Annotated in this window: 50 protein-coding genes (2 of these 50 only partly in view); 28 read left to right on the top strand and 22 right to left on the bottom strand. The window is 66.3% G+C overall.

The features are described 5' to 3' along the window. The 8 genes from dnaG to ligD all read left to right on the top strand — a co-directional run. Window positions 1-1231: the 3' portion of a DNA primase gene (dnaG, locus tag ACK4MH_RS01950; RefSeq protein ID WP_409713939.1), read on the top strand. It extends 647 nt beyond the left edge of the window; the window shows 1231 of its 1878 coding nt (coding positions 648-1878); its start codon lies beyond the left edge, outside the window; its stop codon occupies window positions 1229-1231. Between the two features lie 44 nt (window positions 1232-1275). Then, entirely contained in the window at window positions 1276-1521 is a 246-nt protein-coding gene (locus tag ACK4MH_RS01945) for a hypothetical protein (protein WP_409713936.1), read from the top strand. A gap of 8 nt (window positions 1522-1529) precedes the next feature. After that, a complete protein-coding gene (locus ACK4MH_RS01940; protein WP_409713933.1) occupies window positions 1530-1925 on the top strand; it encodes a type II toxin-antitoxin system VapC family toxin in 396 nt (131 codons plus the stop codon). A 65-nt stretch (window positions 1926-1990) separates the two neighbouring features. Further along, window positions 1991-2248: a hypothetical protein gene (locus ACK4MH_RS01935; RefSeq protein WP_409713930.1), complete on the top strand. Its 258-nt coding sequence runs from the start codon at window positions 1991-1993 to the stop codon at window positions 2246-2248. A gap of 75 nt (window positions 2249-2323) precedes the next feature. Further along, a complete protein-coding gene (gene rpoD / locus ACK4MH_RS01930) occupies window positions 2324-4273 on the top strand; it encodes an RNA polymerase sigma factor RpoD (protein WP_135193654.1) in 1950 nt (649 codons plus the stop codon). A gap of 51 nt (window positions 4274-4324) precedes the next feature. Continuing rightward, complete coding sequence (locus ACK4MH_RS01925) at window positions 4325-4504, top strand: DUF2256 domain-containing protein (protein ID WP_409713927.1); 180 nt, start codon at window positions 4325-4327, stop codon at window positions 4502-4504. A gap of 65 nt (window positions 4505-4569) precedes the next feature. Continuing rightward, a complete protein-coding gene (locus ACK4MH_RS01920) occupies window positions 4570-5301 on the top strand; it encodes an extensin family protein (protein WP_409713924.1) in 732 nt (243 codons plus the stop codon). Between the two features lie 328 nt (window positions 5302-5629). Further along, on the top strand, window positions 5630-8194 hold the full coding sequence (gene ligD, locus ACK4MH_RS01915) for a DNA ligase D (protein WP_409713921.1): 2565 nt from the start codon (window positions 5630-5632) through the stop codon (window positions 8192-8194). Between the two features lie 167 nt (window positions 8195-8361). On the opposite strand, the gene ACK4MH_RS01910 is transcribed toward ligD, so the two are convergent. From ACK4MH_RS01910 to ACK4MH_RS01900, 3 genes are all read right to left on the bottom strand, one after another. After that, entirely contained in the window at window positions 8362-9198 is an 837-nt protein-coding gene (locus ACK4MH_RS01910; RefSeq protein ID WP_409713918.1) for a Ku protein, read from the bottom strand. Between the two features lie 78 nt (window positions 9199-9276). Then, complete coding sequence (locus tag ACK4MH_RS01905; protein WP_409713915.1) at window positions 9277-9630, bottom strand: DUF1428 domain-containing protein; 354 nt, start codon at window positions 9628-9630, stop codon at window positions 9277-9279. Window positions 9631-9656: 26 nt separating this feature from the next. Continuing rightward, window positions 9657-10091 carry a VOC family protein gene (locus ACK4MH_RS01900; RefSeq protein ID WP_409713912.1) on the bottom strand — a complete coding sequence of 145 codons (435 nt, stop codon included), beginning with the start codon at window positions 10089-10091 and terminating at the stop codon, window positions 9657-9659. A 60-nt stretch (window positions 10092-10151) separates the two neighbouring features. Between ACK4MH_RS01900 and ACK4MH_RS01895 the strand changes: the two genes are divergently transcribed. After that, window positions 10152-10832, top strand: coding sequence for a winged helix-turn-helix transcriptional regulator (locus ACK4MH_RS01895; protein WP_409713909.1), 681 nt, complete (start codon window positions 10152-10154; stop codon window positions 10830-10832). On the opposite strand, the gene ACK4MH_RS01890 is transcribed toward ACK4MH_RS01895, so the two are convergent. Continuing rightward, window positions 10807-11574 carry an energy transducer TonB gene (locus ACK4MH_RS01890; RefSeq protein WP_409713906.1) on the bottom strand — a complete coding sequence of 256 codons (768 nt, stop codon included), beginning with the start codon at window positions 11572-11574 and terminating at the stop codon, window positions 10807-10809. The genes ACK4MH_RS01895 and ACK4MH_RS01890 overlap by 26 nt on opposite strands. Window positions 11575-11619: 45 nt before the next feature. After that, complete coding sequence (locus ACK4MH_RS01885) at window positions 11620-11829, bottom strand: flagellar basal body rod C-terminal domain-containing protein (protein ID WP_409713903.1); 210 nt, start codon at window positions 11827-11829, stop codon at window positions 11620-11622. Window positions 11830-12035: 206 nt separating this feature from the next. On the opposite strand from ACK4MH_RS01885, the gene ACK4MH_RS01880 reads away from it, so the two are divergent. The 3 genes from ACK4MH_RS01880 (at window position 12036) to ACK4MH_RS01870 (ending at window position 15442) form a co-directional block, all read left to right on the top strand. Then, window positions 12036-13928, top strand: coding sequence for a DEAD/DEAH box helicase (locus ACK4MH_RS01880; protein ID WP_409713900.1), 1893 nt, complete (start codon window positions 12036-12038; stop codon window positions 13926-13928). 213 nt (window positions 13929-14141) lie between these two features. Continuing rightward, on the top strand, window positions 14142-14465 hold the full coding sequence (locus tag ACK4MH_RS01875) for an Mpo1-like protein (protein WP_409713897.1): 324 nt from the start codon (window positions 14142-14144) through the stop codon (window positions 14463-14465). An 80-nt stretch (window positions 14466-14545) separates the two neighbouring features. Beyond that, window positions 14546-15442, top strand: coding sequence for a hypothetical protein (locus ACK4MH_RS01870; RefSeq protein WP_409713894.1), 897 nt, complete (start codon window positions 14546-14548; stop codon window positions 15440-15442). A gap of 73 nt (window positions 15443-15515) precedes the next feature. Here the strand turns inward: ACK4MH_RS01870 and ACK4MH_RS01865 are convergent, their stop codons facing one another. From ACK4MH_RS01865 to ACK4MH_RS01815, 11 genes are all read right to left on the bottom strand, one after another. After that, window positions 15516-16073 carry a 3D domain-containing protein gene (locus tag ACK4MH_RS01865; RefSeq protein WP_409713891.1) on the bottom strand — a complete coding sequence of 186 codons (558 nt, stop codon included), beginning with the start codon at window positions 16071-16073 and terminating at the stop codon, window positions 15516-15518. 198 nt (window positions 16074-16271) lie between these two features. Next, entirely contained in the window at window positions 16272-17288 is a 1017-nt protein-coding gene (gene dusA, locus ACK4MH_RS01860) for a tRNA dihydrouridine(20/20a) synthase DusA (protein ID WP_409713888.1), read from the bottom strand. 334 nt (window positions 17289-17622) lie between these two features. Beyond that, window positions 17623-20628, bottom strand: coding sequence for a TonB-dependent receptor (locus tag ACK4MH_RS01855; RefSeq protein ID WP_409713885.1), 3006 nt, complete (start codon window positions 20626-20628; stop codon window positions 17623-17625). A 72-nt stretch (window positions 20629-20700) separates the two neighbouring features. Further along, window positions 20701-21690, bottom strand: coding sequence for a FecR family protein (locus ACK4MH_RS01850; RefSeq protein WP_409713882.1), 990 nt, complete (start codon window positions 21688-21690; stop codon window positions 20701-20703). A gap of 87 nt (window positions 21691-21777) precedes the next feature. Next, the gene (locus ACK4MH_RS01845; RefSeq protein ID WP_409713879.1) at window positions 21778-22266 is read right to left on the bottom strand and encodes an RNA polymerase sigma factor; all 489 of its coding nucleotides are present in this window, start codon (window positions 22264-22266) and stop codon (window positions 21778-21780) included. 138 nt (window positions 22267-22404) lie between these two features. Continuing rightward, on the bottom strand, window positions 22405-25170 hold the full coding sequence (locus ACK4MH_RS01840; protein ID WP_409713876.1) for a TonB-dependent receptor: 2766 nt from the start codon (window positions 25168-25170) through the stop codon (window positions 22405-22407). Window positions 25171-25311: 141 nt separating this feature from the next. Then, entirely contained in the window at window positions 25312-27171 is a 1860-nt protein-coding gene (locus tag ACK4MH_RS01835; RefSeq protein ID WP_409713873.1) for a Ca2+-dependent phosphoinositide-specific phospholipase C, read from the bottom strand. A 94-nt stretch (window positions 27172-27265) separates the two neighbouring features. Further along, on the bottom strand, window positions 27266-28030 hold the full coding sequence (locus ACK4MH_RS01830) for an acid phosphatase (RefSeq protein ID WP_409713870.1): 765 nt from the start codon (window positions 28028-28030) through the stop codon (window positions 27266-27268). A 24-nt stretch (window positions 28031-28054) separates the two neighbouring features. Beyond that, window positions 28055-29638, bottom strand: coding sequence for an alkaline phosphatase D family protein (locus ACK4MH_RS01825; protein ID WP_409713867.1), 1584 nt, complete (start codon window positions 29636-29638; stop codon window positions 28055-28057). 73 nt (window positions 29639-29711) lie between these two features. Beyond that, window positions 29712-31919 carry a TonB-dependent receptor gene (locus ACK4MH_RS01820; protein WP_409713864.1) on the bottom strand — a complete coding sequence of 736 codons (2208 nt, stop codon included), beginning with the start codon at window positions 31917-31919 and terminating at the stop codon, window positions 29712-29714. 274 nt (window positions 31920-32193) lie between these two features. Next, window positions 32194-33444 carry a TetR/AcrR family transcriptional regulator gene (locus ACK4MH_RS01815; protein ID WP_409713861.1) on the bottom strand — a complete coding sequence of 417 codons (1251 nt, stop codon included), beginning with the start codon at window positions 33442-33444 and terminating at the stop codon, window positions 32194-32196. A 503-nt stretch (window positions 33445-33947) separates the two neighbouring features. On the opposite strand from ACK4MH_RS01815, the gene ACK4MH_RS01810 reads away from it, so the two are divergent. The 13 genes from ACK4MH_RS01810 to gspM all read left to right on the top strand — a co-directional run bounded on the left by ACK4MH_RS01810 (window position 33948) and on the right by gspM (window position 48553). After that, entirely contained in the window at window positions 33948-35465 is a 1518-nt protein-coding gene (locus tag ACK4MH_RS01810; RefSeq protein ID WP_409713858.1) for a hypothetical protein, read from the top strand. 82 nt (window positions 35466-35547) lie between these two features. Then, window positions 35548-38196, top strand: a complete 2649-nt coding sequence (locus tag ACK4MH_RS01805) for a TonB-dependent receptor domain-containing protein (RefSeq protein WP_409713855.1) — start codon at window positions 35548-35550, stop codon at window positions 38194-38196. A 236-nt stretch (window positions 38197-38432) separates the two neighbouring features. Beyond that, entirely contained in the window at window positions 38433-39239 is an 807-nt protein-coding gene (locus ACK4MH_RS01800; protein ID WP_409713852.1) for a type II secretion system protein N, read from the top strand. Further along, complete coding sequence (gspD, locus tag ACK4MH_RS01795) at window positions 39236-41353, top strand: type II secretion system secretin GspD (RefSeq protein ID WP_409713849.1); 2118 nt, start codon at window positions 39236-39238, stop codon at window positions 41351-41353. The genes ACK4MH_RS01800 and gspD overlap by 4 nt, the downstream gene beginning before the upstream one ends. Next, window positions 41350-42903: a type II secretion system ATPase GspE gene (gspE, locus tag ACK4MH_RS01790; RefSeq protein WP_409713846.1), complete on the top strand. Its 1554-nt coding sequence runs from the start codon at window positions 41350-41352 to the stop codon at window positions 42901-42903. Before gspD ends, gspE begins: the two co-directional genes overlap by 4 nt. Next, the gene (gene gspF / locus ACK4MH_RS01785) at window positions 42903-44120 is read left to right on the top strand and encodes a type II secretion system inner membrane protein GspF (RefSeq protein WP_409713843.1); all 1218 of its coding nucleotides are present in this window, start codon (window positions 42903-42905) and stop codon (window positions 44118-44120) included. The genes gspE and gspF overlap by 1 nt, the downstream gene beginning before the upstream one ends. Before the next feature lie 13 nt (window positions 44121-44133). Next, on the top strand, window positions 44134-44586 hold the full coding sequence (gspG, locus tag ACK4MH_RS01780; protein ID WP_409713840.1) for a type II secretion system major pseudopilin GspG: 453 nt from the start codon (window positions 44134-44136) through the stop codon (window positions 44584-44586). Then, complete coding sequence (locus ACK4MH_RS01775; protein ID WP_409713837.1) at window positions 44567-45031, top strand: GspH/FimT family pseudopilin; 465 nt, start codon at window positions 44567-44569, stop codon at window positions 45029-45031. Before gspG ends, ACK4MH_RS01775 begins: the two co-directional genes overlap by 20 nt. Then, on the top strand, window positions 45024-45392 hold the full coding sequence (gene gspI, locus ACK4MH_RS01770) for a type II secretion system minor pseudopilin GspI (protein ID WP_409713834.1): 369 nt from the start codon (window positions 45024-45026) through the stop codon (window positions 45390-45392). Before ACK4MH_RS01775 ends, gspI begins: the two co-directional genes overlap by 8 nt. Then, a complete protein-coding gene (gene gspJ / locus ACK4MH_RS01765) occupies window positions 45389-45985 on the top strand; it encodes a type II secretion system minor pseudopilin GspJ (RefSeq protein ID WP_409713831.1) in 597 nt (198 codons plus the stop codon). Before gspI ends, gspJ begins: the two co-directional genes overlap by 4 nt. Window positions 45986-46026: 41 nt before the next feature. Then, complete coding sequence (gspK, locus tag ACK4MH_RS01760) at window positions 46027-46983, top strand: type II secretion system minor pseudopilin GspK (RefSeq protein ID WP_409713828.1); 957 nt, start codon at window positions 46027-46029, stop codon at window positions 46981-46983. Beyond that, window positions 46980-48071 carry a type II secretion system protein GspL gene (gspL, locus tag ACK4MH_RS01755; RefSeq protein ID WP_409713825.1) on the top strand — a complete coding sequence of 364 codons (1092 nt, stop codon included), beginning with the start codon at window positions 46980-46982 and terminating at the stop codon, window positions 48069-48071. Before gspK ends, gspL begins: the two co-directional genes overlap by 4 nt. Continuing rightward, window positions 48068-48553, top strand: a complete 486-nt coding sequence (gspM, locus tag ACK4MH_RS01750; protein ID WP_409713822.1) for a type II secretion system protein GspM — start codon at window positions 48068-48070, stop codon at window positions 48551-48553. Before gspL ends, gspM begins: the two co-directional genes overlap by 4 nt. A gap of 64 nt (window positions 48554-48617) precedes the next feature. On the opposite strand, the gene ACK4MH_RS01745 is transcribed toward gspM, so the two are convergent. After that, complete coding sequence (locus ACK4MH_RS01745) at window positions 48618-48761, bottom strand: hypothetical protein (RefSeq protein ID WP_409713819.1); 144 nt, start codon at window positions 48759-48761, stop codon at window positions 48618-48620. Between the two features lie 202 nt (window positions 48762-48963). Next, window positions 48964-51201, bottom strand: coding sequence for a TonB-dependent receptor (locus ACK4MH_RS01740; protein WP_409713816.1), 2238 nt, complete (start codon window positions 51199-51201; stop codon window positions 48964-48966). Between the two features lie 251 nt (window positions 51202-51452). On the opposite strand from ACK4MH_RS01740, the gene ACK4MH_RS01735 reads away from it, so the two are divergent. Next, complete coding sequence (locus ACK4MH_RS01735) at window positions 51453-52826, top strand: metallophosphoesterase (RefSeq protein WP_409713813.1); 1374 nt, start codon at window positions 51453-51455, stop codon at window positions 52824-52826. Further along, the gene (locus ACK4MH_RS01730; RefSeq protein ID WP_409713810.1) at window positions 52826-53272 is read left to right on the top strand and encodes a hypothetical protein; all 447 of its coding nucleotides are present in this window, start codon (window positions 52826-52828) and stop codon (window positions 53270-53272) included. Before ACK4MH_RS01735 ends, ACK4MH_RS01730 begins: the two co-directional genes overlap by 1 nt. Before the next feature lie 37 nt (window positions 53273-53309). Here the strand turns inward: ACK4MH_RS01730 and ACK4MH_RS01725 are convergent, their stop codons facing one another. The 4 genes from ACK4MH_RS01725 to ACK4MH_RS01710 all read right to left on the bottom strand — a co-directional run bounded on the left by ACK4MH_RS01725 (window position 53310) and on the right by ACK4MH_RS01710 (window position 56876). Further along, window positions 53310-54188 (bottom strand): hypothetical protein, encoded by an 879-nt coding sequence (locus ACK4MH_RS01725; protein ID WP_409713807.1) that lies wholly within the window; start codon window positions 54186-54188, stop codon window positions 53310-53312. 81 nt (window positions 54189-54269) lie between these two features. Next, on the bottom strand, window positions 54270-55436 hold the full coding sequence (locus tag ACK4MH_RS01720) for a glutathionylspermidine synthase family protein (RefSeq protein ID WP_409713804.1): 1167 nt from the start codon (window positions 55434-55436) through the stop codon (window positions 54270-54272). A gap of 3 nt (window positions 55437-55439) precedes the next feature. Continuing rightward, the gene (locus ACK4MH_RS01715) at window positions 55440-56180 is read right to left on the bottom strand and encodes a PspA/IM30 family protein (protein WP_409713801.1); all 741 of its coding nucleotides are present in this window, start codon (window positions 56178-56180) and stop codon (window positions 55440-55442) included. A 15-nt stretch (window positions 56181-56195) separates the two neighbouring features. Next, the gene (locus tag ACK4MH_RS01710) at window positions 56196-56876 is read right to left on the bottom strand and encodes a YjfI family protein (RefSeq protein WP_409713798.1); all 681 of its coding nucleotides are present in this window, start codon (window positions 56874-56876) and stop codon (window positions 56196-56198) included. Between the two features lie 76 nt (window positions 56877-56952). On the opposite strand from ACK4MH_RS01710, the gene ACK4MH_RS01705 reads away from it, so the two are divergent. Beyond that, window positions 56953-57493 carry the 5' portion of an ion channel gene (locus ACK4MH_RS01705; RefSeq protein ID WP_409713795.1) on the top strand. It continues 503 nt past the right edge of the window, so the window shows 541 of its 1044 coding nt (coding positions 1-541); its start codon is at window positions 56953-56955; its stop codon lies beyond the right edge, outside the window.

Below are 57493 nucleotides of genomic sequence, written 5' to 3'. Positions count from 1 at the left end.
TGGTCGGGCGATGAACCCCGACGACCGGGCCAAATATCTGAACGGCCCCGAGAGCCCGCTCTTCCACAAGGGCGCGACGCTCTACGGCCTGCCCGAGGCGCGGCGCATCCTGGGGGCGGAGAGCAAGAACGACCAGGCCATCATCGTGGTCGAAGGATACATGGACGTCATCGCCTGCCAGCGCGCGGGCCTGCCGGCCGTGGCTCCGATGGGCACGGCTCTGACCGAGGAGCAGATGGCGCTGTTGTGGCGGGTCAGCGCAGAACCCATCCTTTGTTTTGATGGCGACCCAGCTGGGCAGAGGGCGGCTTTCCGTTCGGTCGAGCGTGCTTTGCCGCTTCTAAAGCCAGAGCGCAGCTTCCGCTTCGTGACCCTGACCGGCGGGCAAGATCCGGATGACATGCTACGGGAAAAAGGGGCGCCGGCATTGCGTGAAGCAATGACTGTAACCACGCCGTTTTCCCGAATGCTGCTCGACCGGGAGATGGCCGAGGTCGGCGGTCTAGATACCCCGGAAAAGAAGGCTGGCCTGCTGGTGAGGTTGCGAAAAGCAGCCGCAACGATTGCCGACCCAGACTTGTCGCGGACCTATAAGGACTATCTGGTCGCCGCTTTCTACGACCATGTGCGTCCCTCGCCCCAAAGAATTAAGGAAGCGAACCGAGACCTCCGCTGGGACCGCAAGGCTCGATCGATGGCGCCGATCATGGATGTCACGCCAGAGGCGCGCGCAGCAGCAATCACATTGGCGCGGGCCCCGCGTCCGGTCTTGGCCGCCATTGTGGAAGGTCTGATCGCTCATCCCGACACGGTCAATGAACGTGGCGAGACCTTAGCGACCCAAAGCTTCGGTGATGTCGGCCTGGATCGTCTGATCAGCGACCTAGTTCGCCTGACATATGAGGCGCAGGCGATGAGCAACGGCCTGCTTCGATCGCGACTGCTGGCCATGGGACACGAAGAAACGCTCAGAAGGATCGACCGTACGGCGGCCATCGCTCATGCTCCCTTTTTGGATAGCGCAGCATCACTGGAAGTCGCTTCGGCTGGATTGAGCCGTGCGGTGGATGTCCTCTTGCAGTCTATGGCGTTGAGCCGAGCGATGAATGAGATGAAAACTGAGCAAAGCTTCGATAGCCAGGCGTTCGCCGGCCTGAAAGGACAGCGCGATGCGTTGGATCGGTTCATCACCAGCGGTGAAATCTGGACAGACCAAGCCCCTGTGCACTGACAAGTGGTTGGGCGTCGGTGCCGTATTGATGTAAGCTAGCCGCTATGGACGGTTCTCAACCTGTCAGGATCACGCGCGACGGCGACCATCAGGTTGTCCATCTGCCCAGCGGCGTCTCCGTTCCGGCGGATGCGGTGGTTCGTCAGGAAGGCGGGCGGCTGATCATCGAACAAGCCGGGCCTGCCTTGGGATCGGTCGAACGACTGCTCGCCGTGCTGGCGACGATGGACCCGATCGAAGAGCGACTCGATCCGATCGATGACCCTCTGCCTGAGCCGGTCGATCTTTGAGCGGCTATATGCTGGACACAAATGCGGTGTCGGACCTGATGTACGATCCAATCGGTCCGGTGGGACAGCGCATGGCCGTTGTCGGCACGGGCGACATAGCCGTCAGCCGGATCGTCGTCGCCGAGTTGCGGTTTGGCGTCGCCAAGTCTGGCTCGGCGCGCCTGGCCGCTCAGTTGGACAGGGTGCTGTCCGGCTTGGCCGTCAAGGCATGGGATGCGCCCGCCGATCAGGTTTACGGCGACATCCGCGCCGATTTACACAAGCGTGGCCAGCCTATCGGCGGCAACGATCTGCTGATCGCCGCGCATGCCTTGGCGCTCGACTGCATTCTCGTCACCGACAATGAGCGCGAGTTCTCGCGGGTGCCCGGTCTGCGGGTCGAGAACTGGTTGCGACGCGATTGATCCTTGCGCGGCTTGACTCTGCCGCCCTGCGACGCCATCTGGCGCAATCGGGTCATGATGCCTTAGTGCGCGAGGTCGAGAAGGCGGCGGCAAAGTCCGGCGCGCCTTTCCTGGCCGCAAATGCGCCCCTCGCCGAGGCAAGGATCCGATGGTCGCAGGCGTTCGACGCTTCAACACGCGTAGCCGCGTTGGAGGACGCCTTGGCCCATGCACGTGATGTGCCTGGGCAGGATGAGGCGTTTCGCCGGCTTAAGGCCGAGCGGGATGCGCTTCGCCGTGCGATCAAAGCCGGGACGATTTGGGAAGACAGCGCGGGTACGTAACCTTACGGCCCGCCAGGCATTGTATTTTTCGTCGGGGCGGATTGATCACCCCCTCCGGCTGGAGACAGACTGACTATGAACGCACAGACCGAGACGCAGGAAACCGAGGCTTCGACCGATGGGCCCCTGCTCGATCTGACCGACGCCGGCGTCAAGAAGTTCATCAAACAGGCCAAGGCTAGAGGCTATGTGACGATGGAGGAGCTGAACAAGGTTCTGCCGTCCGAAGAAGTCACGCCTGACGCCATTGAAGACACCCTGGCCATGTTGTCCGAGATGGGCGTCAACGTCGTCGAGGCCGAGGAGGACGCGCAGGAGCAGCAGTCCACCGACGTCGCCGCCGCCGCCGGAACCGCCGTCGCCGAGGCGCCCGCCAAGGCCGCCTATGACCGCACCGATGACCCGGTGCGGATGTATCTGCGCGAGATGGGCTCGGTCGAACTGCTGAGCCGCGAGGGCGAAATCGCCATCGCCAAGCGGATCGAGGCCGGCCGCGACGCCATGATCTCGGGTCTGTGCGAAAGCGCCCTGACCTTCGAGGCCATCATGGTCTGGCGCGACGAGCTGGAGAACAACCGCATCCTGCTGCGCGAGGTCATCGACCTGGACGCCACCTATGGCGTGTTGAACCCCTCGTCCCTGCCCGGCGCGGTCCAGCCCGAGGCCGAAGAGGCGGAAGAGACCGAGGAAAAACCGGCGGCCGAGGCCAAGCCTGAAACCGACGACGATGATGACGACGACGATTTCGACGACGGCGGCGGTATGTCGATCTCGGCGCTGGAAGCCGAGTTGCGCGATGGGGTGATGGAGGTCCTGAACCTGATCGCCGCCGACTTCGGCGCGTTCCGGGCGTTGCAGGACAAGCTCGTCCAGACCCGCCTGAAGGGCGAGGTGCTGAGCGCCAAGGACGAGAAGGCCTATCGCGCCCTGACGCTGTCCATCTCGGACCGTCTGAAGACGATGAAGCTGAACAACAACCGCATCGAGGCCTTGGTCGAGCAGCTTTATGCGATCAACAAGCGCCTGATCGGTCTGGAAGGCCGTCTGTTGCGCCTGGCCGACAGCTACGGCATCTCGCGGCCTGAGTTCCTCAAGGCCTATTTCGGCGCCGAGCTGGACCCGACCTGGACCGAACGGATCAAGGACCAGGGCGTGCGCTGGACCAAGTTCAGCGACAATGAAGCCACACAGATCGCCACCATCCGCGCCGACGTCGCCGCCGTGGCCCTAGAAGCCGGCCTGCCGATCGACGACTATCGCCGCATCGTCCAGACCGTCCAGAAGGGCGAACGCGAAGCCCGCCAGGCCAAGAAGGAAATGGTCGAGGCCAACCTGCGCCTCGTCATCTCCATCGCCAAGAAATACACCAACCGCGGCCTGCAGTTCCTGGACCTGATCCAGGAGGGCAACATCGGTTTGATGAAGGCGGTCGACAAGTTCGAATACCGTCGCGGCTACAAGTTCTCGACCTACGCCACCTGGTGGATCCGTCAGGCGATCACCCGCTCGATCGCCGACCAGGCGCGGACCATCCGCATCCCGGTCCACATGATCGAGACGATCAACAAGATCGTCCGCACCAGCCGCCAGATGCTGCACGAGATCGGCCGCGAACCGACCCCGGAAGAACTGGCCGAAAAACTGGCCATGCCGCTGGAGAAGGTCCGCAAGGTCCTGAAGATCGCCAAGGAGCCGATCAGTCTCGAAACGCCCATCGGCGACGAGGAAGACAGCCACCTGGGCGACTTCATCGAGGACAAGAACGCCATCTTGCCCATCGATGCGGCCATCCAGTCCAACCTGCGCGAGACCACGACCCGCGTACTGGCCTCGCTGACGCCGCGCGAGGAGCGGGTGCTGCGCATGCGTTTCGGCATCGGCATGAACACCGACCATACGCTGGAAGAAGTCGGCCAGCAGTTCTCGGTGACCCGCGAACGGATCCGTCAGATCGAGGCCAAGGCGCTTCGCAAGCTGAAGCACCCGAGCCGGTCGCGCAAACTGCGGTCCTTCCTGGACAGCTAAGACGATCAGGGGCGGCTCCGACGGGGCCGCCCTTTTTCATTGCGGAACGTCATGGGCCGAAAGCACGTCAACCTCGGCACGGCGCCCTCCAAGGCCGACCTGCCGCAAAAGGTCTGCGCCGCCTGCGGGCTGCCGTTCGCGTGGCGCAAGAAGTGGGCGCGGGACTGGGCGCAGGTGCGGTTCTGCTCGGACCGGTGCCGGGCCAAGGGCGCGGCTGAAGATCGGCGGTAGATGGCTCTCCGCCTCGTGACCGCGCGCGATCAGGGAATCAGATAAGCGTCCTGGCGATGTTTGCCGTGTCCCGCGCCTCACCCTTCCTGATCGCCCTCAGCGTCGTGCTCATCCTGAGCGGCTGCGTGCGGCGGCCGCCCGAGCCGTTGCGGCCGTCACCCTATCCGTCGCGCACCGAGGCGCCGCTGGTCGGCGGCTTGGTGGACCGGGCCATCGACGGGGGCACGCAAGGCGCGGTGGTGCGCGAGGGGCGGGACCTGGGCCGGTGCTTGGCCGAGCTGAACGCCGCGCGCGTGCGGTTCAGCCCCGTTCCGGATCGTCAGAACACCGCGACCTGCGGCCTGAGCCAGGGCGGGGTGCTGGGCGCCGATCTGGGCACGGTGGCGCGCATGGCGCCGGGCGATGTGGAGATGACCTGCCAGACCGCGCTGGCCCTGAGCATCTGGCGGCGTCAGTCGCTGGAGCCGGCGGCGCGCGAGATTCTGGGGTCGGACGTGGTCCAGATCGACCACATGGGCGCCTACGCCTGTCGCAACGTGAACAACGGCGTCGGCTCGAACCGTGTCAGCGCCCATTCCCAGGCGGCGGCGCTGGACTTCGCCGGGGTGCGGCTGAGGGACGGGCGGCGGATCACGGTGACCAACGGCTGGAACGGCGACACGGCCGAGGCGCGCTTCCTGCGCCGCATCCGCGACGACGCCTGCCGTATCTTCGGCACGACGCTGAGCCCCGACTACAACGCCGTTCACTATGACCATCTGCACCTGGAGGCGACCGACACGCGGTTCTGTCGCTAGAGTAATCGGCGCTTGAGTTGATGTGCGCCTGGAAGGCGTTCATCACAACGGGCACGACGAAGTCACAGCGTACACGACGGAACCGAACGCGCGTCGGCTCGCAACTCATGTCCAGGCCGTCGATCGATTTAAGGCTTCGCCGCCGCAGGCCATAAGCCTTTGCCGAGCCGGCAAGGCTCCGTCGTGTTCTCCGTGGCCTCGTTGTGATCGCTGTGATGAACCTTATTCTGAACTGCGCTGATGAGGCGGCCGGTCCAACTCAGCCGCTGGATATCCTAGCCGAAACCGGACAAGCGCAACGGTTTCGCCGGAGGCGGATTACGCCCCTATGCGCGGTGAACTGAAGACCTATCAGGCCAAGCGCCGGTTCGGCGAAACGCCCGAGCCGAAGGGCGCCAAGGGCGGCCGTGCCAAGGGCGGCTTTCGCTATCTGATTCAGCGCCATGCTGCGACGCGGCTGCATTACGACTTCCGCATCGAGGCGGACGGGGTGCTGAAATCCTGGGCCGTGACCAAGGCGCCGTCGCGCGACACGGCGGTCAAGCGGCTGGCGGTCGAGGTCGAGGATCATCCGCTGGATTACGGATCGTTCGAGGGGACCATCCCCGACGGCAACTATGGCGCCGGCACGGTGCAGATGTGGGACGTCGGAACCTGGGAGCCGCAGGAGCCGGACCTGGAGGCGGCCTGGGCCAAGGGCCAGATCAAGATGATCCTTCACGGCGAAAGGCTGAAGGGCAAATGGGCGCTGATCCGGCTGAAGAGCGACCGGGGCAAGCCGTCCAAGCGCAACAACTGGCTGCTGCTGAAGGAGAAGGACGACTTCGCGGTGGCGGGCGAGGGGGATGCGCTGGCCGAGATCGACGCTTCGGTGACGACTGGGCGGTCGCTGGCCGAGATCGCGGACGGGACGAAAGAGTGGACAGCGTCCAAGCCGACGGGGCGCAAGGGGCCGGCCAAACCCAGGCCGTCCAAGGCGGCGGCGAGGGCCGCCAAGCCGCCGGCCTTTGTGCCGATCCAGCTGTGCAAGGTGACCGATCATCCGCCGGGCGGGACGGGGTGGGCGCACGAGATCAAGTTCGACGGGTACCGCATCCAGATCGGCGTGGGGGGCGGTCGCGCGGTGCTGAGGACGCGCAAGGGTCTGGACTGGAGCGACCGGTTCCCCGACCTGGCGGCGGACGCGGCGACCTGGCCCGATGCGGTGATCGACGGGGAGCTGTGCGCGCTGGACGACGATCACATGCCGGATTTCGGGGCGCTGCAGGCCGCGATCTCGGACGAGAAGACAGGGGGGCTGGTCTATTTCGCCTTCGACCTGCTGTTCGAGGGGGCGGAGGATTTGCGCAAGCTGCCGCTGTCGCATCGCAAGGCGCGGCTGCAGGCCTATGTGGACCGGATCGGGAAGGCTGGCGCAACGCGGCTGCGCTACGTCGAGCATTTCGCCTCGACCGGGCAGGCGGTGCTGGAGAGCGCCTGTCGGATGGATCTGGAAGGGGTGATCTCCAAAAAGTTGGACGCGCCCTATCACGCGGGGCGGTCCTCGACCTGGCTGAAGTCCAAATGCCGGGGGCGCGACGAGGTGGTGATCGGCGGCTGGTCGTCGGAGGGCGGAACGCGGTTTCGGTCCCTGCTGGTCGGGGTCAAGGAAAAGAGCGGTCTGCGCTATCTGGGCCGGGTTGGGACCGGCTATGGCGAGGCGGTGACCAAAACGCTGGTTCCGGCGCTGAAGGGCGTGGCGGCGGACAGGTCGCCCTTTTCCGGGGCGGGCGCGCCCAAGGCGGCCAAGGACATCCACTGGGTCAAGCCGGTGCTGGTCGCCGAGGTCGAGCATGGCGGATACACCGAATCCGGCTCGCTGCGGCAGGCGGCGTTCAAGGGCCTGCGCGAGGACAAGACGGCCGCCGAGGTGACGCAACCGCCGCAACCGCCGACCGAGATAGGCGAGGCCGACAAGAAGGCGACCACGACGGTGCGGTCGGCGGCAAAGCCCGGCAAGGTCGTGGTGGCGGGAGTGACGATCTCCAGCCCCGACAAGGTGCTGTGGCCCGCCGTGGGCGACCGGCCGGCGATCACCAAGGCAGATCTGGCGCGCTATTACGAGGCGGCGGCCGAGCGCATCCTGCCCCATGTGGCGGACCGGCCGACCTCGATCATTCGGGCGCCCGAGGGGATCGGCGGCGAGACCTTCTTCCAGCGCCACGCCATGGCGGGCTCGAACCCGCGCCTGAAACTGATCGACGTCAAGGCGCGCACGCCCTATGTCGCCGCCGTCGATGTGGGCGGCCTGGTCGCCATCGCCCAATCGGGCGGGCTGGAGCTGCATCCCTGGGGCTGTGCGCCCGGTGAGCCGGAAATCCCGGACCAGATCACCTTCGACCTGGACCCCGACGAGGGACTGGATTTCGCCGACGTGATCGCGGCGGCGAAGGTGGTGAAGGCGAAGATCGAGGGGCTGGGTCTGGCGGCCTTCGTGAAGACGACCGGGGGCAAGGGGCTGCACGTCGTCGCGCCAATCAAGACCGACGCCCGCTCGCGCGTCACCTGGGACCAGAACAAGGCCTTCGCCAAGGCGGTGGCCGAGGCCATCCGCGCCGAGGCGCCGGAGCGGTTCACCACGACCCTGGCCAAGAAGGCGCGGGGCGGAAAGATCTTCATCGACTATCTGCGCAACGGTCGGATGGCGACGGCGGTCGCGCCCTGGTCGCCGCGCGCGCGGCCGGGGGCGGGGATCGCGTTCCCTCTGTCGTGGGGGCAGGTGAGGGCGGGGCTGGACCCGGCCGTGTTCAATATGTGGACCTATGAGGCCTTGCTGAAGAAGCCCGATCCGTGGGCCGACTTCCGCGCCTCGGCGGTCAGCCTGAAGCCGGCGTTGAAGGCGATGGGGGTGTAGATTTTGGGGCTTTGTCGAAATTTATAACCCGCTCATCCCGGCGAAAGCCGGGACCCAGTCCTTTCGCATCGCATGTGCGTCGGATGACCACCGGCCTCTATCTCAGGGAACTTGCGCCCAAAGAACTGGGTCCCGGCTTTCGCCGGGATGAGCGGATGTGAAATGCATTAGGCGGCGGTCTTCTTCTTCGGCCCAGCCTTCTTGGCGGCCGGTTTCTTCGCGCCGGACGCCGAACCCTTCAGACTGTTGCGCAGCGCCGCCATAAGGTCGATGACGTTGGTGTCGTCCGGTTCGGCGACATCGACCACGCCCTTACCGCCCTTGGACTTGGCCTTGATCATGGCGCGCAGGGCGTCGTCATAGCCGTCCTTGAAGTCGGACGGATCGAAGTCCGCCTCCTTCTGGCCGATGATGCGGGCGGCGATCTCGACCATGTCTGGGTCGGCCTTCACCGTCGGGATATCGTCGAAATAGTCGTCGGAGTCGCGCACCTCGTCATGGGCGCGCAGGGTGTAGGCGATCAGGCCCTTGCCCCGGACCTCCAGCGCCAGCTGACGTTCCTTGCCGCGCAGGACCAGGCAGCCCAGGGCGACCTTGCCCTGTTTCTTCATGGCGTCGCGGATGACGGCGAAGGCCTCGACGCCCGCGCCCTTTTCGGGGACGACGAAGAAGGGATCGTCCCAGTACAGCCGGTCGATCTCGGTATCGTCGACGAACTTGTCGATGGATATGGTCTTGGTGCTTTCCAGCTTCACCTTGTCGAAATCGGCGTCGTCGAACAGGACGTATTCGTCCTTGGACACCTCATAGCCGCGCACCAGATCGCTGCGCTCGACCGGGCCGGTGTCGGGGTCGGTCGGCACCATGCGGATGCGGTTGTTGGTGTCGGGATTGATCAGGTGAAACCGCACGTCGTTCGTGCTGGTCGTCGCCGTGTAGAGGGCCACCGGACAGGTGACCAGCGACAGCTTCAGATGTCCTTGCCAGGTGGGGCGAGCGGCCATGTCGTTTCTCCTCGATCCATGACAATGCGTCAGGGCGATTTGCGTTCGGACACGGCCGCCCTACGTCAGAGCCTTGCGTCAGGCCTTGCCGTCGAAGACGACGTCGAAACCGCCCCACATCATGCGCTTGCCGTCGAAGGGCATGTCCATGTTCGCAAAGTCGGGATCGTCCTGCATCTTGCCGAAACAGGCGTCGGCCGCAGCACGGTCGGGCCAGGTCACCCAGGAAAAGACGACCACCTCGCCGTCCTCCAGCTTCACCGCCATGGGAAAGCTGGTCAGCTTGCCGTCGGGCACGTCCTCGCCCCAGGCCTCGACCTGGGACAGGGCGCCGTATTTCTGGAACAGGGGCCAGGAGGCCTCGGCGGACTTGACGTAGCGCGCCTTGTCCTCGGATTTCACGGGCGTCAGGAAGCCGGTCACATAGGTCATAGGTCGTCTCCTTTGGGTAAGCGTGTTCAGAGGGCGGCGGCGAAGGTCTCGGGGCCAGCGGAGGCGGCCGCCGGGTCCATCCACATGACCTCCCAGATATGGCCGTCCGGGTCCGCGTAGCTGCGGCCGTACATGAAGCCGTAGTCCTGGGTCGCGTTGGGATCGGTCCGGCCGCCGGCGCCGCCGACCTGATCTACGACTGTATCGACCGCCTCGCGGCTGGCCTGCGACAGGCACAGCATGACCTGGGCCGAGGCGTGGGCGTCGGGGATCTGGCGGTCGGTGAAGGTGCGCCATTTGTCGTGGGTCAGCAGCATGACGTGGATCACGTCGGACACCACCATGCAGGCGGCCGTGTCGTCGCTGAACTTCGGGTTCTTCGTCGCGCCGACGGCTTCGTAGAAGGCGATGGATTTGGACAGGTCGGCGACGGGCAGGTTGATGAAAATCAGCTGGGACACGGCGTTTCCTCTTCCTTGTTCGTTTGCGAAACCTGCCCTCGATGATTATGATAGTCAACCATGAAGTTAGAAAAAGTAACCGAAAAGGCCGGACGCAAATATCACGACGCCTGTGGGGCGGCGCATGGGCTGGATTTGATCGGCGAGCGCTGGGCGCTGCTGGTCATCCGCGAACTGATGATGGGGCCGCGCCGGTTCGGAGACCTGAGGAAGGATCTGCACGGCATCTCGGCCAATGTGCTGACCCAGCGGCTGGAGGGGCTGGAAGCGTCGGGCATTCTGCGGCGCAGGAAGCTGCCGCCGCCCGCCTCGGTCCAGGTCTATGAGCTGACGGACTGGGGTTACGAGATCAAGCCGGTCTTCATGGTGCTGGGCGGCTGGGCGGCGCGCTCGCCGCTGCACGATCCGACCCTGCCGCTCAGCGCGGTGTCGATCATGCAGTCGTTCGAGACGATGTTCGACTCGGCCCTGGCCGGCGATGCGGCCATGAGTGTGGGCTTTATCTTCGGCGACGAGCCCTTCGTCGTTCGCATCGAAGGCGGGGTCATCACGACGCGCCGCGACGCGACCGACGCCGCCGATGTCGTGCTGACGACCCAGCCGCCGCTGGTCGCCGCCTGCGTCTATGGCAAGGTTCCGGCGGCTGCGTTCGAGGCGGACGGGATGATGACCCTGACCGGCGACCGGGCCGTGTTCGACCGGTTCGTGGGTTTCTTCAATCTACCGGAGAAGGTGGGATGATCTCGCAGTCGAAACGAGCGCAATAGCGAGTACGAACCTTGGCAGCCGCCGCGAGCGGATCGAACAGGTCCACCATCGATTGTCCCATTTGATCCTCATTCGGCATCATCGTCGAAGGTGGTCGCCCTTGAGTCATTGCTTCCATGTCTTGAATAGAAAGGGTGCGCGCGAAGAGGGTGGCTAGGATGTCTTGCATCTGCTCAGGCGAGGGCATTTCCTCGCGGAACCATTCTTCGATCAAGTCGCGCCGATCCGGTGGTGCGTCGATTTCAGGCATGAACGGCATAGGGGATGCCGCTACCACACCCTTAGCCAGTTCCTGGGCGACCGCCATCGCCTCGGGGCTGGGGTTGGGGCCTGTCCAAACCGGCCGAGGCGATTCGGATGGGCGCTGCGCCATGAAGGGGACGCGAACTCTAAATGTGGCGCGATCCGCATTGTCGTGCACAGTCGGGTTCAGCCGTCCGCGCTGTATGATCTCAATCGCTCGGTCGCCGAATCCGAGACCCGTCGGGGATTCCGACCGCGCCGCGCAGGCCTCGGGCACGCCTTGTTCCGTCGCCGAACATTCGACAGTGACCATGCCGTCGATTCCCAGCAGCACCGCAAGAGGTGGGAAATCGTCCTCGGTTGCGGTGGGCGGCGTCCGCCACGATACCGGGGTCTCTTGAGCGAAGCTGGTCGATGACGAGGTTGCGGATAAAAACAAGGCGACAGCCGTCGCCGTCAACACCACACGCATCACGACCCCCGAAAGCTTTCCCTAGCGTGTCCCAGCCATAAGACTTCAGGCCAGCATGTCCAGCAGGGTTCCGGTCATGTCGTCGGCGGTGCGGGCGACGGCGGCGTTGGCGCTGAAGGCGGTCTTGGCCTGGATGCGTTCGACGGTTTCCTCGGCGAGGTTATTCAGAGGCGCGGTCGCGGTGCGGCGCGCGCTGTTGTCGAACCGGTTCTGGGCGCTGGTCATTCCGGCGGCGGCGATAGACAGGGCTTGCATGGCTAAGGTCCAGACGAGGTGCGTTCGGTCTCCAGACTGCGTCTTTCAGGTCAACGTCGCCTGAAGGAACAGGGTGAACGCCGTTTTCTGCCCCGCTTGCGCCCTTTTTCGTGTATAGAGCGCCATCATTCGCCCGGCCTGAGGTCTGACCTCGGCCGGGCGCGGTCGTTTCAACGACCGCCCTTGTCCGTTTGCCCAGGTTCCCTATGCCCTTTCCCGCCGTCCATCCCGCGCTCGACCGCGCCCTGATCAACAAGGGCTATGCCGAACCCACCCCGGTTCAGGCCGCCGTCCTGGAAGTCGAATACGCCGAACGCGACTTGCTGGTCTCGGCGCAGACGGGCTCGGGCAAGACCGTCGCCTTCGGCCTGGCCGCCGCCCCGACCCTGCTGGGCGACAAGCCGATCTTCGGCCCCGGCGGCGCGCCGCTGTGCCTGGCCATCGCGCCGACGCGGGAACTGGCCATGCAGGTCGCGGCCGAGCTGACCTGGTTGTACGCCGACTCCGGCGCCAAGATCGCCACCTGCGTCGGCGGCATGGATGCGCGTCGTGAAGCCCGCGCCTTGAGCTTCGGCGTCCATATCGTCGTCGGCACGCCCGGCCGCCTGAAGGACCATATCGACCGGGGCAACCTGGATCTGTCCGAGCTGAAGGTCGCCGTCCTGGACGAGGCCGACGAGATGCTGGACATGGGCTTCCGCGAGGATCTGGAGCACATCCTGGACCAGGCGCCGGCCGAACGCCGCACCCTGCTGTTCTCGGCGACCATCGCGCGCGAGATCGTCACCCTGGCCAAGCGCTACCAGAAGGACGCGGTGCGGATCGACGCCACCGACAAGACGCGCCAGCACGCCGACATCGAATATCGCGCCTATCGCATCGCCCCCAACGAGATCGAGCACGCGGTGGTCAACACCCTGCGCTGGTACGAGATGCCGCGCGCCATGGTCTTCTGCTCGACGCGGGATTCGGTGCGCCACCTCCAGGCCTCGCTGCTGGAGCGCGGCTTCTCGACCGTGTCCCTGTCGGGCGAAATGGGTCAGCGCGAACGCACCGACGCCCTGCAGGCGCTGCGTGACGGCCGCGCCCGCGTCTGCGTCGCCACCGACGTGGCCGCGCGCGGTCTGGACCTGCCGGACCTGGGCCTGGTCATCCACGCCGAACTGCCGATGAACCGCGCCGGCCTGCTGCACCGTTCGGGCCGGACGGGCCGGGCGGGCAAGAAGGGCGTCTCCGTGATGCTGGTGCCGCACTCGCGCCGCCGCAAGGCCGAGCGTCTGATGGACGACGCCGGCATTGACGCCGTCTGGTCCGGCGCGCCGACCTTCGACGAAATCCGCAAGGCCGATGAAGGCCGTCTACTGTCGCCCGAGTTCTTCGAGGCTGAGGTCTCCGACGAGGACATGATCGTCGCCAAGCGGATGATCGCCGAGCGCACGCCCGACGAGATCGCCGCCGCCCTGGTGCGTCTGCTGCGCAAGGAACAGCCGGCGCCGGAAGAACTGTCCGATCCGGGCTCGGATCGCAGCCCCGTCAAGCGCGAACGCACCGTGCGCAACGAAGACGGCACGGCCGCCCAACCCTGGCCCGGCGACCGCCTGGGTTCGGACGACGTGGTCTGGTTCCGCCTGGACGTGGGCCGCAACAAGAACGCCGACCCCAAATGGCTCATCCCGCTGATCTGCCGCATCGGCGGCATCACCAAGCCCCAGATCGGCGCCATCCGCACCTTCCCCGACGAGACCCGGTTCGAGGTCGCCAAGACCCACGAGAAGGCCTTCCGCGAAGCCGTCGCCGCGTCCAAGGACGAGGTCAAGATCACGCCGTCGGAAGCCCCGACGCCGGGTTCGATGAAGGCCGGTCGTTACGAAGGTAAGCCGCGTCGCGACGAGGGCGACCGTCCGTTCAAGAAGACCCCCTACAAACGCGCCGACGGCGGCGATGCCCGTCCGGCCTTCAAGAAGCCCTGGGCGCCCAAGGCGGATGGCGGCGGCAACCCGCGCTCGAACGCCGCGGCTGACAAGCCGTTCGCCAAGAAGGCCTTCCAGGGCAAGCCGAACTTCAAGAAGGACGGCTTCAAGGGCAAGCCGAAGGGCTGATCTGATCCTCACCCGTGAAACGGGGGAGGGGGACCGCGCGTAGCGTGGTGGAGGGGGCGGATACGTCTGCGGCGTTTGCGCGGGACTTCGCGTCCGGACATTGAGCGACTGTGCTGCGGTCGCCCCCTCCACCGCTTCGCGGTCCCCCTCCCCCGCAGGCGGGGGAGGATTGGCGGACTTGCCACCCGCGTCGTGCGGGCGCACCCTCCATCCATGACCACGCCGTCGGCACCCCAAGAACGATACGCCTCGTTCCAGGCCTTCTATCCCTATTACATCCACGAACATTCGAACCGGACGTGCAGGCGCATCCACGTCGTCGGCACCGGCCTGGTGATCCTGGCGTTCGGGGTCTTCCTTGTGACGTGGAATCCCTGGTGGCTGCTGGCCATGCCGCTGATCGGATACGGCTTCGCCTGGGTGGGGCATTTCTTCTTCGAGAAGAACCGGCCCGCGACGTTCAAATATCCGCTGTGGAGCCTGATGGGCGACTTCCGCCTGTTCTTCGAGACGGTGTCGGGCAAGCGTCGCTTCTGATCCGCATTTCAAGCTGCGCGGTTATTTGAAACCGACTAGTCTGCCCCTGCGGCGGTTCGCCGCTGCTGGAGGGAGCGCTCATGAAATCCATCGCCATCGTCGCCGCCGCCTCGGTCCTGTTCGCGCCGGGCGTCAGCCTGGCGCAGAAGGGCGAAGCGAGGCCCGACTTCAACCTGGATCCCAACTACGGCACGGTCGACCTCTCGGCCGGGTTCGAGCCCGATCCCTACACCAAGGCCATACGCGCCGGCGGTTCGATCCCGGCCTCTCGCGCCAAGTCCGGTTGCGAGGGCAATGTCAGCGCAGCGCCCGATTTTCAGGTCACTTACGAGGCGGGCGCGCTGGACCTGACGTTCAAGGCCGTGGCGTCGGAGGATACGACGCTGCTGGTCAATACGCCGGGCGGCGACTGGTATTGCGACGACGACAGCGGCGGAGATCTGGATCCTGAGGTCACGATCGACGGCCCTCAAAGCGGCCGTTACGATATCTGGGTCGGAACCTATGGCGACAGCATGGTCGATTCGACCCTGTCGGTCACAGAGCGCGTCGGCATGGATGGCGACGATTCGAGTGGCGGCGGCCCGGACATCAGCCTGGAGCCCAACTACGGCACGGCCAATCTGCGCGGCGGCTTCACGCCCGATCCCTGGATCAAGTCGATCCTGGCCGGCGGTTCGACGCCCGCCTCGGCCGCCAAGTCGGGCTGCGAAGGCTCGGTCAGCGCGGCCCCCGACATTCAGATCTTCTTCGAGCCAGGCGATTCCGACCTGACGTTCCGCGTGCGGGCGGAGGAGGACACCACCCTGTTGATCAATACGCCGAACGGCCGCTTCTATTGCGACGACGACAGCGGCGGCGATCTGAACCCCAAGGTCACGATCACCAATCCGCAGAGCGGTCGCTACGACATCTGGGTCGGCACTTATGACGACTCGATGGTGCAATCGACGCTGGAAGTGTCCGAGATGGACTGATCGCGCTCAGGCGCAGACACGAAAACGCCGGCTGACCATCGCGGTCAGCCGGCGTTTTCATTTCCGCATCGCGTTAGTTGGAGGCGGTGGTCCAGGCCGGGGGGCAGCCGTCGAAACGGCCGGCGTCGGCGATGGTCAGGGTGCGCATGTTCAGCCGTTGCGCCTGGCTCATCGAACCGCGTCCGTGGCCGGTGTAGAGGTCGATCTTCTGACCCTTGATCGCGCCGCCGGTGTCGGAGGCATACCAGTAGCCGTCGTGGATCGTGCCGTCGGCCATACGCAGGCCGACTGTCTCACGGATGAAAAGCTTGGTGCGGCGCGGGATCACGCGGGGATCGACCGCGACGGTGCGCATGGCGATCGGACGGCAACCGAGCGAATCGTTGCCCGTGGCGCCGCCGCCGCCTGCATGATACAGGCGCGCTGATGCGCGCCAGTCGGGATCGGAGGCCATCAACTCGGCCTGTTCGGCGTTCAGAGCGGTTTCGATTTCGGCGGAACCGACGGTGGCGGCAGGGGTTTCAACCCTGACTTCATCCGCCGCTACGACATCATTGTAGGGGACAGGCCCGCTCGTCACAGACGACACGGCGGCCCAAAGCATGGCGATAGCAGCGGAAGCGCCGATCATGAGTTTTGCTCAGGAGACACCGGCTCCCAACGCCGCCGGCGCCCACCTTGTCGCGTTAACTTGTGGCGAGAAAGCGGCCAAATCGTCCCGTGCGCCGTAGGTTACGATTTGTTGCTAGGTTAACGCGCTGTTTTTCCTGATCTATCTATCCCCAGCTTGCGATATGCGGCAAGCCCGTGATTGTCCCATGAGGACTGGCTAGGCTGCCTCGTCGCGACGGGCCTCGGCCTCGCGCACGGCCTCGACGGCGCGGTCCAGCACTTCCAGCCCGGCGCCGGGCTGGATCGCCTCGACCGTCAGGATGCGCCGGAAAGCGCGCGCGCCGGGGCGACCGTGCATCAGGCCCAGCATGTGCCGCGCCATGGCGGGCAGGGCGACCCCCTCGGCCAACCGCGCGGCCATATAGGGCCTATAGCGGTTCAAGGCCGCAAAGGCGTCGGTGTCGGCGACAGGCTCGCCATACAGGCGACGATCCGCCTGACCCAGGATGGCCGGCTCGTGATAGGCGGCGCGGCCCAGCATGACCCCGTCCAGCTTGACCCCGTCGGCGTCGTCCAGATGCGCCTTGGCCTCGTCCATCGAGGCGATGCCGCCGTTGATCGAGATATTCAGATGCGGCCGCTCGCGCTTCAGCCGGCGCACCAGATCATAGTCCAGCGGCGGCACGTCGCGGTTCTCCTTGGGCGAGAGCCCCTTCAGCCAGGCCTTGCGCGCATGGACGACGAAGACCTCGATCCCCACAGCGGCGCAAGCGTCCACCGTGGCGAACAGGCTGATCGCCGGATCCTGATCGTCTACGCCGATGCGGCATTTGACGGTGGCGGGCACGTTGACCGCCTCGCGGATCGCCGCCATACAGTCCGCCACCAGTTCCGGCTCCCGCATCAGACAGGCGCCGAACCTACCCGACTGGACCCGGTCCGACGGGCAGCCGACATTCAGATTGATCTCGTCATAACCGAACGCCTGCCCGATCTTCGCCGCCTCAGCCAACTGCGCCGGATCCGACCCGCCCAGTTGCAGCGCGACCGGATGCTCCAGCGCATCGAACCCCAGCAGCCGCTCGCGATCCCCATGCAACACCGCCGGCGCCGTCACCATCTCCGTATAGAGCAAGGCCCGCGTCGTCAGCGCACGGTGAAACGCCCGGCAATGCCGGTCGGTCCAGTCCATCATCGGGGCGATGGAGAGTGTGCGCGCTTGAGTTAAAAGCATTTTCTGTAAGTTCAGAGAGTTGTCGGACGGTGTTTGCCGACGCTTTACGCGCTTTTTCGACGGTTTTCGCGTTTCTACGACAACTCAGTGCACTCTTTTTGCACCCAAAACATGGCTTCGATCCGCAAGCAAAGGTCTGGTCGGTGGCGCGCCCAGGTTCGGCGTAAGGGATACGTTGTGAGCGAGACCTTCCTGCGGTTCGACGACGCCAAGGCGTGGGCGGTCGAGGCGGAACGTCCATCGATCGAGGCGAGAGGCCGCAGGCTTCCCGCGCCGCGCGGATTGAGTTGGCGGGGCTGATCGAACATTTCGTGATGGTGGCGCCCGAAGCATTCTACCAGTTCAGCTCCAGCCCCACCGAAAGCTGTCGGCCGGCGGAGCCGATCTGGAGCAGGCGGGCGGGGGTGCGTTCGTAGGCCAGGTCGCGGGTGTCCGTCAGATTGGTGGCGGCGATGGACAGGCGGGTGCGGGCGTCGATCCGGTAGGTGGCCTGGGCGTCCAGATAGCCGGCGGGCCCGACGATGAAGGCCGATACGCCGCCGCCCTGCAGGTCGGCCTCGGAACGGAAGGCGGATCGCCACGACCAGGACAGGTTCAGCGCGAATGGGCCGCGTTCCAGATAGGGATTGATCGACCAGGAGAGGTCCGACACGCCGGTCAGGCGCTCGCCGTCCGCCAGGCGGCTGTCGGTCAAGGTGGCGCTGGCCCAGACGCCCAGTCCGCCGCCCAGCCGGTGGTGAAGGCCCGCCTCCAGCCCGTCGATCCGGGCCTGGCCGACATTGCGCGGTCGCGACATCAGGACCGGCGCCTGGACCGCCGCGCCGGCTCGGGTCTCGAACGTCAGGGTCTCGACGGCCCATGTCGCCTGGATGAAGTCGCGGATCGTCTTGTGGAACAGGGCCAGGCTGAAACCGGTCCGGCTGCCGGTGAACTCATAGGACAAATCCAGATTGGTCGAGACATAGGGCGTCAGTTCGGGGTTGCCGCCGATCCCGCTGAAGATGACGCCCGGTTGGGGGTCGTCGACGGCCGCCTGCCCGTATTGGTAGATGGCCGAGACCAGGACGCTGGCGGGCACCGTCGAGGCGCGCAGGTCGGCCAGGGATGGGCGGGTTATGGTGCGCGACGCCGCCAGGCGCACGACGGCGTCGTCCGCGATGTCGAAGGCCAGGTTCAGGCTGGGCAACAGGATCGCATCCTCGCCATCGTGGGTCAGGGGCGTGACCTGCGCCACGCCGCCGACGCCGGCCATGCGCGCGCCCTCCACATGGGTGCGCGTCCCGACTAGCCGCAGCCCGGCGTTGCCGAAATAGGACAGGCCGACCCCGCGCCCGTCGAAGTCCGCCCGAACATAGGCCGCGGCGACCCGCTCCTCGACGCCGTAGGAGTTCTGAAGGTCCGAGCCGGTCGCCGTCAGGTCGTCCGGCCGAAACACCACGTCGTCGCGTTCGCCGGGCAGGACGAAGGCGGCGCGCAGCCGGTCGAACGCCGGCGTGATCCACGGACCGGGACGCGCCGCGATCAGGTCGGAAAAGACGTCTCCCGGCGTGACGCCGTCATAGAGTGAGGCGATGTCGCCCTGGCCGGGGCGCAGGGCCGCGCGTCGGTCGCGGCGCTGATAATCGCGGCTGCGCGTGCTGAACTGGCCGCCCATCTGAACGGCTGAAAGCCGAAGGCCGCCCCAGGTTCGGTCCAGGGTGCGGCGGGCGTCAAGGACGGCGGTCACGTCCTCGTCGCGGGACTGGACCGCCCTGATGTTCAACTGAGCCAGTACGAGCCGGGAGGGATCAAGCAGGTCGAAGTCGGTCGTCAGTCGGTCCGTTCGACGGGCGTCGGCGGCGCCCTCCAGATCGAAGGCGTAGGCGACGCCTTCCGGCGACTGGGCCGACAGTCGCTCCAGCGGCGTGTCGAGCACGGAACGGGCGCTGGAGACGCTGAGGCGTGGGGTCAGCCGCCAGTTCCCGCGTCGCAGTTCGGCGCCCAGCGAGGCAGCGACGTTCAGGTGCGACTGGTCCGAGAACTCGGTGTTGTTGTCGATGCGGCCGGCGGCGATCCGGCCCGCCGTGACGACCCCGTCCTGAACCCGCTGGATGGCCCCCGGCGCCGCCAGTCGCTCGCCCAGGCCAAACACGAGCCGGTCCTCACGTATGGCGTTGTCGAAGGTCGAGACCAAGGCGTCGAGGTCGAGGCGAAGGTCGGGAGAGACCTGCCAGTCCGCGCCGACGAAGCCGCTGCGGCGGCGTCGATCCTCGCTTTCGACCGTGGTGCGCAGGTCGTTGGGAACCGCCAGGGTGCGGCCGTCCACGACGATCTCTCCATAGCGCATGACCTGAAACCGGTCGTAGCGGACCGATCTCTGTTCCTGCGACAGACCGGCGACCAGGCCGGCGGAACCGCTAGACGACACCCATCGTCCGCCGACGGACAGATCGGGGCTGATGCGTCCGTCCCGCGTCGTGGTCTCGCCGCCCAGCCGCAGCGTCAGAAACGGGTCGCCGTCCAGCCCGCCGGCCGTCTCGATGTCGATGTTGGAGCCGATGCCGCCCTCGGTCAGGTCCGCCGTCGCGGACTTGGTCAGGCGCGCGCCCGCCAGCAGATCGACGGACAGGGCGCGAAACCGGAACTGCCGCCCGCTCTGGGTCGAGTTGCGGATGTTCTCGTTGAAGGCCACAGGCGCGCCGTTCAGGGTCACGGACTGGAACAGCGGCCCCAGACCCCGCACGCTGACGAACTGACCCTCGCCGACCTCGCGTTCGATGGCCACGCCCGGCACGCGCTGCAGGGCCTCGGCCAGATTGGCGGAGGGCAGGTCGCCGATCCGTTCGGACGACAGGCCGTCGGAGATCACGTCGGCGTCGCGCTTGCGCCGCAAGGCCTCGTCGATCCGATCCGACAGGCGGCCGACGACCTCGACGGCTTCCAGTTCGGTCGTTTCCGGCGGGGGAGGGGCAGCAGGTCGGACGCTCGGGGCGACGGCCCAGATGCGCACGCCCCGCGATCCGACGAAGCGATAGCGCAGGTCGGTCCCCTCCAGCATCCGCGCCAGGGCGGCGCGCCAGCTCATCCGTCCGTTGACTGCGCGCGTGCGCACGTCCCGGCCGGGCCGTTGGACGAAGGCCAGTTCGCACCCCGCCTCCAGGCACAGGCGCAACAGGGCGGAGGAGGCGTCCTGGCCGGCGATGTCGAAGGCCTGTACGCGCGATGCAGACTGCGCCCAAGCCTGGTGTGCAAAGGCCGGCTGGGCCAGCGCAGACATCACGGCGACGGTCGCAACCCCGCAGACGACGCGCCATGGCTTGCGTCGCACGCCGGCGGGCAGCGATGCAGCGGGCGGTTTCAAACAGCGAGCCTCGGGGAGATGTTCCGTGAAGCCCTTAGCGCAGTCCCATGACAGGTCTGCGATACGGCCGCCTCACTCCGCGCGGATCAGCCGCCGGCCGTCTTCGTCCTGCACGATGCGGATCGGCAGCAGAGCCGCCATCCGGGCCTCCAGCGCATCCTCGCCCTCAAGCGGCAGGATCACCGTCACGCGGGTGCGCCCCAGCGCAGGATCGGCCAGGACCAGGGGATGGTCCGAATAGCTGGCGACGGCGGCGACCACGGCCGACAGGGGCGCATCCTGGAACACCAGGCGACGCTTGCGCCAGGCCGTCGCCATCTCGACGTCGGCGGCGGTCTTGCGGATGCCCGGCTTGCCCGGCTGGAAGTCCGCGCGTTCGCCCGGCGACAGCGTCAGGGCGCCGTCCAGCGCACCTTTGGCCGTCGCGTCGCGCGTCCCGACCGCGACGCGACCCTGCAACAACGATATCTGCGCGCCGTCGCCGGTCAGGGCCGTGACGAAGCGTGTGCCGGTCACGATCACCCGACGATCCCCGACCGCCACTTGGAAGGGGCGGGCGGCGTTGTGGGCCACCTCGAAATAGGCCGCGCCGCGCTCCAGCGTCGCACGGCGCGCGTCGTCGCCCAGTTTCACGCGGATGGCGGACCCGGCGTCCAGCGTCACCCGCGACCCGTCGTCCAGGGCGATGTCGGTGATCCGGCCGGGCGCCGCCTCGTAGAGGCGACCCTGTTCGGCGCCTTTCCACATCGGGACCAGGACGACGGCGGCGGCGACGGCCGCCACGGCGAGACCCGACGCCAGCAGGGGGCGACGCGTCATCGACTTGCGCTCGGTGCGACGCAGGGCCGCCAGATCGCCGGCGAAGGCGCTGCGCAACGGCTCCAGCGCGGCCTGGTCGGCCTTGGCCTGCTCATACTGAAGCAGATGGTCGGGATCGGCCTCCAGCCACGCCATAAGGCCCGCCTGTTCGCGCGCGCCCGAGCCCGGCCGCGCCATGCGGGCCAGCCACGCCTCGGCCGTCCTGGGACGAGCGGCGATCAGGATGTTCAGGCGCTCCAGCATCAGCGTGGGGATTTCCTTTTAGACGCGCGGTGCAGGTCGCCTTTGCGGCCCGCCTCAAAAAGCACAACGATCCAGCGGCGAGACACCTCAGTCGCCCCGCGATTTCTTCAGTTGACGGAGGGCTTCGGCGATATGTTTTTCGACCATGCTGACCGAGACGCCCAGCCGTCCGGCGATCTGGCGATAGGTCAGGGCCTCGAACCGGTGCAGCAGGAAGGCGTCGCGGGTCTTGGGCGGCAGGGCCCGGATCACAGCGGCGGCGGCGGCCAGGTCCTGGCGGCGGATCAGGCCCGTCTCGGCGTCGGGCGTCTCGCTGGCGATCGCGCGCGGGCCCTTGTCCAGGTCATGGATGTCATGGGCGCTGCGTCGGGCGCTCTCGCGTCCGTCGGCCTTCCAGCGGTCGAGCTGGATGTTGCGGGCGATGACGAACAGCAGGGGGCGGGCGTCGGCGCTGTTCAGATCGTGGCCAGCGCGGTGGAAGCGCACGAAGGCCTCCTGAACCACGTCCTCGGCGTCGCCGGCGCCGCGGGTCTTGCGCAGCAGATAGGCGACCAGATCGGCCCGCAGACGGTTCACCTCGGCCTCAATGTCGGTGTCCGGCGCACGCGCAAAGACGCCCCCTCCTGAACAGGAGGAGGCGTCACGGCGAGGCGAACGCGCGGGGATCACGCGCTCGCCTGACAGTCAGGGCAGGGGTTCAGGTCCACGAACGGATCAGAACTCCATCCGCAGGCCAAGATTGATCCGGCGTCCCGACATTTCGTACATCGTGGGGAAGGACGGATCCATCGTGTAGCCCTTGGTCGCCTCGTCGGTGACGTTGATGCCTTCCAGGTTGATCTGGATGGCGTCGGTCACGCGATAGCTGGCCGACAGATCGACCTGGCCGTAACCCTCGCGCCAGATTGGGTACATTTCGTAGCCGATGGCTTCGACGTATTTGTCCTTGAAGTTGTAGGACGCGCGCGCCTGGAACCGGGCGTTCTCGTAGAAGAGGGTGACGTTGTAGGTGTTGTCGGCCAGGCCGACCGGCGGGGTGGGAATGCCCAGCTTCGACGTGCCGGTCAGCGAGCTGTCCAGAACGGTGTAGTTGGCGTTGATCCCGAACCCTTCCAGCGGCGCGTAGAACTGGCCAAACGGCACCACGGCTACCAGCTCGACCCCGCTGACCTCATAGGAGCCCGCCTCGTTGATCGGCTGATAGACGTCGAAGGTATAGACGCCGTCGATCGTGCCGTTGGCGTTGTATTTGGTCACGTTCGGCACGGTGCCCGTCAGGGCCTGACGCACCACGCCCTCGATCTCCTTCCAGAAGTACGAGACCGCCAGCAGGCCGCCGTCGCCCAGATATTGCTCCAGCCCGACTTCCCACTGTTTGGCGTAGGTCGGCTTCAGGTTGGGGTTGCCGTCGGTGAAGCGGAACGAGTTGAAGCTGGCCGTGCGCTTGTAGGCCAGATCGGTCAGGGCCGGGCGGATCAGGGTCTCGGACGCCGCTGCGCGGAACACCAGGCTGTCGGTCAGTTCGGCCGTGACGTTCAGGCTGGGCAGGACCTTGTCATAGCCGCCGTCGCTGGAAATCGGCGCGGGGGTGAAGCCGGTCGTGCCGTTCGGGTTCTGGATCTGGTGATAGCCCGACGAGGTGATCGCGGTGTCGACATAACGCGCCCCGCCGTTGACCGAGACGGGCACCGGACCGATGTCGAAGTTCAGGTCAGCCATGGCGTAGAGCGACAGGACCTTTTCCGACACCTCGTAGTAGTCGCCGGGCGTGAACGGCGTGGAGAAGCCGTCATAGCGGAAGGTGCGACGGGCATAGTCGTTCGACACCTGGCTCCAGTTCAGATCGCGAATGCTGAAGGCGCCGCCGGGAACCAGTTCGCTGATCGGCGTCAGTTCGCTTTGCGACATCGGACGGTTCAGATAGTCGACGCGACCCGGTCCGGTCCCCTGGATGTTCAGGGCGCCGTACTGACGCTCCTTGGACTTGTCGGTATAGCGCGCGCCGAACTGGACGCTGGTCAGGGCCGGGAAGAAGTCCAGGCCCAGGTATTTGGTGAAGTCGATCTGGCCGGCATATTTGTCGTCGGTGATCTGTTCCAGCGACGTCTCATAGGCTTCGAACAGATAGCTCTGAGGCGAGTTGTACATGTCGATCGAGGCGGGGTTGGCGCTCTTGATCGTCTCGCCGCCATCGGCGGTCCAGCGCGTCCGCGACGGCGCATAGGCGACGTGCTTCAGGTTCGAGTAGTCCAGCGTCTTCTCGGCGCCGGAATAGCCGGCCAGGGCGTGCAGTTTCCAGCTGTCGCCGCTCCAGTTCAGCTCGGTCCCGAACTGGCGATAGTCGGTCTCGTTGATCTGCTCCTTGCTGAGCATCTCGTGCTGGGTGGCCGTGTAGGAGACATCACGCAGCACGACCATGCCGTAGTCGGCCAAGGTGGTCTTGTCGTACTCGTGGATCGTCTCCAGCGTCGAACGGCTGGAGGCCGAATAGGCCGCCGCATCATACTGGTCTTCAGTGGTCTCGTAGCGGCCGATCAGGGCGTCGAACGCCAGGCTGAACTCAGCCGACGGCCGGTACTGCAGCGAAAGTGAGCCGCCCCACTGGTCCTGAGTGTTCAGATAGGCCCGGTCGCCGACCTTGTCCTGGAAGATGATGCGGTCGGTCTCGGCGGCGTTGGCGCGGTTCTGGACGATGACGCCGGCGTCGCGCGCCAGCACGGCCTGCGCCTGGGTTCCTCGCGTGCCGCTGGCGCTGAGGAAACGCGTCAGGGGACGGAAGTTGATGCCCGATTCCGAGTCCGTGCGGTTGGTCCGGCGTGCGGTCGAGAAGGACACCAGCGCGCCCCAGTCGCCCCAGGTGTCGCTGGCCAGGAAGGACAGTTTCGGATCGGTCTTTTCCGAGATGGAGTTGTAGGCACCCTCGGCCGCCGCCACGACGCGACGCCCCTCGTAGTCGAACGGACGCGCGGTCGAGATATTGACCGAACCGGCGATGCCGCCTTCCTCGTCCGCCGCGCGCGGGGACTTCTGGACCGTGACCTGCTGGATGATTTCCGAGGCGAAGATGTCGAACTCGACGTCGCGCCCGCCGCTGCCCGAGGCGGTCGCCAAACCGTTGATGGAGACGAAGGTGAACTCGCTGGGCAGGCCGCGCACGGATACGCGCTGGCCCAGGCCCCTGTTGCGTTCGATGGTCACGCCGGGGATGCGCTGCAGCGCCTCCGCCAGGTTCTGCTCGGGGAAGTTGGCCACGTCGGTCGCCACGATCGAGTCGGAGAAGCCGACCGTCTTGCGCTTGATGTCGACGGCCTCTTCCAGGCTGCGGCGATAGCTGCCGGTGACGATGATCTCGTCGACCTGGGACACATCCGCCTGAGCCGGGGTCTGCGCCGAGACTTGATCGGCCGTTTGCGCGAAGGCGGCGAATGGCGAGACGGCCGCGACGACCAGCGCCGTCGTGCCGAGAATTCGGTTCTTCATTTGGACTACCCCCAGAGAGCTTGACGCGTTTCACCCGCGAAACACGTCGACCGGCCCATGGCGTCACGCCGGCCGATCTACCGCCCTCAACGACGGCGTCACCCCGCCCCTCAGCGTGTGACAGCCGATTTCATCCAATGTTCACGGCGCTGTCGCGTTCGACCCCGGAACAGCCCCCGACGCTGCTTCTGGACGGGCCTCTGGGCGGGTCTGGGCGAGCGCCGCCTGCACCTCGGCGCGCGCCGCCTCCATGTCGCGGCGGAAGGTCTCCGAGCGCTGTTCGGCGCCATAGATGACCACGCCCGACAGGATGCCGGCCTCGGCGGCGCTGTAGCTGTGCGAGCCGCAGACGAAGCGGCTCTCGGCGAACTCGCGACCGCGCGCATAGAGGGCGTCGGCCCTCTGGGGCGCCAGTTCGGCCAGGATCATGGCGATGTGCATGCCGTGCGCCGAATGGCCCGACGGATAGTCGGGATTGCCCGCCAGGTGATCGCTCTTGGCCTCGCAGATCGGCAGGTCCGTGCCGATATAGGGGCGCTTGGTGCCCCAATGTTCCTTGGCCAGGCCGACCACTGACCGGTCGTTGCCCGACCGATCCAGCAGGGCCGTCAGCACCGGCGCCTGTTCCGGCGTCAGGCGCACGCCCAGCGCTTGGGCGAAGTGGTCGTATTTGTCGCCCGTGACGTCGCCGGTCGCCATGTCCCAGCGCGCCGTGCCCTGAAGGGCGCGGGTCTCGCGAAACACCCCGGCGTTGGCGATGTCGCGGGGCGAGCCCGGCTCGGGCGGCGGGGCCAGCACGGTGGTCAGGTCCGGTCGATCCGCCGCCGCCAGATAGCCGCGCACGGGCGCTCCCGCGATCATCTCGACCGCCAGCCCGTCGCACCGCGCCGCCGCCCGCACCGGATTGCACGCCGCCGCCTGGGCGCCCGGCAGCCGCACCTCATAGGTCGCAAAGCGCGGATCGGCCCAATAGTAGTCGGTCGAGACATATTGCGCCCCGCTGGCGAAGGCGGCGGTGCGACGGCCGACGTCGGCGGCCCTGGCCTCGACCGTGTCGGCGTCGGCGCGGGTGCGGACGATGAAGCCCTGGCGCACGGCTGCCCGGATGCGATCCTGCTGGGCCACCGGATCGTTCAGGGTCAGATAGGCGGCGGCGGGGCTGGCCTCGTCGGTGTTGACGAACATCGCCCGGCCTTGCAGCGACGGACGGCCCGCCGCATAGGCCGCGACCTTCTCCGAGCCTTCGTCCAAAGCAAAGAAGACCTTGCCGCGCGCCTCGCCGACCGTCGGCCACCCGCCGGCCAGCACGCCTTCGCGCAGGGTGGCGTGGTCGCCGCGCACCTGGTTCGGCGTGATCAGGCGACCGGCGTCGAACACCGAACGGATCTCGGCGTCCAGCGCGTCCCAGGCCGCCGCGTCGAAGTCCATCGGCGCCACGCCGCCCGGCATGGAGGCCGCACCCGTCTTGGCGTTCAGCATGATCAGGATCGGCGCATGATCGGGATGGGCGGCCGACCAGTCGCGGATCTGGGTCAGACAGGCGACGAAGGTCAGGCAGGAACTGCGGAAATCCACGTCGGGCATATGCAGCACCTTCATCCCCGGCCGCGCCATGGCGTCCTGGAAGCCCGCGCTCGTCGGCACGCCCTGGCGTGCTCGACCCAGGGCCGAGGCCGGATGCGCGTAGCGCCCGCCCTGGGGGTCGTTCAGCACGTCGATCTCCAGCTGACGCGCGCCGTCGTCCAGTTGTTCCGTCAACGGACGATGAGCGTAGTCCAGCCCCATCGCGCGCGGATCGACCGCCGTCATCGCCGCCAGTTCCGCCTCGGGAATGGCCAGTTTGTAGCTGTTGTGGGTCCCGACCGCGGCGATGTCGTTCATCCGCAACGACCGATCCATCCAGACCCGCGCACAGGCGTCCCCGCCCGCTGCGCCCACATCGGCGGCGGTCGGCTCGCAGGACGACGCGCCCAGAAGCAGGGCGATGATAAGAGCGCTCATGATCGATCTCCGGGGAGGACGCCGCTGGAAGTCGCGCGTCCTTCAGACAACGACCGTGAACCACGCTTCCTCAACAGCGGCGTGACAGGCGCTGCTAGCGGCTCGCCTGTCTGGCCTCGACCAACTCCCGACGCGCGACCTCGAAATCCGCCTGGAACGCCGGGTCGGCCTTGAGGCGGGCGAACAGGGCGGCGCCGACAATGCGGCCGGCCTCGACGTCGCTGGCGTAGTGCACGCCGCAGATGGCGCGGCTTTCGCCATAGGCGAGACCACGTGCGAGGATTTCGTCCGCGCGGTCGGGCGCCATCTCCGACAGAACCAGCGCCCAGGCCCAGCCCAGGGCGGAGTGGCCTGAAGGATAGGAGCCGCTGGCAGCCAGCCAGGGTTCGGGGGCAATACAGGTTTCGGCGGGTTCAGTGACGAAGGGGCGCGGACGCACGAAGCCGCGCTTGGCGGGGGTCTGGATGGTCTCCAGGTCGCCCAGCATTCGGCCCAGCAGGCGGGTCAGGACGGGCATGCGTTCCGGGGTGAAGCGGATGCCCAGGGCCTCGTCGAAGACGCGGGGCGCGCTGGGGGTCTCGATCTCATTGTCTGCGCGAGCCTGGGCCCAGCGCGGCGTGTCCTTCAGCGCGCGTGTGGCGCGATAGACGGCGATGTCGTCCTGCTCGCGCAGCGAGCCGGCCTGGGGCGGAGGCGACAGGAAGGCGGCGGCGTTCGGCGCGCTGTCCTTTGACAGATAGCCGTGCGGATGATCGCGGAAGCCGGTCCAGAAGACGGGGGCCGGCGCGCTGGCGCAGCCGACGAGGGCGAACGCCAGGGCCGTCGCGGCTAGGCGACGCATGTGAGGGAAGTCGCTCATTGGGAACTCTGGAACTGTTGGATTTTAGGCGAGCTGGGCGCCGGGACGGCCGTCCTCGACGACCCAGGTGTTCAGGGTGGACAGGGTCGCCCTGGGATCGCGAACGTCGCTGATGGTCTGATATCGCGTGGTCATCAGGCGCGGCGTGATGTCCATCGCGATGTAGCCCCGGACGCGACTGTCGAAGAATTTGATCTGCGGGTTGTTCGGCATGTTGGCCATCAGGGCGTCGTAGGGCGGGCCTGAGGACGAGATGGAGGTGCCGACGAACTCGGTGGCGACCGTCGCCGACGACGGGTCGGCGCTGACGCGCTTCACGTCGTTGGTCCAGAAGGAATGGTAGTCGCCGCTGAGCACGACGGGATTGCGCGGCTTGAGGGTCGCCAGAGCTTCGGTCATCCGGTCGCGGGCGACGGGATAGCCGTCCCAGGTGTCGGTCCAATAGCGCGTCTGCGCGTCGCCGTTGCCGAACCGCAATCCCGCCATCACCAGGTCCTGCCCCAGGATGTTCCATCGCGCCTGCGACCGGGCCAGGCCGTCGTAGAGCCAGTTTTCCTGTTCGAAGCCCAGGAAGGTGCGCGACGGGTCCAGGCGGTCGGGACAGGCCGCGTCGGTCACCACCTGCCCCTTGCCGCCGTTCGGGCCGTCGCTGCAGGCCTGTTTGGACCGATACTGCCGTCCGTCCAGCATGAAGAATTCGGCCAGGTTTCCGTATCGGATGCGGCGATGGATCGGCATCTGAAGGCGGGAATCGAGGCGAATGCGGCGGATCGGCATGGCTTCATAGAAGGCCTGGTAGCCGGCGGCCCGGCGACGCAGGAAATCGTTCGGCGCGACGCTGGGCGTCTTGGACCAGATGCCGGAATAGTCGTCCTGAATCTCGTGGTCGTCCCACGTCGCCAAGCAGGGCGCGGCGGCGTGCAGGCGCTGCAGATCGGCGTCGGTGCGGTGCAGGGCGTAGCGGTTGCGATAACCGGCCAGGGTCGTGGCCTCTTCCAGTCCATAGGGACGAACGACATTGGCCGTCTGGGCGCCGGTGCGGCTGTATTCGTAGATGTAGTCGCCCAGGAACAGAGTCAGGTCCGGCGCCTCGTCGGCCATGTGGCCATAGGCGCTGAAATAGCCCGACTCCCAGTTCGAACAGGAGGCGACGGCTAAACGCAGCCGTTCGACGGAGGCGTTCGGCGCGGGCGCGGTGCGCGCCAGGCCGACGGGGCTTTGCTGACCGGCGGCGGTGAAACGATACCAATAGGGACGGCCGGGGCGCAGGCCCTGAACCTCGACGTGAACGGCATGGGCGGCGGAGACGTCTGCAACGACACGGCCCGAGGCGGCGATGCGGCCGAAGCCTTCGTCCGTGGCGACTTCCCACAGCACCTCGACCGGCCCCGACAGGCCGCCCAGACCGTCGGGCGCGACGGGATCGGCCGCCAGCCGGGTCCACAGAACGAAACCGTCGAGCCAGGGATCGCCGCTGGCGACGCCGAGCGGAAACAGATAGGCGCCGCCGGCCTGCGCCTGGCCGAAACGCAGCACGACCGGGGCGGCGACCAGGCCGGCGATCAGGGCGCGGCGGCTCAGCGGCATCGAAGGTTTGAGCATCAGCATCGGCGACGGTCCTGGCAGGCGTAGGCAAGAGGGCGGCGGACCGGAAGAACCGGCCCGCCGATGGCGACTTGGCTTAGAAGTCCATCGTCAGGCGCACGCCCACGGTGCGGCCTTCGTTCGGCGAACTGGTCGGACGCGCGCCGCCGTTGAAGTTGTTGCGGGTCTCTTCGTATTCGGTGTTGAAGAGGTTGCGCGCCCACAGACCGACGCGCCAGTTGGCGTTCTCGGGCCCCGCGCTCAGATTGGCGTTCCACAGCCAGTAGCCGGGCAGGACCGAGGCCGAGGACGCGTTGTAGATGCCGTCGCGCTGATTGTAGTTGGTTTCGGCGCGAAGGGCGACGCCGGCCATCGACCAGTCATAGGCGATGGAGCCGCCATAGTTGAACTTGGGGAACTGCAGCGGTTCGCCCGAACGGTCGTTCGAGATGATGATGTCCCACGGGCCGTTGACCGGATTGGCGGCGTTGGTCGCCGCAGCGTCGATGGCGAAATACTCGCTATATTCGCCTTCCTTGTAGCCGAAGTTCTGGCTGATCGTCAGGCCGGCGAACGGCGTCCAGGTCAGCTCGATCTCGCCGCCATAGATTTCGGACTTGGGCACATTGGTGATCTTGCCCAGCTGGCCGGTTTCGCGGCTGTATTCGTTGCCCTGGATTTGCTGGTTTTCGTAGTCGTAGAAGAAGACGGCGCCGTTGACGCGCAGGGTATTGTCGAACAGGTCCGATTTGATACCGGTCTCATAGGCGATGACGACTTCAGGCTTGAAAGGCGTCTGCGACTGGCCGTTGTAGGTGGTGAAGCCGCCTGACTTCACGCCGCGCGCCACGCTGGCGTAGAACAGGGCGTTGTCGGCCAGGTCATATTCCAGACCGAAGCGGCCGGTCCATTCCGACAGTGACGTCTCGTAGGTCGTCTCCGGGCCGACCGCGACGTTCAGGCGGCGTGTGCCGGTCGTGGTCAGGCTGCGGTCTTCGTTCTCATACCTCAGGCCGGCGATCAGGCTGAGGCGATCCGTCAGGGCGAAGCTGTTGTGCGTGAAGACGCCGATGGCCTGGACCGACTGATCATAGGGCGTGTTGATCAGGTTGCGATTGGCGCCGCGGAACTCGGTGTAGAAGCCGCCATCGACGCTTTCGTCGGCATAGTGGGCGCCGACCATCCAGTTCAGGCGACCCTCCTCGTTCGACAGGCGGGCCTCCTGTGAAAAGGCCTTGATGTCGTTGTAGAAATAGACGTCCGATTCCGCCGCCGGCGTGCCGTCCCAGTCGTTGTATTCCGAACGGCTGAAGGTCTGGTAGGCGGTGATGGTGTTCAGCGTGGCCCAGCCCAGGTCGGCGCGGACGCGGGCGCTGAGGTCCAGGCCGTCGTTGTCGCGACCCGGCTTGGCGTCCAGGCTGCGACCGGACACGGCCGCCAGGGCCGGCGAGATCTGCCAGCCCGTGATGCGGCGGGCCGTATCGGCCGGATAGGTGACGCTGCCGTCGAAGACGGGGTAGGGCGCACGCAGGCGGAAGCCCAGGCCATCCGATTTGTCGACTGAATAGGTGGCGGACAGATCGACCGTGACGTCTTGCGAGGCGTCCCAGGTCAGGCGGCCGCGCAGTGCGGTCTTGTCGCGATCCCCCAGTTTCTGGCCGGTCACGCGGTGGTACTGCCAGGCGCCGCCCTGTTCGGTGACGGCGGCCAAACGACCCAGCAGGCCGGGCGCGATCTGGCCCGAGACATAGCCCTCGACCTTGTAGCGATCATAGGAGCCATATTCGGCCGAGAAACCGGCGCGTTGATCGACGGTCGGAGCGTTGGTGATAATGTTTACCGCGCCGCCGGTCGTGTTGCGGCCATACAGGGTGCCCTGCGGTCCGCGCAGCACTTCCAGTCGCGAGATGTCGAACATCGCGCCCTGGGTGGTGATCGTATAGGGGTGGGCGACCTCGTCGACATAGATGCCGACGGTGGAGGCGTTGTTCGAGGAGTATTCGCGCGTGCCAATGCCGCGGATGCGGAAGCTGGGCTGGCCGCTGCCAAATTGGCTGTCGACCTCCATGTTCGGGACGACGTTTTCGATGTCGTTGATGACGCTGACGCCCTTTTCGTCGAGGTCCTGACCGCCAATGACAGTCAGGGCGAGGCCGACGTCCTGGCTGGACTGTTCGCGACGCTGGGCGGTGACGACGATGTCCTGCACCGTCGCGGTGTGAACCTCGGAAGCGGTTTGGGCCGCTGCGGGCATGGCCGCAAAGGCGAGCACGACGCCGGAGGCGCCGAGGAGAAGACGTTGCATGTTGACCATCCTTCGGGCGACGCGCGGGGAGACCCCCTCCCTCGCGCGCCGAAGCGTTTCGGGGTGTCGTCGAACAGTCGCGATCCGGCGGTCAGGCGGGGCGACGACAAGCACAGGGGAGGAGGCCTGAGCCGCCTTCGCCGCGCCAGAAAAACAACTGTTCGACAACGATCCGCCAATAGGGTGCTCGAACAATGCTTTTGTGACGCTTCTCTGAACTGTTTCTGTCAGGCTCTGCTATTAAGCTCGCAGTTCGCGGGTAACGCGTGTTCTGTCACGTGCAACGCGCAACCAACCGCAATGCCGCCGCCTGAAGGTCCGTTCTAAGGATAGGGGCGCCCGTCGCGCGCGCCGTCAGGGCGGCGCCCTTGATCCACAAGGCGAAGCGCGTGGCCGCCAGGCGGTTCAGGGCGAACTCGGCGGGCCAGACGCCCGCGCTGTTGTAATAGGTGCCGCCGCCTTCGGGGCCGCGCAGCAGCATGACGAGATCCTGCAGCGACGGGTCTCGCCGCGCCTCGATACAGGCGCTGGCGATCAGGCGGGCGTAGCGGACGTAGAACCCCTCGGCCTGCGGCTGGATCGACACGGTCGGCGCCATGATGCGCGCCCAGCTGTCCAGATCGGCGGCGGCCGGATCGCCTTCGGGCCGTTGACCGGCGAGGTAGCGGGGCATGTCGCGGAACACGCTGTGCCAGACGGCGTCCAGCACGAACCGGCGCATGTCGGGCCAGTGATAGGCGATGGTCGAGGTCGAGGTGCCTGCGACGACGCTGACCGAACGGTTGGTGACCGCCGTCACCCCGCCGGCCAGCATCTGGTCGGCGGCGATGTCGAGCAGTTTGCGCCGCATCGACTCCGGCGCCAGACCTTCGGCGGGCGCCTTGGGCAGCACCAGATTTTCACGCCGCCACAAGGTCGCGGTCGCTGGACCGTCGGGACGCCCGAAGGCGTGATCGACCAACCCGCCCAATCCTTCGGCGACGATGATCGCATAGTCGCTGCGCCCCGAAAGCGCGACGGCATAGAACTGCTCCATGGTCAGCCAGGCGACGAGCGGCGCGGCGAACTCGGCCAGCCTGTCATTTGCGGCCAAGTGATTGCGCCAGGCCTCGCATCGCATGGCGTCCCACCGAGCCATCAGGTCGCGACGCTCGGGGCCGGTCTCGGCGTCCAGCAACAGGGCTTCCCAGATCCGCACGAAACCCGCCTCATGCCCCGCCCGCAGGTTCAGATAGTGCTGGATCAAGGCCAGCAGATTGTCCCGCTCGACGGGCAGGCCGGCGACGGCCTGGAAGAACCGGGCATGGAAGTCCGCGTCCCGGCGCAGGGCTTCCTCACCGACAGCCTGGATCAGGCCGGACTTGGCGCCGAACAGATTGACGATGACGGTCGTGCTCTTGCCGACGGCCTGTGCCAGATCGCGCAAGGTCAGGCTGCTCAGCCCTTCGCGGGTCGCATGCGCGATAGCCGCCTCGACGATCTGCTGGGCGTCGATGGCGCGGCTGGTTGTCGGGGAAGCGGGCATAGGTCTCAATGCCGGGACGGTCATGGCGTGTCGAGGCCTGGGAATTGAACAACTGTCGCTGTCGGATTTGCTCTGGGAGCGCCGTAAAGGTCTCTCACTTGAGCAGTGCTTTTAGCCGCCGGGCGATCTGCGGTCCAAACTTGATCGTCCAGCAGCGAGTAGGGCCTCCGATCAGCCTACTACCCGGCATGCAGTGGAGACAAGCTAGCGTTAGACCGACCGAACTGTCATTCCGGGGTAGAGTTTTACAAATTTGTGAATACTGCGGTTATTACGGATCAAGTAATTTTAAACGCTCTGAATGTCGTTTCAAAATAGAAGGCCAATTTTTCGCAATTGTGATTGTTCAGAAATATTTCAAATTGTCCGTATGGAGACAATTAGACAATAAGAAGCCCTGATGTCATGAGTCTATTACAATAAAAGCATAGACCCAGTGGAAGGGGTGCTGGACTGCGTCAGACTGATGCGCAGTGGCCCGTGCATATTTCCAGGGGATCTCGATGCTTCGCTTGAACAACATTCTATTGGCTGGAACCTGCGTTCTCGCCCTCTCCGCTTGCGGCTCGGCCGAGGTGGCTTCGCCTGGCGAAGGGGACTTCGGCGGCGGCAACGGCGGTGGCGGCGGTCCGACCACTCCAGCTCCCGGCAACGGCACGCCGGCGACCGATTGCCCCACGGGCTTCGCCAATGTCGGTCTGATCGCGAACGGCACCCTGCGCGTCTGCCAGCTTCCCCAGCAAATCCTCGGCGCGCTGACCGTGCCGTTGCGCGCGGGCACCATCTATTCGATCTCCGGCCGCACTGAAGTCGGCACCGATCGGGGGCCTGACGCCGCCGCTCCGACCGCCGGTTCGACCCAGGGCATCCTGACCGTCGAAGCGGGCGTCAAGGTCTTCGCCTCGGGCGGAACCGACTATCTGCTGGTCAATCGCGGGTCGCAAATCTTCGCCGAAGGCACCGCGACCAGCCCGATCATCTTTACGAGCCGGCAGAATGTCGAAGGGACCACGACCTCGTCCTCGCAGGGACAATGGGGTGGTCTGGTCATCGCCGGTCGCGCGCCGACCGCCGTCTGTCCGGTGGGCGTCACGGCGCCGAACGCAGCCTGCGTCGGTCAGATCGAAGGCACCAGCGCCAACTACGGCGGCAACAGCCCGGCCGATAACTCGGGCCGCCTGCGCTATGTTCAGGTCAACTATTCCGGCTTTGAAATCTCGCCGAACAACGAGTTGCAGGCTCTGACCCTGGCCGGCGTCGGCTCGGCCACCACGGTCGATCACTTCCAGTCCTACAACTCGTCGGACGACGGGATCGAAATCTTCGGCGGCAACGTCAATCTCAGCTATCTGGTGATCAACGGCGCCGACGATGACGGACTGGACACCGACACCGGCTGGCGCGGTGGCGCGCAGTTCGGCATCATCACCCAGAAGCCGACGGCCGTGACCAACGGCAGCCGTGGTTTCGAATGGTCGGCCGCGCCGTCGGGCACGACCTACTTCGCCCAGCCCAAGATCTCGAACTTCACGATCGTGGGCCGCAACGCCGCCGTGGCCGCCGATGCGATCATCACTCTGAACACCGGCACCTCGCCGTCGATCATCAACTCGGTCTTCACCAACCCGACGACCTCGGCGGCGGCCTGCCTCGACATCGACGATGCGCAGACGGTGACCAACGCGCCGATCTTCCGCTCGGTCTACTTCGCCTGCTCGCGTCCTTATGAAAACGACAGCAACGTGAACGCGGCTGCGACGGAAGCGGTGTTCATCAACGCCACCAACGTCAACAACACCGCGGCGGGCACGTCGACGATGACGGCTCCGGCGGGCGCGACCATGACGAACAACGGTCTGACCTTTATCAACGGCGCCAACGAGACGGCGGTCACGGCCGCCAACGCACCGGCGCTGTATCCGTTCTTCACCTCGGTCACCTACATCGGCGCCGTCAGGAACGCGGCCGACACCTGGTACCTCGGCTGGACCTGCGGCCTGGCGGCCGGTTCGACCTGCTGATGACGAAAAGGCGGACGAGGACCCAGTCGGGTCCTCGTCCCATTTCGCCTGTTTTCGTCACACCCCCTTCAAGGCGCAGATCATGAAGACTCTTACTCTGACCCTGACAGGGGTCTTGCTAGCCACAAGCGCGATGGTCGCGCCTGGCGTCGCATCCGCACAAACTGAAATCCCGTCCGCCCCGGTCGAACAAACTCCTGCGGCTCAGGCACAGGCCGACGTCGATCAGACGCCGTCCACCGTCGATGAGATCGTGGTTCTCGGCCGTTTCATCCCCGAGCCAAACCGCGCCAGCCCTGAGGTGGCCGCCTTCCTCACGGCCGAGGACCTGCAGCGTACGGGCGATTCCACTGCCGCAGCGGCCCTGACCCGCGTCACCGGCCTGTCGGTCGTCGAAGGCCGGTTCGTCTATGTTCGCGGTCTGGGCGAGCGCTATTCCTCTGCCCTGCTGAACGGTTCCCCGCTTCCCAGCCCCGAACCGCTGCAACGCGTGATCCCGCTGGACCTGTTCCCGTCGGACATCCTCAAGGGCGTCACCGTTCAGAAGACTTATTCCGCCAGCTTCCCCGGTGAATTCGGCGGCGGCGTCATCGACCTGCAGACCCTGTCGACGCCGACGCGGCCCTTCTTCACGATGAAGGCTTCGGTGGGTGCGGACACGGAGTTCACCGGCCGCAACAACCTGATCTATTACGGATCGCGCACGGACTTCACGGGCTTCGACGACGGCACGCGCAGCGTTCCCGACGGCATCGATCTGGCGTTCGCGTCGGGCAAGCGGATCCAGGCCGGCCCCGACTATACGGCGGACCAGCTCAGGACCCTCGGCCAGTCGCTGGAAAACGCTCCGCTGCGGCTTCTACAGAAAGAGCAAACCCCGGCGAACCTCGGCTTCAGCCTGACCGGCGGCAACGCGATGCAGACGCCGTGGGGCACGCTCGGCGCCGTCTTCGTGGCGGGCTATGACAACAGCTGGAAGGGTCGCCAAGGCGTGCGGCAATCCGGCCGGATCGACAGCGGTCAGTTGGTTCTGGCCGACGACTATGTGTTCCGCTCCAACGAGAACAACATCGGTCTCAATCTGTTCGGCTCTTTGAGCTTGGCGAACGACGACAACGAGATCAAGTGGACCAATTTCTACGTCCGAAACGTCACCAAGGAAGCCCGCTCGGTCGCTGGTTTCGACGATCTGGGCGGCGGCGCCTATCGCCGCACCGACTATACGGAATGGTTCGCCCGTCAGCTCTTCACGACCCAGCTGTCCGGCGATCACACGGCGGGCGCCTGGGACTTCACCTGGCGTGCGGCCTACGCCAAGACCTCGCGCGACGCGCCGTATGAGACCCAGTTCGGCTACGGCAAGAACGCGGCCGGCGATATCATCCACAATCTCCAGGCCAACCGGATCTCGTTCAGCAATCTGGACGACACCATCGTCTCGGGCGGCGCGGACGTCAGCTACACCCTGCCGCTCTCGGAAGCGCGCGAAGCCAAGTTCACCCTGGGCGTGGCGAGCAGCGACAACGATCGTTCGTCGCAGCAGCGCATCCTGCACTTCATCGCCCCGAACGGCCTGACCCCCGAACAGCAGCTTTCGCGCGTCGACTATCTGTTCTCGGATTTCAACATCGGCTCCACGCTGCAGCTGGAAGAAATCACGGGCTCGAACGGCGCTTCGGCCTATGATGGGAACCTGAGGATCAATGCGGTCTACGGTCAGGTGGAGGCCGAGGTCATCCCCTTGGTGAACCTGAACCTCGGCGTCCGCTTCGAGGACGGCAAACAGAGCGTCAATCCGTTCGACCTGTTCGGCGCCGCGACCGGCTTCCTTCCGACCGAAATCGACGAAAGCTATGTGCTGCCGGCGGCGACGGTTACCTGGAATTTCGCCGAGGACATGCAACTGCGGTTCGGCGCGTCCAAAACCATCGGACGCCCTCAGTTCCGCGAACTGGCGCCGCAGCAATATACGGACGTCGAGAGCGACAGGACCTTCATCGGCAACCCGTATCTGGTGAACACCGAATTCCTGAATCTGGATGCGCGCTACGAGTGGTATTTCGCCCGCAACCAGTATGTGACGTTCGGCCTGTTCTACAAGGATCTGGACAAGCCGGTTGAATCCAGCGTCGTCGATCAGGGCGCCAGCATTTCCCAGACCTTCATCAACGCCCCCAAGGCCATCGTCAAAGGGGTCGAACTGGAGGCCAAGAAGTTCTGGGAGTTCCCGGACAACGGCCTGCCCTTCATCGCCAGCAAGCGTTGGCTGGTCTCGGGCAACTACACCTACTCCAACTCCGAGGTTAAGGTCGAAGACGGCGACACCGTCACGACCCAGTCCAGCCTCGGCGTCGCCCAACCGGCCTCCTTCTACGTCATCGATGGAAGCCGCCTTCAGGGCCAGTCGGACCACGTCGCCAACCTTCAGTTCGGTTGGGAAGACGACGCGGCCAAGTCGCAAGCGACCATCATCGTGAACTACGTCTCCGAGCGCACCTCGGCGCGTGGCCGTCCCGGCGAGCCGGATCTGATTCAGGATCCGGGTGTGTTTCTCGACCTGGTGTATCGCAAGGACTTCACCGTGATCGGGCAGGACCTGGGTCTCGCCATCGAGCTGCGCAATCTCCTCGGCACCGACTACGACGAATATCAGGAGCAGGGCCGCAAGATACGGATCAACAACTACGATCTCGGATCCAGCGCCTCGGTCAGCCTGACCGCGCGCTTCTAGAACAGCCTGTCAGGGGTCGGTCCCGTATCGACCCCTGACGTTTTTAAGACATTCCATCCGCAGACCTCGCAAGTGTCACGCGAGGTTCTTGCTGTTGTCGCATACCAGTGAAGCCGCCTTACGCCGATTGGTCTAGGAGCGTGATCTTGCCGCGCGCATTGGACGCGACGGCGAGTGTCGGGCGCGCAAACGTGATCTCTAAACTCCGCCAATGGACATCCGCGACTGCGCAGTCGGTGCGCGGTCCCGATCGCGCCGCGCATCTGCGGGTGGTGGTCGAGGCTGTCCTGATCGGACTGCTGCTGCTTCAAGCCGGACGTCTGGTCTGGATCGTGGTCGATCCGAACGCGCCGTCCATGGCGCCGCTCGCGCAGGCGCCGATAAAGCCGGCCGACCTTAATGTCTTTCAGCGTTTCGACGCCTTCTTCCGCACGGGCGGCCTGAGCAGCCTGGCGGATGTGACGAATGCGGACACGGCCCAGCTTCGCCTGTTCGGCGTGCGCAGCGGCGGCGCTGGCGACGGGTCGGCGATCATCGGCCTGGCCGACGGGCGTCAGGTTTCCGTGGGCGTCGGCGAGGAAGTCGAGCCGGGTCTGGTGCTCAAGGAGGTCGGGCAGGACTACGTCACCCTGGCGCGGGGCCTGTCCGTCAGCCGACTGGTCTTCTCCGAAGTCCCGGTCGGGGCGCCGCCGCCTCCGCCGCCGCCGCCGGGCGAGCAGGTCGTCGGTCCCGCGGCGCCCGCGTCCGCGCCCTCCGTCCCGGCAGCCGTCGTCGATCCGTCCAGACTGATGGCCCAGGCCTCTTTGCGTCCCCGGATGCAGGGCATGGCCATCAAGGGTTTCACCGTCTCGGGTTCCGGAGACCAGTTGGCCGCAGCAGGTCTTCAGGCCGGCGACGTGATCTTGTCCGTCAACGGCAACGAACTCACCGGCCTCGACCGGATCGCCGCTCTTCGGGGCCAACTCGCCAACAGCGCCAATGCCGAGGTCCGTTTCGAACGGGCCGGGCAAGTGCAGACGACCACCATAAGGACAACTCGGTGAACCGACGCAGTTCCACCTTCCTTGCCGGCGTTCTGTCGGCGATCTTGCTGGCTCAGGGTCCGCTGACGGCGGCGCCCGCCGTGGCCCAGTCCGCCGGCCGGCAAACCCTGAACGTCCAGGGCGCCGACATCCGCGCCTTCATTCAGGATGTCGCCCGCATGACCGGGCGCACCTTCATCGTCGATCCTGCGGTGACCGGGACCGTCACGGTGACCAGCGACAGACCCCTTGGTCGGGCCGAGTTGTTCGAGGTCTTCCTGTCGACCCTGCGCGCCAACGGCCTGGTCGTGACGCCGACCGGTTCGGGCGCCTATCGCATCAGTCCCGCGACCGGTGCGGCCCAGGGGCCGTCGACCGTCGGGACCGAACGGTTCTCGACCGAAGTCTTCCAGCTTCGCAACATCGATGCGGCCTCGGCCGCGGAGACCATTCGGCCGCTGGTGGGAGCGCAAGGCCAGGTCCTGCCCAATCCCGCCGGCAACAGCGTGGTGGTCGCGGACTTCGCCGACAACCTGACCCGTATCCGCGCCCTGATCGCGCGCATCGACGTGGACCGCGCCAGCTTCGACGTCCTGACGCTGGAAAACTCCTCCGCCCGTGAGATCGCGGCCGTCCTTCAGACGGTTCTCACCCCGCCTGGCGGGCAGCCCGGGCAGGGCATGGTGTCCGTGACCCCCGTCGAGAGCTCCAACTCCGTCATCTTGCGCGGCGACCCTGCCGCCGTGGCGCGCATTCGCCCCCTGATCGAAGACCTCGACCGGCGCGCCCAATCGGCCGACGACGTCAAGGTCGTCTTCCTCGAACACGCTAACGCGGAACAACTGCTGCCCGTCTTGCAGCAGATCGTCGGCCAGCAGGTGACGGCCGCCAGCGCCAACGCCACGCCTGCGAGCCAAAGAGGGTCTGGCGGGATCGGTCAGGCGGCGCCCGTCGAGGCTCCGGCTTCGGCGCCGACGACCGTCTTGCCTGGCCAGAAGGCGACGATCGCGCGCTTCCCCGGCGCCAACGCCCTGGTGATTTCGGCGTCTGCCGACACGCAACGGATGCTGGCCGAGGTGATCCGTCAGCTCGACGCCCGTCGCCAGCAGGTGCTGATCGAGGCGATCGTGGTCGAACTGAGCGACACGGCGGTGCGCGAGCTTGGCGTCCAATGGGTTCTGGCGGGCGAAGACGGCAATCCGGCCGGTTTGACCAACTATCCCAACCGGTCGACGCCCCTGGTGCCGATCGCAGGCGGCGCGGCGGCGGGTCAGCTGGACGATCCAAAGGATGCGACCATCCGCGATCAGCTGCAGAGGCTTGCGCTCAACAGCCTGCTCGGCGCGAACGGATTTGTCGGCGGCGGCGGCGGCCGTATCGGCGACGGCCTGTTCGGCTTCATCATCAATGCGGCGAAGACCGACGAAGGGTCCAACCTGCTGCAGACGCCTTCGCTGATGACGCTGGACAATGAGGAAGCCACGATCCTGGTGGGGCAGGAGGTGCCGATCACGACTGGCGAGACCCTGCTCGACGGCAACTCCAACCCCTTCCGCACCACCCAGCGCCAGGACATCGGCGTCAAGCTGACGGTTCGCCCCCAGATCAATGCGGGCGGCTCGATCACCCTGCATGTGCGTCAGGAGGTGTCGAGCATCAACGGCGTGCTGACCAACTCTTCGTCCGATCTCGTGCTCAACAAGCGTGAGTTGGAGAACACGATGGTCGTCGACGACGGCGCCATTGCGGTGGCGGGCGGCCTGCTCGACCAGAATGACCGGCTGTCGGTCGACAAGGTCCCAGGGCTGGGCGACTTGCCGGGGATCGGAGCCCTCTTCCGATCGACCAGCCGTCAGCGGGGCCGCACCAATCTGATGATCTTCATCCGCCCGACGATCGTGAGGTCGGAGAGCGACGCCCAGAGGCTGGCCGCTGACCGCTGGGGCTATATGCGCCAGCAGCAGCTGACCGCCACGCCAGGCGCTGAGCCGAGCCTGGACGAAATGCTGCGTGACTATATGCGCGCCACGCCGCCCGAACACGTCCCTGTCGGGGCCGCGCCTGTCGGTTCGGTCGCAGGGGCGCCCCTGCAGCCTGTCGCGGATGGCGCTCCACCGCCTGGTGGGCGACCATGATCACTCGGGTCAATCCGACGCTGCCTTATGGGTTCGCCAAGCGGAATGGCGTGATCCTGCTCGACGCCGGCGACGTCGCCCTGGTCGGTCTCAGGGAGGGCGCCGACCCGGCGGGTCTCATAGAGGCCCGGCGTGCGCTGGGACGCCCGCTCAAGATCGAACACATGGATCAGGCGACGTTCGATCGTCATCTGTCGCAGGTCTATGCGGGCGATTCGCTGGTGACCGGCGACGGCGACGACCTGGGTCTGCCGGGCAGGGGCATGCCAGGCGGACTGGATAGTCTGATCGACGACATGCCGGCCGCCGCCGATCTTCTGGACACGGCCGACGACGCGCCCGTGATTCGGCTGATCAACGGCGTCATAGCCGAGGCGGTGCGTGCGGGCGCATCGGACATCCACCTGGAGCCGTTCGAGAACGCTCTGACGATCCGCATGAGGGTGGACGGCATGCTGCGCGAGGCCCTGAGTCTGAACCCCCGGATCACGCCGCTTCTGGTTTCGCGCATCAAGGTCATGGCGCGGTTGGACATCGCCGAAAAACGTGTGCCCCAGGACGGCAGAATTCCGCTGACGCTCGGCGGCAAGACGTTGGATGTTCGTGTCTCGACCCTGCCTTCGCGGGGAGGAGAGCGCGTGGTGCTGCGGATCCTCGACAAGGCGCAGGCCGACCTGGATCTGAACCGGCTGGGCATGGACCCGCTGGTGCTTGAGGCTTTCCGCGCAGCGCTGGCGGAGCCCAACGGCATCATACTGGTGACCGGACCTACCGGCTCGGGCAAGACGACCAGTCTCTATGCCGGCCTCACCCTGCTCAACGACACGACCCGCAACATTCTGACCGTCGAGGATCCGGTCGAATATGCGATCGACGGCGTCGGCCAGACGCAGGTCAACACCAAGGTGGGAATGACCTTCGCCGCCGGGCTTCGCGCCATCCTGCGCCAGGATCCCGATGTCGTCATGGTGGGTGAAATCCGCGACGCCGAAACCGCCAGCATCGCCGTTCAGGCCGCCCTGACGGGCCATCTGGTCCTGACCACGGTCCACACCAACGATGCGGCGGGCGCCATCACCCGCCTGCGCGACATGGGCGTGGAGCCCTTCCTGTTGGCCTCGACCCTGCGATTGATCGTCGCCCAGCGGCTGGTGCGACGGCTATGCGAAGAGTGCCGACGCCCGGAGCCGGCGGATGTTGCCACCGCGAAACTAGCGGGACTTGCGATCGGTCAGACGGTCTGGCGTCCGCACGGCTGCGCGCGATGCAATCAAACGGGCTATGTCGGACGGACGGGCCTCTACGAACTGATCCGCGTGGATGATCGCGTCCGCCGTTTGATCGCCTCCGAGGCCGGAGAAGAAGCGATCGCCGCTATCGCCTTTGCGGCGCCGGAGCGGGGAGGGCGCACCCTGAGCCAGAGCGCCCGGGAACTTGTCGCCGCCGGCGTCACCTCGGTCGAGGAAGCCGTGCGGGTCGCCCGGCAGGAAACGCAGCAGGACGCCGCTCATCTTGAGCCCCCGACCTCGTCACAGGGAGTCGCGGCCTGATGGCCTTGTTCGACTACGTGGCCGTAGACACTGAGGGCAGGACCGTCACGGGGGCCGTGGCGGCATTGGACGCCGCCGCCGTCCGCAAGACGCTGGGTCGAAAGAGGCTGGTCCCGTTGGACATTTCGCCCTCGACCGGCGCGGCGTCTCGTGTCGATCGCACGCCTTCGGGCAAGCCGGGGCGGTTGAGTTCGAAGGCCCTGGCGCTCACGACCCGGCAACTGGCGACCCTGGTTTCGGTCGCGCCCATTGAAGAGGCCTTGCGCACCATCGCCCTTCAGGCGGACCGGCCCATGGTGCGAATGATCCTGGAGACCGTGCACGGCGGGGTGATGAGCGGGCGGCGTCTGTCTGACGCGATGGCTTTGGAACCCAGGGCCTTTCCACCGCTCTATCGCGCGATGGTTTCGGCGGGCGAAACGTCCGGCGCGCTTCAGTCGATCCTTGAGCGCCTGGCCGACAGGCTCGAACTGGACGAGCAGGTTCGGGGCAAGGTGATCACCGCCCTGGTCTATCCTCTCGTCCTGGCCGTCGTCGCGCTGGGCGTCATCGGGGCCCTGATGACCTTCGTCGTTCCCAAGGTCGTCGATCAGTTCGACAGCATGGGGCAGACCCTGCCGCTGCTGACGCGCCTAGTGATCGGCGTGTCGGAGCTGATGCAAAACTGGAGCTGGCTGCTCGCGCTCGTCATCGCCATCGGGGCGATCGGTTTTGCCGGGATGTGGCGAAACCCAAGCTTCAGGCTGACAATCGATCGCCTGCAGCTGCGATTGCCCCTGGTCGGGCGACTGACCCGCGATCTGCACGGCGCCAAGATGGCTCGGACGCTGTCGACGATGATCGCCGCAGGTCTTCCGGTGCTGGAGGGGCTGACCATTACGGCGCGCACCGTGTCCAACCGGGCGCTGAGGCGCGCGACCGAGACGATGGCGGATACGGTGCGCGGAGGCGGCGGTCTATCCAGCGCCATGCGTCGGGCCGACGTCTTCCCGCCTATTCTTGTCTACATGACCGCCTCCGGCGAGAGCAGCGGGCGGCTGGAGCCCATGCTCGACCGCGCCGCCGACTATCTTGAGCGCGAGTTCGCGACGTTCACGGCCGTGATGCTGAGCCTGCTGGAGCCGGCGATCATCGTCATCATGGGCGGGATCGTCTGCCTGATCGTGCTGTCGATCCTGCTGCCCATTCTTCAGATCAATACCCTGGCGATGGGGTGAGGAGTTGCTTGAGATGACCCAGACCAAGAAACACGCGCAGCGCCGCCGACGCGCCGGATTCACCCTGGTGGAACTGATGGTGGTGATCGTCATCATCGGTCTTCTGGCGACGGTCGTCGCCATCAATGTCCTGCCGGCCCAGGGCAAGGCCATGGTCGGAAAGGCCAGGGCCGACATCTCGACGCTGGAACAGGCGATCGAAACCTATCGGCTCGACAATCTGACCTTCCCTGACAACGCCCAGGGCCTTCAGGCCCTGGTGGCGGCGCCCCAGGGTTTGTCGCAGCCTGAGCGCTACCGCGAAGGCGGCTACGTCCGTCGTCTGCCCAAGGATCCCTGGGGCCAGGACTATCAATATCGGCGACCGAGCACGCACGGCGGTCAGTTCGACGTCTTCTCCTGGGGCGCGGACGGCAAGGAGGGCGGCGAGGGTGAGGATGCGGACCTTGGCAACTGGCAGAGCTAGACCAGGTCGCAAGCCGCGCGCCGGTTTCACCCTGGTCGAGCTGATGATGACGGTCGCCATCATCGCGATGGCGGGCGCCGCCGTGGTGATGGTCGCCCCCGATCCGAGGCCCGCCGTCGGCGCAGAGGCCGAGCGATTCGCCGCCCGGTTGGCGAGCGCACGGGACGAGGCGGTGCTGACCAACCGACCGATCGCCGTCGAGACGACGACGTCGGGCTATGGATTTCAGGCCTTCGACGGTCGGGTTTGGACACGGTTGCAGGAGGGGCCGTTCAAACCCGTGCCTTGGGAAACCGGCACCGTCGCCGAGCCGGGTCAGGAGGCGGCGCTGGTCGTCTTCGATCCTACAGGCGTGGCCGACCCCTACCGACTGACCCTGAGACGCGAGGGCCAGGCGCGGGTCGTGACCGTGGACGGCGCCGGAGAGGTCAAGATCGATGACTGATCGCCGCTGCGCGCGTGATGGCTTCACCCTGGTCGAGATGCTGGTCGCCATGGCGGTCTTCGGCCTGTCCGCCATGGCCTTGTTGAACCTGGCTGGGGAGAACACGCGTTCGGCGGCGCGGGTCGAGAGCCGCACCCTCGGCGGCGTTGTGGCGGACAATCTGGTCGTCGAGTCGGTCATCGCGCCTTCGCTCAGCGACGGCGTGTCGAACGGACGGACGAACCTGGCGGGCCGGGACTGGAGCTGGACACGGATCGTGGCGCCCACCGACGTCGCAGACATCCAGCGGGTCGAGGTCCGGGTGTCCAATGACGAGGGGCAGGCCGCAGACCGCACGGCCTTCCGGGCGCGGTCCTCATGAGGCGGGCTTCGGGACGGGCCGGCTTCAGCCTCGTCGAGGTCATGATCTCGCTGCTGATCTTCGCTCTGATCGCCGCAGCAGGGGCGACGGTGCTGACCCAGACCATCGACAACCGTTTCGCCATCAAGGCCGAAACGGACCGGACCGGCGACCTGCAGCGTATGCGGGCGCTGCTGAAGTCGGATATCGGTCAGGCGACCGCGCGTCGGACGCGGGGCACGACGGGGCGGCCGCAGCAGCAACCCATCGTCGGCGCGACCCAGCCCGGCGCGCCGGTCCTGATCCTGGTGAGGGCCGGTTGGTCCAATCCCGGCGACCAGCCGCGCGCCTCGCTTCAGCGGGTCGAATACAGCCTTGTCGACGACCGCCTGGAGCGACGGGTCGCGCCCCGGCTGGACGGCGCGCGCGTCGGATCGGCCCAGGTGCTCTATCGCGGCGTCTCGGGTCTGAAGATCAGCTTCGTCAGGGACGGGGTCGAGGCGCCGGCCTTTATCTCCAGCGCGGACAAGCCGATGCCGGACGCGGTGCGTCTGGTCATGACGCTCAAAGGTCTGGGCGAGGTCGAGCAGCTGTTTCTGGTGGGCGGCCGATGACCGCGTCGGGCAGAGCCAAGGCGTCCAGGCGCCGTGAAGGCATGGCCTTGCTGACCGTGCTTTTGCTGGTCGCGGTGATGTCGGTCGTCGCCGTCGCCGTGCTGGACGACGTGCGATTTTCGGTCAGGCGCGCCACGAACGCCGAAGGTCAGGCCCAGGCCCAGATGTACGCCGACGGCGCCGAGCTGCTCGCGCTGCGTCAGATCACCCAACTCATTACGATGGGGCCGACCAGGACGCCGCTGGAGCCTGAGTGGGACGGGCGCGTTCTGAGTTTTCCGATCGACGGAGGAAACCTGAGCGCCGTCGTGCGCGACGGTCAGAACTGCTTCAACCTCAACAGCGTGGTCGAGGGGCAGGGCGAGGATCTCACGGCGCGCCCCGCAGGAATCGCGCAGTTCGTCGCCCTTGGACGAAGCCTGGGTCTGACGGAGGGGGCGGCGCTGGCGGCGGCGGACGGTCTGGCGGACTGGCTGGACGTCGATCCGGCGACCCGGGCGGCAGGCGCAGAAGACGGCGCATACGCCGGTTCGGCCATCCCGTATCGGACCGGCGGCGTGATGCTGACCGAGGTCAGCGAGCTCCGCGCGATCCGAGGGTTCGACGCCGAAACCTACCGCCGTCTTCGACCATTCGTCTGCGCCCTGCCGGTCGCTCGGCCCAGCGTGCTCAACGTCAACACCCTGAAGCCTGAGGCGGCGCCTCTGCTGATGATGCTGCTGGACGGCAAGATCGGTCTTTCAGCGGCGCGCGCCGCGATCGAGGCGCGGCCTCGCAACGGATGGCAAAGCGTCGACGCCTTCTGGAGCCAGCCGGCGCTGCTTGGCTCTGCGGCCTCGCCGCAAGCGCGCGAACAGACGAGCCTTCTCACCCGCTATTTCGATCTGCGCGTCGATGTCGACTACGGCGGTTCTCGCGCCGTCCGCACCGCGCTCCTCTACGCGCCGCCCGAGGGCGGGGCCCGAACCGTCATCCAACGCTGGACCCTCGACGAATGAGTTCCACCCGCCTGATCCTGATCCCGAGCCTGGCTTCGGAACCCGCCCCGTTCATGGTGATTGCGCCGGACGGCGCGATCCTGCAGCGCGGCCTGATGCCGCTCGATCCGGTCGAGAAACCCCTGGCCATGCGAACGGTCGTCATTGCGCCCGGCGCCGATGTGCTCGTCCGTTGGGTGAACGTGCCGGCTGGGAGCGACGTTCAGAAGCGCACGGCGGTCCTTTGGGCCTTGCGGGAACAACTGGCTGTGGCCTCGGAAAACCTTGAGGTCGCCCTGAGCGCAGCCGTCGAGGGCGAGGATCGGATCGCGGTCATATTCGATGCGTCCTTGCGCCGGGTCTGGCTAGACTATTGCGAAGCGCTGGGTGTCGCCGTCGATGTCCTTATGCCCGACACGCTGGTCGTTCCCGCGCCGCTGGCCGAAGACAGCATCGTGGCGGTGTCGTTTCCGCCCAATGTCGCACTGCGGGGTCGGCGTCTGGCGGCGACCGTCCAGCGCGACATGGTCGAACTGCTCACCGAAGGCTGGTCGCTCGTCATTGTCGACGACCCTGAGGATATCGAGCGCCTGATGATCGAGGCGTCTCTGCGGCCGGTGATCAACCTCATCGAGCGCCGCCGTGTTTCCGCCGGCGGAAACTGGAAGCGGGTGATGGCTCTGGCTGTCATCCTCTTGGCGACCCCATTGATCCTGACCCTCGCCATGGCTGCGCGCGATGACATCATGGCGAACCGTATGCAGAACCAGACCCGGCAGATCCTGACGCGCGCTGCGCCAGATCTGGCGGCCTCTCCCGATCCCAGGGCCGCCCTTGAGGCCCGTCTCGCATCGGCTCCCGCGGGGGGCGTTACCGGTGTCGCTGCGGCCCTTTATGTCGCCGTCGAGGGGGTCGAGGGCGCCGAACTCGACAGTTTCGCCGCAGATCCAGACGGCGGCGTGCGGGCCACCGTAAGCTATTCCGCCTATCAGGACCTCGACACGCTCAAACGCGCTGTGACGAGCGCCGGCCTCGTGATGGAGGACGCCAGCACGGTCGACGACGCGGGGCGCATCGTCAGCGAAATCCGGATCGGAGCCGCATTATGACTGCCTTGTTCGATCCGGCGACGCGCTGGTGGTGGTCGCGCACGGACCGCGAGCGGCAGATGCTGGCCGTCATGGCGCTCATCGCTGCTGGGGTTTTCCTGTGGTTGCTCGTCGTCCGTCCTGCGTGGGCCTGGCGCGAAGCCGCAGCTGAGCGGCGCGCCGAGGCGCGCACGTCCTTGTTGCAGGTCGATGCGGGCGTCAGGCGTCTGCCGAAAAGCCCGGACGCCGCCGTGGCAAAAACGGCCCGGACCGACATCGAACCCCTGGTCCGGCAGAGCGCCGAGGCGGCCGGCTTGGTCATCACCACTGGGATGGACCCGTCAGGCGGGCTGGGGTTCCGGGCCGATCGAACGACGAGCGCGCAACTCTTTCCCTGGCTGATGACGCTCAAGGCGGAGCATGGACTGGAGGTTTCGCGGCTGGCTGTTGTCGAAAACGCGGACGCCACCCTGCAGGTGGACGGCGGGTTCGCTCCGTCTTGAAGCGACTGTGTTTGCTGCTTTCAGTTTAGCCCTGCCGGCAGGTCGTGAGGAGAAGGGCTTAGCTTCAAATCGCCCCAGAGATGACGTCTAAGGCTTCGTCACAAAGCGCTATCCGCTGCTTCTCGAAGTCGATCCCGGCCTTCAGGACCAGGTGACGCAGCTTTTGCTCGCGCGTTTCAGCCAATCGCAGACAGTCAGCACAGAGCATCGTCTCTTGAACTGCTGATCAATCGCAGGGCGGCGCCACCACGTCTTGGAGGGCCTTGGCGGCTGATAGCGTAGGTGTGCAGCCGTGGTGGACCGTATGACGGGAAGCTCAGAAATCCAGACGTCGGCAATGACGATCTGCAAGACGATGCGAAAAGGCGTCGATCCGCTGTCCTGCGGATCGACGCCTCATTGTGGGTCGATCAGAACCGCTTGGTCAGTTGCACGCCGTAGGTGCGCGGTTCGTTGACGAAGGCGGTCAGGTTGTTGAAGTCGATGGCGCCGATCACATTCTCTTCGTCGGTGACGTTGCGGACATAGGCGGCCGCTTCGATGCCGCGGTTCAGGTCGCGCCAACCCGCACGCAGGCCGCCTTCGAAGGCCGTGTCCTGCATGAACTCGACCGATTCATAGAGGAACAGGTTGAAGTCCTTCTGCATGACCCAGTCGGTCGAGGCGAACAGCTCGGTGTCGTTACCCAGCGACCGGACATAGTTCAGCGTCAGGTTGGCGGTGTATTGCGGCGCCTGCGGGAAGGGGTTGCCGTCGATGTTGGCGCGACGGGTCGTGCCCACGGTGACGATCGGATCGGTGACGGTGCAGTTGGCGCCGCAGATGGCCACCAGCAGGTCGCTGTCCTTGATCTCGGTGTGGTTCCAGGCGGCGCCGGCCGACAGGCTGAAGCCCGCGCCCAGATCGATGTCGCCATCCAGTTCCAGGCCGTAACCCTCGCCCTTGTCGGCGTTGATCAGGCGGTTGGTGTTGTCCGCGCCGCCGATGGCGGTGAACTGCATGTCGCTGACTTCATAGACATAGGCCGTCGCGTTGAAACGCGCGCGGCCGTCCAGCAGGCGAGCCTTCAGACCGGTCTCGTAGGACATGACCGTCTCGGAGTCGGCCGTGGTCAGGACCGGCAGGTTGCGACCCTGGATCGACGGACCGCGATAACCCTTGGCCGCGCGGGCGAACAGGTTGAGGCTGTCGTTGACCTCATACAGGGCGCTGACGTCCCAGCTGACCTGTTCGTCGCCGACGGAGACGGCGCCCGTGCCGCCGGCGCCCGTGCCCAACACGATGCGTCCGTTGTAGTCGCGGTTGTCGTCGGTGTAGCGGACGCCCGCCGTCACCTTCAGAGCGTCGGTCAACTTGTAGCTGCCCTGACCGAACACCGACCACGAGTCCGACTTCTGCACGATGTCGGTCACCCGCGTCGGCTGAAGGCCGCCGACGCCGTTGAACGTGCCCGAAACCAGGTTGATCCGCTCGTCCCAGTAGAAGGCCCCGACCTGCCAACCGATGCGTCCGTCGCCGTTCGAGGCCAGACGCAGCTCATAGGTGTTCTGCAACAGGTCGCTGGAGAGGGTGCCGGTCTCGGAGTTGAACGGCGTCTTGTAAGAGGCCGTCGCCGGGGCCGAAGCCACGCCGCCGTCGATGTCGCCGTCGCCCTGGGACCAGCCCTGGTACGAGCCGACGATGCCGGTCAGGGTGGCGGGGCCGAAGTCATAGGCGACCTGCAGCGACTGCGAGGTCGTTTTCTGCTTCTGGAAGTTGTTGCGGCCGCCGTCGTAATAGACGGTGTCGCGATCAAAGTTGCCGTTCAGCTCGTTTGAGCCCTTGGTCAGGGCGTTGGCGCGGTTCATCGTGCCCGTGCCGTCATAGTCGCGGGCCTGCAAGGTCAGCAGGGTCGACAGACGATCGGTCGGGGTCCAGGCGACGTGGACACGCGCGGCCAGATCGTTGAAGCCGCCCAGATCATCCTTGTCCGCATTGGCGAAGGACGGGTTGAAGGCGTTGTTCACCCAGTCGTCGCGGTGGTTCCACAGGATGGCGCCGCGCACCTGAAGCGTGTCCGACGCCGGCAGGGTGACGGCGGCCTCGGCCCGGGTCGAACCCAGGTTGCCGTAGGTCAGCGAGCCGAACCCGGTGAAGTCATCCGACGGTTTGACGGTGTCGATCTTGACCACGCCGGCCGGGGTGTTGCGGCCGAACAGCGTACCCTGCGGACCGCGCAGAACTTCCAGCTGCTGCACGTCGAACAGGGGGAAGCCCTTCAGATAGACGCTCTCCAGCACGACATTGTCCAGCACGACCGAAACCGGCTGCGAGGCGGTGAAGTCGAAGTCCACATTGCCCAGGCCGCGGATGTAGAAGCGCGGCGCGTAGCGGCCGTTCGAGCTTTCGACCTGAAGGCTGGGCACGCGCGCCGACAGCGACAGGATGTCAGCGCCGCCGGCCGAAACGTCCTGCAGGGTCTGGGTGTTCAGGGCGGTGACGGCGAACGGCACGTCGCGGATGTTCTCGCTGCGGCGCTGGGCGGTGACGACGATGTCGTCGACCCCGGCCACTTCGGCGGCGGTGTCCGTCGTCTGGGCGAGAACCGAGCCGGCGCTCAGCAGGGCGATGCCGCTGACGGTGGCGGCCAGAAGGGCTTGGCGAAGCATGGGCGAGATTTCCTTGGCGACAGGGAGGAGGACGTGTCGCGCGACGCCGTAGAGCTTCGCAACGACGGCCGCCAGTGCAGAGCGCGCCTGTTTCTTGAACCTTTGAAGACGCAGCCACACCCGTGTGACAATCTGTCCTTGGGCGGCGTGTGCAGCACCGGCTGGCATTGTGCCGAGAGGTCCGAAATGCGATGCTGAAAGGGTGCGTGAGTCCGCTCCGCACGCCCTCCCAGACATCGTTTGGATCGCGTATGCCCCTCGTCACGCCCTCCCGTCGCCGGCTCCTGCAACTCGCCGGGGCGACGGCGTTCGCGCCAGGGCTGACCGGCATGAAACGGGCGGATGTGATCGGTCGCGTGCTGGCCGTATCCGACATGCATTCGGCCTATGAGCGGACCGCCCAGTTGCTGGCCGCCTTCGAAACCGAAGTCCGCGCCAACCCCGTCCCCCATGTCATCGCCATCGACGGCGACATCTTCGAGCACGGCAATGTCGTCGCCGTGCGGTCGGGCGGCGTGGTGGACTGGGCCTTCCTGGCGGCCTTGCCGGCGATCGCGCCGACGGTGTTCAACCTGGGCAATCACGACAATGACCTGACGCCCGACCTGGCCCAGGTCGTCGCCCGTATGAAGAGCCTGGGCGTTCACGTCGTCAGCACCATCGGCGATACCCGCACGGGCGCCGGCTATGCAGACCCGTCCACGACCCTGCCGTTCGGTCGCCGTTCGCTGCGGGTCGTGGGCATGGCGACCAATTCGCTGACCACCTACCCCAAGGCCTCGCGCGACCAACTGTCGATCCCGGCCGCTGCCGACTGGGCGAGCGCCAATCTGGCCGACAACCTGTCCGGGGCCGATCTGGTCATGGTGATGAGCCACGCCGGGGTGGCCGCCGACAGGGACATCCTGCCGCTGCTGCCGGATGGCAGCCTGATGATCGGCGGACACAACCACCTGCTGTTCCAGCATCGCCAAGGCCGTAGCGCCTATATCCACACCGGCGCCTGGACCGCCGCCTATACGGTGGCCGAGTTCCTGGCGGACGGCTCGGTCACGGCCCAATCCCGCACGGTCGCGCTGGACGCCCCCGCCTCTCCCGCGCTGGCGGACTTGATCGCCGCGACCCTGGCCGCCGACCTGACCGACGAGGAGCGGACCATCCTGGGGACCAGCCCTCGCGCCCTGTCGCTGGGCGACACCGGACGGCGCGTCGCAGCCGGCCTGGCCCAGGCGGCCGGCGCCGAGGCCGGCTTCATCGGCCACACCACCCTGGGTACGGGCGTCCCGGCCGGCCCGGTCAACCGCTACGTCTTCGATTCCATCGTCCGTTTCGACGGCAAGCTGATGGTCGCCACCGTCTCGCGCGCGCAATTCGACGGCTTCATGGCCCGCGCCAACCAGGACCGCCCGATGCCCCTGGCCGACCGCAGAGGCGACTTTCTCTACGCCTCAGCCGTTTCGCCGAAAGCCGATCCGGTCCGCCTTTGCACGACCGACTGGTGCGCAACGAACCAGCGGGAATATTTCGGAACGACCGACCTCAGCTTCGAAGAAGCGACGGGGCTGACGGTCAAGGCGACAGCCGCCGCCGCCTTGCTGCAAGGCGCAGTCGAGCCGCCAGCATAATGGCGGCGCGGCTGAAGGTCTTTACCTGGTCCGACGGATTTCACGCCTTCACCGTCGCCGTCAGTTCGCGACCCAAGGCGCTGGAGGCCTGGGGATCGAAGCAGGATCTGTTCGCGTCCGGACTGGCTAGCGAAGTGAGCGTTGGGGCGGACTATGACGCCGCCTTGGCCGCGCCGGGCGAGGTCATCCAGCGCGGCCTGATCATCGACATCGGCGAGATCGCCAAGGCGCCGCGTGCCAAGACTTCGCCCAACAAGGCAAGGCGTGCACGGGTCGAGGCGCTGGAGGCCGAATTGGCGGCGTTGGACGCGGATCATGCGCGTGTGCTGTCTGAACTGGACGAAGAGGCGGCCCGGTTGGAAACGCGCCGCGCCCAGCTCGCTCGCGACCACGATGCCGGCCGCAAAGCTCTGCTGACCAAGCTCAAGAAGGCGCGAGCCGAATAAGGCCCCGCTCTCGAAAGAGCGGGGCTTTGGGCGTGGTCTAGCGGCGCGCGCGCGTTTCCAGTTCGCCGATGCGGCGGCTGAGGTAGGCCGTGTCGTCTGACGATGGGCTCGTGCGGGCGTAGGCGGCGTCCAGGCGGGCAAGGTCGCCGGCCTCGACGCGGATGTCGGCGGCCTCGGCGCGGGTGACGGCGCCCGAGCGTTCGGCGGTGTTCAGGGTCGTCTCCAGGTTCGTCAGTCGCGCGCGCGCCGTCAGATTGGCGGCGGGCGTCGTGCCGGTCGGGCCGTCGCCGACACGCAGGTCCAGCGCATCGAGGCGCGCGTCCAGATCGGCGCGTTCGGTGGCGTTGATCGCGCCGTCCGAATTGTAGCGGGTCTCGATCTGGATCAGGGCCTGATAGTCGGTTTTCAGGCGGGTGGCCTCGGTCCGCGTCAGGCGACGGGCGGTCACGGCGGCGTCCACGCGTGCATTGAAGGCGGCGCGCCCCTGGGCGACCGTGTCGGTCTCTTCATAACCCGAAGCGCCGGATTGCAGCGTCTGTGTCAGGGCCGTGTAGCGGGCGTTCAGGTCCGCGCGCTCTTGAGTATTTATGCCGTCAGCAGCGTAGCGGGTCTCCAGATCGACGAGGGCGGTGTAGTCTGACCTCAACCGCGTCGCGGCCGAGCTGGACACTGAGCCTGCTCTCAAGCTGGCGTCCACCTGGGTCGAGAACTGGCTCTGGCCGTCACGCAACGGACGGCCGCCGCGCAGCCAGGCCTGATCCATGGCCGACAGTCCCAGACGATCCCCGAACAGGGCGCCGACGACGGCGCCGAGGCGGTCCTGCGTCGTGGAGGGATACTGCGTCTGAGCCACGGCGGCCCCGGCGGCGAGGGTCAGGGCGGTCGTGGCGACCAGGGCGAGGCGGATATGGGACATGGATGCGGCTTTCGGGCGTCTGTGTAAGGCCACGTTAACGGCGAGCGTCACCGTTAGTTGCCGCCTACGACGCCGATCGCCTCAGCCCCGGATGAAGTGCGGCACGAAGCGCGAGGTGTTGCGGGTGATCCGGCCCGTGTCTTCGCGCAGGCTGATCCCCGCCGGCTCCGTCCCGACCACCCATGATCCGACGATGACGTGGTTGCCGTCGAACAGCGGCGGATCGCACAGGGCCTGGCGGATGTAGCGCCCCTCGCCATAGCCGCCGTCAACGACCTCGGCTGCGCTCAGGCCCTGGTCGATCAGTTCGACATTGTCGCCTTCGCGCGAGAACAGCGGCTTGCGGACATAGGACGACCCCAGCGAACCCTCGGCCGGATCGCCCTCGAAATAGGATTCCAGCAGGTTGGGGTGGCCCGCGTGCCGCTCCCACAGCAGGGGCAGGATGGCCTTGTTGGACAGGATGCTCTTCCACGCCGGTTCCAGCACCGTCACGTCGGCGGTGGGCAGGGGGGCGGCGTATTCGTCGCGCAGCATCTGCTCCCACGGATAGAGCTTGAACATCGCCTGGATGATCCAGTTCTCGTGGTCCACGAACCGGCCGTCGGCGTTCAGGCCGATCTGGTCGATGGCGACGAATTGCGGGTCCAACCCGGCCTGGCGCGCCAGATCTTCGAGGAAGCGCACGGTCTGGCGGTCCTCGACGAACTCGGCGTCCGAGGCGAAATGGACGAAGCCGCCGTTCGGGAAGATGGCCCGGAACCGGTCGACCAGCTTTTCGTGCAGGCTGTTGAACTGATCCGCGTCGGCGGGCAGGGCGCCGGCCGTGATCTGGTCCTCCAGCCACAGCCACTGGAACACCGCCGTCTCATAGATGCTGGTCGGGGTGTCGGCGTTGTATTCATACAGCTTGGCCGGACCCGCTCCATCATAGGCAAAGTCGAACCGGCCATAGAGGGACGGGTCGCCGCGTTTCCAGCTGTCGGCGACATAGTCCCGCATGGTCTCAGGAATATCGAGCTGCTCCATCAGCCGTTCGGACTGGACGGCCTCATTGACCAGTTCCAGGCACAGGCCGTGCAGTTCCTCGGTTGGCGCCTCGATCCCGTCCTCGATCTCGGCCAGCGAGAAGGCGTAGGCCGCCGTCTCGTCCCAATAGGGTTTGCCGTCGGTATGGCGCCAGGTGAAGCCCAGTTCTTCGGCCTTGGCGTCCCAGTCGGTGCGGGGATCGAAGCGCAGACGCTCCATGGATCAGGCCGGGTCTTTGTCGGGCGTAGATTGCCCGATGCGCGGCGTGACCACGGTCACCTCCGGCTGGCTCAGGCGGGCCAGGACGTCGTCGGCCGACGAATGGCCGGGCAAAATGCCGGCCTCGCGCAGCTTGGCGTCCAAGTCGGCGCCGGTGCGGCGATCCTCCAGCGCCTGATTGGCGTTCAGCTTTTCTTCCTGGATGGCCTGGCGCTGCTTGATGCGTTGAAGGCTGTCCGCCGCCGAGCCGATGCGCGACTGGGCGCCGGCCGAGTTCAGGGCGACCGAAGTCTGGGCGCGCTGAACGGAATCGTTGACCTTGACGATGTCGATCTCGCGACGAAGCGTCTCGATCTTTTGATCGGTCGCCGAGATGGCGGTGCGCAGGCGCGTCTCGGCCGTCTTCATGTCCTCGATCAGCGGGCCGCGGCTGGTGATCTCGACTTCCAGCTCGGCGATGCGGCCGGCGACTTCGCGGGCCAGGTCGGTCTTGCCCTGGCTCATGGCCGAGCGGGCCGAGCTTTCGTATTTGGCGATCTGGTCGCGGAAGCTGACCATCTCGTTCTCGGCCATGCGGCGGCGCGCCACCAGGCCGGCCAAGTCGTCGCGCGCCTTGCCTTGAGCATTGTCGGCATCGCGGATTTCCTGATCGAGGATTTTCAGCGCATTGGCGTCGACGACGCCTTGGGCCGCGTCATGGGCCGAACCCCGAAACAGGGCGGACAGTTTTCTGAGCATGGACATGGTCGGGTCTCCGGATCAGGCGGCGTCGGCGCCGAAGGTTTCACGCAGTTCGGTGGCGTCGATCGCATTCTCGGCCAGGGTGCGCAGTTCGATGAGGATGGTCTGCAGCGTCGTCTTGCACGACAGTTCGCCCATCAGCTCATACACGTCTTCGCCGCCGACGTTGGTGATGGCGAAGTTCGACAGAGGCACCACGCGTTGGGCCTTCAGCAGAAACTCGTTGAAGGCGTGGCGGTCGGCCTGTTCGGCGACTGGCCACAGCAGGACCGAACAGACGATCTGGGCGCCGCCGACGCTGAGATAGACCGGCAGGTCGCCGTATTCATGCATGGTCGCCAGCAACACGGGCTCGGCGCCCTCGACCACGCGCACGGTCATTTCGCCCTCGCGCAGCAGAGGGGATTCGTCCAGCGCCGACTTGATGGCGGGCACGGTCCAGGGGGTCTCGATCACGGCGTCCATATGGTGGTCGTCTCCAGGGGTGATGGAATGAGAAGTGGGGCGGCGCGCGCGGCCGGCAAGGTGTGGGCCGCGTGTGGAATCGGTAATGATGGCGCGGACGGCGGCCTTGACGTCGTCGCGGGCGGATTCGGGCACCCAAAGCTCCAGCTTCACCAGCCCCGCCTCGCGACGCGCCTGCCGCCACGCACGGATGCGATCATTGGCGGCGGACGAGGGCGGGCTGGCGCTGGGCATGTTTCATGAAACGCGTAACATGAACGCTTGACTTCGCCTAGGGGTCTGGGCTCATCCTGACCTGAAGAGGGAACGCATGCTGCTGCCGCGAATGAAGCTGGCCGTGATTTTCGACCGGGCGTTCCACGCCATGGCCGACATGCACTGGCGGATGTTGATCGGCCTGATCCTCTTTCACGCGGTCTCGTCGTGGCTGTTTCTCGCCATCGCACGAGAGGCGGAGCTGCATGATCCGCTGACTTTCTTCTACTGGTACGCGACGACGGCCTACACCGTAGGTTATGGCGACATCAGTCCGCAAGGCGTCGGCGGGCGGCTGGTCACGGCCTTGTGGATCTTTCCAGGGGCCATCGCAGCTTTCACCACCGTCGTGGCCAAGGTGCTGGCCGGGATCGGAGACATCTGGCGCATCCGGCGATCCGGCAAGGGAGACTATTCGAAGATGACCGATACGATTCTGCTGGTCGGCTATCACCCGGTCCGGACGCCCAAGATGGTCGAGGAACTGTGTGCGGAGCTGAATCGGTCCCAGACCCTGGTGCTGCTCACGCGGCAGGCGGTGGCGGACGTCGATCCGCGCATTCGCTACGTCCACACGGAAAGCCTGACCTCTACAG

Source organism: Brevundimonas sp. (assembly GCF_046295075.1).
GTDB lineage: Bacteria > Pseudomonadota > Alphaproteobacteria > Caulobacterales > Caulobacteraceae > Brevundimonas.
The sequence above is the reverse complement of the archived record's forward strand: the minus strand, read 5'-3'. Positions and strand labels throughout refer to the sequence as shown.

What these genes read in the sequence shown, in the direction of transcription:
- ACK4MH_RS01945 (WP_409713936.1), top strand. Translation starts at nt 1,276, where the DNA reads ATGGACGGTTCTCAACCTGTCAGGATCACGCGCGACGGCGACCATCAG.
- ACK4MH_RS01940 (WP_409713933.1), top strand. Translation starts at nt 1,530, where the DNA reads ATGCTGGACACAAATGCGGTGTCGGACCTGATGTACGATCCAATCGGT.
- rpoD (WP_135193654.1), top strand. Translation starts at nt 2,324, where the DNA reads ATGAACGCACAGACCGAGACGCAGGAAACCGAGGCTTCGACCGATGGG.
- ACK4MH_RS01925 (WP_409713927.1), top strand. Translation starts at nt 4,325, where the DNA reads ATGGGCCGAAAGCACGTCAACCTCGGCACGGCGCCCTCCAAGGCCGAC.
- ligD (WP_409713921.1), top strand. Translation starts at nt 5,630, where the DNA reads ATGCGCGGTGAACTGAAGACCTATCAGGCCAAGCGCCGGTTCGGCGAA.
- ACK4MH_RS01910 (WP_409713918.1), bottom strand. Translation starts at nt 9,198, where the DNA reads ATGGCCGCTCGCCCCACCTGGCAAGGACATCTGAAGCTGTCGCTGGTC.
- ACK4MH_RS01905 (WP_409713915.1), bottom strand. Translation starts at nt 9,630, where the DNA reads ATGACCTATGTGACCGGCTTCCTGACGCCCGTGAAATCCGAGGACAAG.
- ACK4MH_RS01895 (WP_409713909.1), top strand. Translation starts at nt 10,152, where the DNA reads ATGAAGTTAGAAAAAGTAACCGAAAAGGCCGGACGCAAATATCACGAC.
- ACK4MH_RS01890 (WP_409713906.1), bottom strand. Translation starts at nt 11,574, where the DNA reads ATGCGTGTGGTGTTGACGGCGACGGCTGTCGCCTTGTTTTTATCCGCA.
- ACK4MH_RS01885 (WP_409713903.1), bottom strand. Translation starts at nt 11,829, where the DNA reads ATGCAAGCCCTGTCTATCGCCGCCGCCGGAATGACCAGCGCCCAGAAC.
- ACK4MH_RS01880 (WP_409713900.1), top strand. Translation starts at nt 12,036, where the DNA reads ATGCCCTTTCCCGCCGTCCATCCCGCGCTCGACCGCGCCCTGATCAAC.
- ACK4MH_RS01875 (WP_409713897.1), top strand. Translation starts at nt 14,142, where the DNA reads ATGACCACGCCGTCGGCACCCCAAGAACGATACGCCTCGTTCCAGGCC.
- ACK4MH_RS01870 (WP_409713894.1), top strand. Translation starts at nt 14,546, where the DNA reads ATGAAATCCATCGCCATCGTCGCCGCCGCCTCGGTCCTGTTCGCGCCG.
- ACK4MH_RS01865 (WP_409713891.1), bottom strand. Translation starts at nt 16,073, where the DNA reads ATGATCGGCGCTTCCGCTGCTATCGCCATGCTTTGGGCCGCCGTGTCG.
- dusA (WP_409713888.1), bottom strand. Translation starts at nt 17,288, where the DNA reads ATGCTTTTAACTCAAGCGCGCACACTCTCCATCGCCCCGATGATGGAC.
- ACK4MH_RS01850 (WP_409713882.1), bottom strand. Translation starts at nt 21,690, where the DNA reads ATGCTGGAGCGCCTGAACATCCTGATCGCCGCTCGTCCCAGGACGGCC.
- ACK4MH_RS01840 (WP_409713876.1), bottom strand. Translation starts at nt 25,170, where the DNA reads ATGAAGAACCGAATTCTCGGCACGACGGCGCTGGTCGTCGCGGCCGTC.
- ACK4MH_RS01835 (WP_409713873.1), bottom strand. Translation starts at nt 27,171, where the DNA reads ATGAGCGCTCTTATCATCGCCCTGCTTCTGGGCGCGTCGTCCTGCGAG.
- ACK4MH_RS01830 (WP_409713870.1), bottom strand. Translation starts at nt 28,030, where the DNA reads ATGAGCGACTTCCCTCACATGCGTCGCCTAGCCGCGACGGCCCTGGCG.
- ACK4MH_RS01825 (WP_409713867.1), bottom strand. Translation starts at nt 29,638, where the DNA reads ATGCTGATGCTCAAACCTTCGATGCCGCTGAGCCGCCGCGCCCTGATC.
- ACK4MH_RS01820 (WP_409713864.1), bottom strand. Translation starts at nt 31,919, where the DNA reads ATGCAACGTCTTCTCCTCGGCGCCTCCGGCGTCGTGCTCGCCTTTGCG.
- ACK4MH_RS01815 (WP_409713861.1), bottom strand. Translation starts at nt 33,444, where the DNA reads ATGCCCGCTTCCCCGACAACCAGCCGCGCCATCGACGCCCAGCAGATC.
- ACK4MH_RS01810 (WP_409713858.1), top strand. Translation starts at nt 33,948, where the DNA reads ATGCTTCGCTTGAACAACATTCTATTGGCTGGAACCTGCGTTCTCGCC.
- ACK4MH_RS01805 (WP_409713855.1), top strand. Translation starts at nt 35,548, where the DNA reads ATGAAGACTCTTACTCTGACCCTGACAGGGGTCTTGCTAGCCACAAGC.
- gspE (WP_409713846.1), top strand. Translation starts at nt 41,350, where the DNA reads ATGATCACTCGGGTCAATCCGACGCTGCCTTATGGGTTCGCCAAGCGG.
- gspF (WP_409713843.1), top strand. Translation starts at nt 42,903, where the DNA reads ATGGCCTTGTTCGACTACGTGGCCGTAGACACTGAGGGCAGGACCGTC.
- gspG (WP_409713840.1), top strand. Translation starts at nt 44,134, where the DNA reads ATGACCCAGACCAAGAAACACGCGCAGCGCCGCCGACGCGCCGGATTC.
- gspI (WP_409713834.1), top strand. Translation starts at nt 45,024, where the DNA reads ATGACTGATCGCCGCTGCGCGCGTGATGGCTTCACCCTGGTCGAGATG.
- gspJ (WP_409713831.1), top strand. Translation starts at nt 45,389, where the DNA reads ATGAGGCGGGCTTCGGGACGGGCCGGCTTCAGCCTCGTCGAGGTCATG.
- gspK (WP_409713828.1), top strand. Translation starts at nt 46,027, where the DNA reads ATGGCCTTGCTGACCGTGCTTTTGCTGGTCGCGGTGATGTCGGTCGTC.
- gspL (WP_409713825.1), top strand. Translation starts at nt 46,980, where the DNA reads ATGAGTTCCACCCGCCTGATCCTGATCCCGAGCCTGGCTTCGGAACCC.
- gspM (WP_409713822.1), top strand. Translation starts at nt 48,068, where the DNA reads ATGACTGCCTTGTTCGATCCGGCGACGCGCTGGTGGTGGTCGCGCACG.
- ACK4MH_RS01745 (WP_409713819.1), bottom strand. Translation starts at nt 48,761, where the DNA reads ATGCTCTGTGCTGACTGTCTGCGATTGGCTGAAACGCGCGAGCAAAAG.
- ACK4MH_RS01740 (WP_409713816.1), bottom strand. Translation starts at nt 51,201, where the DNA reads ATGCTTCGCCAAGCCCTTCTGGCCGCCACCGTCAGCGGCATCGCCCTG.
- ACK4MH_RS01735 (WP_409713813.1), top strand. Translation starts at nt 51,453, where the DNA reads ATGCCCCTCGTCACGCCCTCCCGTCGCCGGCTCCTGCAACTCGCCGGG.
- ACK4MH_RS01730 (WP_409713810.1), top strand. Translation starts at nt 52,826, where the DNA reads ATGGCGGCGCGGCTGAAGGTCTTTACCTGGTCCGACGGATTTCACGCC.
- ACK4MH_RS01725 (WP_409713807.1), bottom strand. Translation starts at nt 54,188, where the DNA reads ATGTCCCATATCCGCCTCGCCCTGGTCGCCACGACCGCCCTGACCCTC.
- ACK4MH_RS01720 (WP_409713804.1), bottom strand. Translation starts at nt 55,436, where the DNA reads ATGGAGCGTCTGCGCTTCGATCCCCGCACCGACTGGGACGCCAAGGCC.
- ACK4MH_RS01715 (WP_409713801.1), bottom strand. Translation starts at nt 56,180, where the DNA reads ATGTCCATGCTCAGAAAACTGTCCGCCCTGTTTCGGGGTTCGGCCCAT.
- ACK4MH_RS01710 (WP_409713798.1), bottom strand. Translation starts at nt 56,876, where the DNA reads ATGCCCAGCGCCAGCCCGCCCTCGTCCGCCGCCAATGATCGCATCCGT.